A 44,325-nucleotide genomic window follows, 5' to 3' on the forward strand; every position below is an offset into this window, starting at 1 on the left:
ATGAGCCCGCCTTCAACGTCTTCTTCGACGAGGTGAACGACTGGGGCATCGCCGCTCTGGAGAAAGCCATCGAAGGGGTCGAGTGCGAGACCGGCGTGCATATCTGCTACGGCTACGGCATCAAGGCCAACACCGACTGGAAGAAGACCCTGGGGTCGGAGTGGCGCCAGTACGAAGAGATCTTCCCCAAGCTGCAGGCGTCGAACATCGATATCGTCTCGCTGGAGTGCCAGAACTCCCACGTGCCGATGGAGCTGATCGAGCTGATCCGCGGCAAGAAGGTGATGGTCGGGGCGATCGACGTGGCCACCAACACCATCGAGACGCCGGAAGAGGTCGCCGAGACCTTGCGCAAGGCGCTGCAGTTCGTCGATGCCGACAAGCTCTACCCCTGCACCAACTGCGGCATGACGCCCTTGTCTCGTGAGGTAGCGCAGGGCAAGCTGAAGGCTTTGAGCGCTGGTGCGGCGATCGTGCGTGAGGAGCTCGCCCGCTAGGTTCGGCCCAGCGAGTTCGATGTCGGCGGGCCGGAAACGGCCCGCCGACGCGTTGTGGTTCGCTAGGGTTTGTACGAAAAGGCGCCGGCGCTCGGCCACCCCAGGGAATCCTGCCCCATGACCAGCGTCGCGATCTTCGTCGACACCCAGAACGTCTACTACACCACACGCGACGCCTACGCCAAGCAGTTCGACTATCGCCGGTTCTGGGCGAAAGCGACGGCGGGCCGCGAGGTGCTGACCGCGCGCTGCTACGCCACCGACAAAGGTGACACCAAGCAGCGCGGCTTTCAGAACACCCTGCGCACGATCGGCTTCGAGGTGAAGCTGAAGCCGTTCATCCAGCGCGCGGATGGCTCCGCCAAGGGCGACTGGGACGTGGGCATCACCCTCGATGCCATCGAGTACGCGGCCCAGGCGGATGTGGTGGTGCTGGTCTCCGGCGACGGCGACTTCGACCTGCTGGCGCGCAAGATTCGCGAGGTCCACGGCAAGCGCGTCGAGGTCTACGGCGTGCCCAAGTTCACCGCGCACTCGCTCATCAACGCGGCGAGCCAGTTCATTCCCATCGAGGGCGACCTGCTGCTGGGTTGAGGCGACCACGCGATACTCGGTCTATGAATCGTCTTTGTTAAGGAAATCCCTTCTGCGGTCGATACTTGGTTTGCCGAGACAAATACCAAGAAAAGATTCAAGAAGGGAACATAGATGTATCAAAAAGCGATGTTAGGCGCGCTTATCACCACGACGCTGCTGGCTTCAGGATGTGCTTCGGTGCCCATGGGTTCCAGCGATGAAGATCTTGCACTCAAGCAGTTTTCCGCACCTCCGAAGGGTGAAGCTGGCCTCTACGTCTACCGCGACAGCTTCATGGGTAAGGCACTAAAGAAGTCTATCTCTCTGGATGGCCAACTTCTTGGTGAGACGGCCAATGGCGTCTATTTTTATGAATTGATAGAACCGGGCGAGCACAGCCTGTCAACTGAATCCGAATTCAGTGACAATACGCTCGTCTTTACCGCGAGCGCCGGTGAGAATTACTTCGTTGAGCAGTATATCAAGATGGGCGTGTTCGTTGGCGGGGCAGGTTTCGAAATGAAGAGTAAAGACGAGGGCATGAAGGCTTTGCGGGGGTGCTGCCATTTGGCCGCACCGCAGTAGAGCGTATTCGCTATTCGCTAGGGGAGCCCTGAAAACCAGGGCCTCTCCCTATAAAATGAGTTCATGCCAACGCGTTGCTATTGTCCCAGTTCGTCGAGGTTTTTAGTCCAGACATTGTGGTTGTATAGCACGATAGTGACATGGCGCTTGTTATCAATTTGGTGTTTGTCAGCGATCGTGCGGCACTTCTCGTTGGAGTTTGACTCTATTGGCGGTATATGGGTTTTTCTTTGTATGGGTGTGGCAAGAAGCTCGCTTTCATCAACGACTCGACTTCATCGGCCCCCGGTCGTCCTACTTCGCCTCTGGTTATCATCGAAGGGTTCGTGCTCCCCGTTCTTTACTCGACGCGCTGCCATTACTCGACGCGCCGCCATTCGATCTGGATCTGGGTCCCCTCGGGCCGCCGAAACTGTTCGGTCATGCGGTCGCCTGACACGACCAGTGTCAGGTCATTACGCGTCCGGACGCTGCCGACCCAGTTAGGGAATGTCGAACCCAGGACGCGGTTCCCGCTGAATTCTCCGTTGCTGTCGACGGTATAGGTGCCGAAGAAGCCGATGCCGCGTGACATCGCCATGCGGTTCTCTTCATCTGTTCCCCCACCGCGAGCATTGGACGCAAACCGAGGCGTGTCGGCGTCGGTCAGCACCTCCACGAAGTGCATGTCAGGCGTAAAGACGAGGAGACTGTTGGGTTTTTCTCCATAGGCGGGGATATTTCTGCCACCGGGATCGATCGTTGCCGACACCATTTTCCAGGTGCCCAGTACCTGATTGTCAGCGCTGGTCTGCGCAAAGGCGGATGAGGACAAGATTCCGAGAGCGAACGCCAATATGACCGGGCGAATGGACATGTTTTTCTCCTGTTCCTGATGTCTGGGTTGCTGCGATTTCACGACGCCTGCCGGTCGGCAGAGTAGGCGAGCTCCCGCTGCGCCTCTAGGGCCGTCAGACGTGTGGAGAGTGCCTGCGAGATCGACGCATAGGCGGTGCTGCCCAGTGCCAACCGCAAGGGTGGTTTCGTGCTCTCGGCGGCAGAAATGATGGCGTCCACGGTACGCGCCGCATCGCCCTTGATCTCGAAGCTTCCGTCGCCGATTGCGCGACGAACGGCGTCGGCAGGCGTCTGATCGTAGGCCTCCATGGGGGTGGCATAAACGAGATTGGCACCAAAATTGGTAGCGGTCGGCCCCGGCTCGGCGATGATGAAGTCGATACCGAAGGGAGCCACTTCCTGGGCCACTGATTCGACGAAGCCTTCGATACCCCATTTAGTGGCGTGATAGAGGCTGAAGCCCGGATAGGCGATCTGCCCACCTTCTGACGAGATTTGCACGACCCTTCCACCGCCCTGCTGGCGAAGACGGGGTAGAGCGGCACGGATCAAGTGGATGCACCCGGTGAGATTGGTGGCAATCTGCCGCTCGATCTGATCGTTGGTAAGCTCTTCAGCGGCTCCGAACAGGCCGTAGCCGGCATTACTCACCACCACGTCTATCCGACCGTGTCGCTGAAACGCGCCTTCGACGGCCAATGCCGTACTGTCCGGCTGGAGCAGATCTAGCGGAATCACATCCAGGCGCTCACGGTACTGCTGCTCGAGTTCAATTAGCGCCCCTGAGCGTCGTGTCGTTGCGACCACCGTATCGCCTTGGGCCAGCAGTCGCTGGGTCATCTCGAGACCGAGCCCCGAGGAAGCGCCGGTGATAAACCATGTTTTCGTCATTTGATGACTCCCCTGTAGATTTGCAAATGTAAATCAAGAAGATTGGTGTTATAAGATCGTCAATATGGGATGAGGTGGTGAGGAATAATCACGAATGATGCGTCCCAGTCTGAACGATCTGGCCGCCTTCACTGCAGTGGCCAGTCACCTCAGCTTTCGCAGGGCGGCCGACGTCATGGGCGTCTCGCGCTCCGCGCTCAGCCACACGATCATCGGACTCGAGGGCAAACTGGGCGTCCGGCTTTTCAACCGGACCACGCGCAGCGTGTCACTGACCCAGGCTGGCGCCCGGATGCTGGCTCGGCTCCACCCGGTTCTCCGGGATCTCGATCAGGCGCTCGATACCCTCTCCGAGGAGCGCGGCACGCCGACCGGTACGCTGCGGATCAATGCGAACAAAGGCGGTGCCCGTATCCTCCTGCGGGACGTGGTGCCTCCGTTCCTGGAGCGCTATCCCGACGTCGAGCTCGATCTGGTCTCGGAAGGACGTCTCGTCGATGTCGTGGAAAAGGGGTTCGATGCCGGCGTGCGCCTGATGGAAACGATTCCGCAGGACATGGTCGCGGTACGGTTCGGGGCCGACGTGCGCTTCATCGCCGTGGCGGCGCCGTCCTATCTGGAAGGCAGATCAAGGCCGACCACACCCGATGATCTGCATATGCATTGCTGCATCCGCCAACGCCTGCCCAGTGGAAAGCGCTATCGCTGGGAGTTTTCCAGACGGGGCGCCGAGCTGGCGGTGGACGCCCCTGGCAACCTCACTCTCGACGACAATGATCTCCTGGTACAGGCGGCCGCGGACGGGCATGGCATCGCCTATGTCCCCGACCACTTCGCCCAGGCGTACCTGGAATCGGGCCAACTCGTGACCGTCCTCGATGACTGGTGCCCGCCAACGCCGGGACTCGCGCTCTACTATCCGGCCAACCGCCATGTGCCAGCGTCGCTGCGCGCGTTCATCGATATCCTGAAACAGGTGAAGCGGACTCGGTAAGGTGGCCTCAGGGAAGGAACTGCAAGAGAGCGGCTTGAACCGGGTTTCCGCCCCAGTGTGAGAACCGTCCACCAGGCCCGGTAAGAGACGCTGTTGTGATCATTAACCGAGGCGTGCAGGAGGCATCGGCCTCCCGCACCCATGGCCGGGCGACGCCGCTGGTCCAATCGCTGCCCCAAGGTGTCGCCGATCGGCTCGGCACTCCTGTGGCAGCCGATCTCTCAGGTCCGTCCCGTCTCGGTGACCCCCTTGGCGCCATGCTTGTCCTTGAAGGCCACCAGGAAGAGCAGCAGGACGGCAAGGGCGAAGCCTGCAGGAAACAGCCAGATACCCTGCCAGTCGTGGCCATCGGCGGTGGCGTAGTGGTCGGTGACCAGGCCGGCGATCCAGAACCCGATCAGCATGCCGACCCCGTAGGTGGCCAGCGTGATCATGCCCTGGGCGGCGCTCTGGAAGCGTTCGCCGGCGCGTGCATCGGTGTAGATCTGCCCCGAGACGAAGAAGAAGTCGTAGCAGACGCCATGCAGGGCAATGCCGATCAAGAGCAGGTAGACGCCTTCACCGGCATCGCCGACGGCGAAGAGGGCGTAACGCACGGCCCAGGCCAGCATGCCGACGATCAGCGTGATCTTGATGCCGAAGCGGTGGATGAACACCGGCAGCAGCAGCATGAACAGAACTTCCGAGACCTGTCCCAGGGTCATCTTGCCGGTGGGGTTGGCCACGCCGACCTCCGCCAGGAAGGGGTTGGCGTTCTGGTAGTAGAACGCCAGTGGGATGCAGATCAGCACTGAGGCGACAAAGAAGATCGCGTAGTTGCGGTCGTTGAGCAGTTGCAGGGCATCGAGCCCGAGGATCTCCTTCAGTCCGCGCTTGCGGGTGTCCGCCTTGGGCGGCGTGGCTGGCAGGGTGAAGCTGTACAGGCCCAGCGCCAGCGAGGCGATGGCGCACATCAGGAAGGTATTGCGCAGGGCGCCGCCGGCAATGGCCTCGGCGCCGTCCCAGGAGAACAGGTAGCTGATCGCCAGCCCGGCAAGAATCCAGCCGATGGTGCCCCAGACCCGGATCCTGGCGAATTCCTGCGAAGGATCGTTCATCTGGCGGAAGGAGACCGAGTTCACCAGCGCCAGGGTGGGCATGTAGAGGATCATGTAGACCAGAACCAGCGGATAGAAGGTGGCGAAGTCCTGGGAGCGGTAAAGACCGAACATCAGCGCGGCGCCGCCCAGGTGCAGCACGGCGAGGATGCGTTCGGCATTGAAGTAGCGGTCGGCGATCAGGCCGATGATGAAGGGCGCGATGATCGCGCCCCAAGACTGGGTCGAGAAGGCCATGCCGATCTGGCTTCCGCTGGCGTTCAGGTTCTGGGAGAGGAAGGTGCCCAGGGTGACGAACCAGCCGCCCCAGATGAAGAACTGCAGGAACATCATGATGCCGAGTCGTGTGCTGAGCATGGCGAACCCTCGTTATTGTGTGGTGGGTATCAGTCCGTCTCGCCGAGTCCCAGCAGGCGCCGGTTGCGCGCCGGGTCCGAGCCAGTGTCGGCGAAGTCGTCGAAGGCCTTGTCGGCACGCTTGATCAGGTGACTGGCGATGAAGGGCGCGCCCTCGGCGGCGCCCTGGGCGGCGTCCTTGAGACAGCATTCCCATTCGAGTACCGCCCAGCCGTCGTAGCCGTACTGGGTGAGCCGCGAGAAGATACCCTTGAAGTCGACCTGGCCATCGCCCAGCGAGCGGAAGCGCCCGGGGCGATCGACCCAGCCCTGATAGCCGCCGTAGACCCCGCTGCGGGCGCTGGGCGTGAACTCCGCATCCTTGACGTGGAACATGCCGATTCTTTCGTGGTAGCGATCGACGAAGCCCAGGTAGTCGAGCTGCTGCAGCACCATGTGGCTGGGGTCGAAGAGGATCTTCGCCCGGGAGTGGCCGTCCACGGCGTCGAGGAAGCGTTCGAAGGTGGCGCCGTCGTGCAGGTCTTCCCCCGGGTGAATCTCGAAGCACAGGTCGACGCCCTGCTCGTCGAAGACATCGAGGATTGGCCGCCAGCGACGGGCCAGTTCGGCGAAACCCTCCTCGATCAGCCCCGCCGGCCGTTGCGGCCAGGGGTAGACGTAGGGCCACAGCAGGGCACCGGAGAAGGTGCCGTGTGCCGTCAGCCCCAGGCGCCGGCTGGCGCGGGCGGCGAGCTTGAGCTGTTCCTCGGCCCAGTGCCGGCGCGCGTCGGGTTGCCCATGCAGGTGCGCGGGAGCGAAGCCGTCGAACAGTTCATCGAAGGCGGGGTGTACCGCCACCAGTTGGCCTTGCAGGTGGGTGGAAAGCTCGCTGATCGCCACGCCGGCCTCGGCGCAGCGTCCGGTCAGTTCGTCGCAGTAATCCTGGCTGTCGGCGGCGAGTTCGAGATCGATCAGGCGTGGATCGGTCGTCGGCACCTGGACGCCGCGATAGCCGAGCGAGGCGGCCCAGCGGGTTATGGTGTCGAGATCATCGAAAGGCGGGTGGTCGTCGAGGAACTGGGCGAGAAAGAGCGCCGGCCCCTTGATGCCGGTGTCGTGAGTGCCTGTCATGTCGTTGCCTCCGCGTCATGCCTCTGGGAAGTCTCTTCGAGGGGTGTCCACTTGGCGGTGCCGGCCTGGCTCTTCAGCAGGGCCTCGATGAAGGCCATGCCCCGCAACCCCTCGTCCATGCCGGGAACGCCGTCGGCGGCGCCGCGATCGCCGCGCCGGACGGCGTCGGCGAAATCGCGATAGAGGTTGGCCAGGGCCTCCAGATAACCCTCGGGATGGCCTCCTGGCAGGCGCAGCCGCTCTAGGGCTTCCGGCGCCAGGCCGGGCTGGTCGATCCCCGCGCGCAGCACCCGCATGGGCGCGTCGAGGCGCCGGTGGATCAGGGTGTTGGGCTCCATCTGCTGCCACTCCAGCGCGCCGCGATCGCCATACAGGCGGATCTTCAGGGCGTTCTCTTCGCCGGTGCAGACCTGGCTGGCCATCAGGGTGCCGCTGGCGCCTTCGGCGGTGCGGAACAGAGCGTCGCCGTCATCATCGAGACGCCGCTGTTCGCCATGGATGCCGAGGGCGGCGCAGAGCTCGGTGACGTGGTGTCCCGAGATGAACTCGGCGAGACCGAAGGCGTGGGTGCCGATGTCGGCCATGCAGCCGCTGGCACCGGCAATGGCGGGATCGGTGCGCCATCCCGCCTGCTTGTTGCCGGTGCCCTCGAGGTTGGTGCCGAGCCAGCCCTGGGGATATTCGACATGGATCTTGCGCAGGGTGCCGAGCTCGCCATCGCTGACCAGGCGGCGAGCCTGCCAGACCATGGGGTAACCGAGATAGGTGTGGGCGAGGCCATAGAGGCTCTGGCCCGCCTCGAGGGTGGCGGCGAGCCGGCGTGCTTCCGCCAGGGTGGTCGCCGCCGGCTTCTCGCAGAAGATATGGAAACCCGCCTCGAGCGCGGCCTGGCTGATGGGCACGTGCAGATGGTTGGGGGTGACCACGACCAGTACATCCATGCGCTCGTCCTCGGGGAGCTGGCGCTCGCCATCGATCAGCGACTGCCAGTCGGGGTAGAGGCGCCGTGCCGACAGGCCGCAGGCCTCGCCGGTGCGGGCGTTGTTGCCGGGATCGCGGCTGAAGTTGGCGCAGACCAGTTCCAGCTCGCCGTCCAGGGCGGCAGCCAGGCGATGCACCCGGCCGATGAAGGCGCCTTCGCCACCACCGATCATGCCCATTCGCACGCGCCGTCTCGTTGTCGTCATTCGTCCTCCACAGGATGCTCGGCTGGGCCGTCTCGACCAGTCTGATCCTTTTATGTAACCGGTTACATTTGACGGTAAGCTAGTCATCCAAGGGCGGAGTATCAATGCGACCTAGGTCGCAGGGCCTTCGCCGGTGGGGCGATGAGCCCGGAGTGCCGATGCAGTAGACTGGCCCGCGGCATGATGCCGAGATGGTCGACGAGACGAGGAGGTTCACAGCCAGGCATGACCAATATTCGCAAGGTGGCCGAGCTGGCCGGTGTGTCGGTGGCGACGGTATCGCGCACCTTGAAGACGCCCGATATCGTGTCGCCGGCAACGCGCGACAAGGTGCTGGTCGCCGTCGAGCAGGCCGGCTATCGCCCGAATCTCACGGCGGTGCAGTTTCGGTCGCAGCGGACCCGCAATCTGGTGGTGCTGGTGCCGATCATCGCCAATACCTTCTTTGCCCGGGTGATTGGTGGCATCCAGGAAGCGGCGCAGCGGCGGGGGTACGGCATTCTGCTGTGCAACACACTCGGCGATGAACGTACCGAACGGGCCTACGCCGGCCTGGTGTCGACCCGCCAGGCCGATGGCCTCATCCAACTGCGCGCCTATGATCCCTTCACGACATCGCGCGGCAAGGCGCGCCCGCCGATGGTCAACGCCTGTGAAGTGCTCGACGAGGCGCCGTGTCCCACCGTCAAGCTGGACAACCGCGCCGCCGCCCGGGCGGTGACCGAGCATCTGCTGGCACTGGGGCATCGCCGTATCGGCATGATCAAGGGACCGCGCAACAGCCCCTTGACCCGGGATCGTCTGCTGGGCTTCCAGGATGCCCTGGCGGCCGCCGGCCTGATGCCGGACGAGAGCCTGTGGTGTCCCGGCGACTTCACGCCGCCCTCGGGCCATCGGGCGGCGGGTGAGCTGCTGTCGCGAGCCGATCCCCCCACGGCGATCTTCTGCGAGAACGACGAAATGGCCATGGGCGCCATGCGGCGCATCAAGGAGGCGGGTCTTCGGGTGCCAGAGGATATCTCGGTGGCGGGATTCGACGATATCGCCTTCGCTTCCTTCTGCGATCCTCCCCTGACGACCATCGCCCAGCCCGCCGAGGATTTCGGTCGCGAGGCCGTGGCCCTGTTGCTCGACATCATCGATGACCGGGTTGACGCAGCGGATGAGCATCGCATCATGCCCTTCGAACTGGTGATACGAGAGAGCACGGGGCCGGCCGCTTGATCCCGGCGGGGGTGAGACGAGCCAGTTCACCCCCACCAGGGACGAGCTATTACTGGGTCGAGACGTCGCTGCGGAGCGATGTCGCAACCGAAAACCGCCGTGATGCTTGACTGGCCGGGCGCGCGACATCGCGCCACGGCGCAGCCGCTCGTGATGGCTCGAGACCGTTGTGGTCCGGTCGTCGTCCTGCTCGGTTAGGTGTCAGCCCTGGGCAGCGTGCGATCTCGTTCGTGACGCTCCGCGAGTGGAAACGGCGGCAACCAGTGTTCACGCCGAATGGTCCATAGCTCATAGGTCGGCATGAAGCGATCGGGTACATCGAGCGTGCCCAGGTGGACTTCGATCTCGCCATCGCTCATCGAGAAGACCGAAGAGCCGCAGGTGGAGCAAAAGTAGCGTCCCTGATACTCCTGCGGCTCGCCTTCGATGGTCACTGCTTCCGCGAGGTAATTGGCGGCGGCATAGAAGAGCGCGCCGTGATGCTTGCGGCAGTCCATGCAGTGGCAGATGCCGACCCGAAGAGGCTCGCCATGCGCAGTGATTCGGATTTTGCCGCATAGGCAGCCACCAGTTGATGATTTCATGGTCGATTATCCTGATGAATCAGAAACGTTGTCGCCTCTCGGCCCCTGCTTGAATCACCGATGCACCCCGTCCAGGCGTTCGAACGCACTCGGGCGTGGTCCTCGCGGGATATTTACTAGCTCATGATCGTTGGTCAGCCGTCTCCTCATTCGGCGCCTCCCGTGGTGGTTGCAGCGCCGCTTTCTGTTCCGCCCATTGCAGCAGGGCATCCGATGCCGTTCACAGGGCCTGGCCCATTCGGGCAGACGATATTCCACCGTGGGCGGTACCAGCGGGTGGGCCTTGCGGGTCACCATCCCGTTCTCAAGGGCTTTGGTGCAAGGGGGCGTGTGTCTCTCTGGCTCAGACAAGCGATGGTGAACGCGGCCCAGGTCTGCGGCCCGGATGGCTACAGCCTCGAATTCGTCTACAAGAGCTGGCAGCACGAAGGGCGATCGACTCGGTTTCAGCGCAATGCCTTGTGCATGAGGTAGAGATCGCATTGCGGATACTGGACGATGCCAGCGTGCCGCCACCCGTATCTGGCGTAGAGGTTTTGGCTGTCTTTGGTCGTCAGATAAAGCGAGCCTTCGCCTAGGCGCTGTGCCGCGTGTTCCACGGTCTGGATCAACAGCCCCGCAATGCCGTTACCGCGATGATCGGGATGAACGAAAACGGCGGCCAGCCAGGGTCGGAGCTCAGGGCGAAGATCGCAATCGTCATCGAACAAGCTCGCCATGCCGACCGGCCGATCACCGACATGGGCCACGAAAGTGAGCGGGATGTTCTGATCACCGGCGGCTTGCCTGAAACGCTGCAACGTGCTTTCGAGTGTGCGCGTCGAGCCGACGCCCCATTGGCCGTAGGTCCAGGCTGCGCAGGCATCGATGAAGTCTGGGCGATCAACGAGCGAGCTGATCGTCACCGGCATGGAATTATCCAATGCGCACCCCGTTCCGTTGACGGCTGGAGGGCCTTTCACCGGTGCACCCAGTCCAGATGCTCGAACGCGTCCCGGGCGTGGTCCTCGCGGAACATGGCGTGGTCGCGGCGCAGGCGGTCGGCGGCCTCGGTGGCGAATTCCACCATGTCCCCGACGAACAGTGCCGGTGGGCCGATGGCGTTGAGGATAGCGGGCTCGATGTCGTAGTCGAGCTTGCCGGATTCGTCGGAGAGGGCGTGCACGGTGGCGAGCACGCCGCCGCAGATATGGGCGTACGCCTTCCATTCACTCTTGGAGAGGTCGTCGAGGTCGATGTCGTCGCGGAATGGCGCGCGCTCGCGGGATAGATAGCTGTGCCCCTCGAACGTGACGTGGCCGTAGAAAAGATCGCCGCGTATCAGGTGCACGGCCTGGGCATGGCTGACGCGTTCGGCAAGGGAGTCCATCTCGTAGGCGGAGGGCGGTACCAGGCCGGACAGGGCGGAGCGCCGGGCTTGCTTGTACTCGATGATCAGATCGTCCGTGCCGTCGCGCCGGGGGCCTTCGATCAGGACGTAATAGCGGTTGAGACCCAGCGAGGCGGTGCCCTGGCCGAGACGTATCGCCACGTCCTTCACATGCATGCCCTGCTTGTCTCGCCCCTTGGCACGTGCCGGCACCTCGATCTCGTTCTCCTCGACCAGCCGGTCGGTGATCGCCTGGAATTCGTCACGGCGCGACGAGATCGGCACCAGTTTCCTGGTCGGACGGAAGCCGCTGCGCGTCTCGTTCAGGTAGTCGTCGGCGAGCCACTCGGCGCGGTCTTCATCGGCATCCTCGAACAGCTGGCGGATGAGTTTCGGGGCGTTGTCGTGACGCATCTCCTCATCCTGCTCGGTGCCTTCGCGCGCCAGCCGCTCCATCGTCTCGAGATAGCCCTGCACGAAGCGGCGCACGACCTTGAGACGATGCTTGGGCTTGAGCTCGCCCTCGGTTTCGGAAGCGATCATGAAGCCGACCGCGCCGCGTTTGATATCCCAGGTGAAGGGCGCGTAGTAGGCCTCGTCGAAATCGTTGACCGAGAAGATCGGCACGTTGTCCGCGTTGGGCATGACGCCGAAGTTGCCGGGGTGAACGTCGCCGAGGGCGAGTACGGTGGGCATCCAGGCGTCGTCGCCGGCCATGTCGCGGTAGAACAGCAGCGCCGTGCCGCGAAAGAACGAAAACAGTGAGTCGGAGAGCTTGTCGAACTTGGCGCCGGCTTGCTCGCAACCTTCCGCGATGCGTGTCTGGTGATCCTCGCGCAGCGTCTGGCGCACGTGCCGACGACGCTCGAACCCGGTCAGTGCGCGTGGGCGCAGCACGAACTCGCCGGCCGCCACTGCCTCGGCGAGGCGCTTGAAGGTATCGAAACGCGTCGCCACCACCGGGGCGGCGGCCTCCTCGAACGACTGCCGCTCGAGCGCCGCCGCCAGTTCCGCCTTGCTCATCTTCGAGCGCCCCGCGATCTCCTGCTGTCGAGCTCGTTCGTAGAGTGCCTTGCGCGTCGGTTCCGATTCCTGGCTCATGAATCCCCCTGCCTGTCCTGGCGACCGTGATGTCGTTGTCTCCTTGTCCATCAGCATGCACGACTTGAGCGGCCGACGCATGCGTTGGCCGAGGCGGTGCCGGAACGGTCGTGGGTGGCGGCGGCGTTACTGGCTCAATGCGACGAGACGAACGTCGCTGCGGCGTGGGCGGGCGGGATGGCGAACTCCTCCCGCATTCTTCTGGCTTCCGCCATCGGGCTTCTGCCGAAAAGGCGCTTGAACTCGCGACTGAACTGGGACGGGCTTTCGTAGCCGACCTGAGCGCTGGCTGCCGCTGCCGTGATGCCGTTTCTGACCATCAGAAGCCTCGCCTGGTGCAGGCGGGTGGACTTCAGGTACTGCATGGGCGAAGTGTGAGTGACGTCCTTGAAGTGCGCATGGAAGGTGGGAACGCTCATGCCGGCGCTGCGGGCGAGCTGTTCGACGTCGAGATCCGTCGAGTAGGAGGCGTGAATGCAGCGCAGGGCACGTGCCACCTTGCCGAACTGGCCCTGCATGGCCAGCGCCGCCCGCATCGAAGGGCCCTGATCGCCGGTCAGCACGTGGAAGTAGATCTCCCGCACCAGTGACGGACCCAGGATCTCGGCATCGAGCGGCCGGCTCATAGCGTCCAGGAAACGCAGCACCGCATCGCTCAGTCGGCGGTCCATGGGCGTCGACATCATGCCCCGGGGGTTGGCGGGGTCGACACCACCGAGCTGGTCCAGCTGCAGCATCAGGTCGGCGGCGAGCTTGAAGTCGAGATGCATGTAGATCGCGAGCAGCGGTTCCCGCTCGCTGGCGTCGGTTTCCATGGTGAAGGGCACCGGCACCGAAACCGCCAGGTAGTGCTGTTCGTCGTAGAGGTAGACCTGGCCGCCGAAGAATCCCCGCTTGCGGCCCTGGCAGACGATGACGATACCGGGATCGTACAGCACGGGGGTGGAATCCAAGGGGCGGTTCGAACGCAGAAACCGGACGTCCGGCAGTGCCGTCAGGTTGTAGCCCTCATCCGGCGCAAGGGTCTTCAGCAGCGCGACCATCTCCTCCTGCCGGGTCTCGGGCTCGTGGCGATGGTGCAGGGTCGAGGAGGGTATCGGATCGCTACTGCTCATGGGGCCTGGTCCTGTTCTTGAAATCCGTTCTCGACGGGCTCGCCGAAGCGTTTGAATCCGGGTCATCGGGCGTTCGGGCGAGTTTGCCACGCTTTTGTCGGGGTTGAGACGAGGCAATGGCATGAAGAAATAATAATATTAAATACCAATAGTATTGGGCAATAAAAGCAGACTGTAAGCCATCGTATGGCCCGGTTATGGGTGTCTATCATGCAATCCTTCATCGTTGATGACATCGATGAGATCAGTTCGCCAGAAGCGTCTCCCGTCTGGCGTCCCCTGTTCTGCTTTTCAGGAGCGCATCTTCATGATCGACGTATTGAACCCCGCCGATGGCACCGTGGTCGGCCAGGCACCGGCCATGACCCTGTCCGAAGTGAATTCTGCCATCGACCGTACCTGCGAGGCCTTTCCCGCCTGGTCCCGCAGATTGGCGAAGGAGCGCAGTGAGCTGCTGCGCGGTTGGTTCGAGCGCATCCGCGACGACAAGGCGGCTTTCGCCGAGCTGATGGTGAAGGAGAACGGCAAGTGTCTCGCCGAAGCGTATGGCGAGATCGAATACGGCCTCGGTTTCATCGAGTGGTACGCGGAAGAGGCCAAGCGGGTCTACGGCGACACCATTCCCAGCCATGCGGCGAACGCTCAAGTCATGGTGGTCAAGGAGCCTGTCGGCCCCACGGCGGCCATCACGCCGTGGAACTTCCCGTTCATGATGATCACGCGCAAGGTGGCGACGGCACTGGCAGCGGGCTGCACCATGATCATCAAGCCGTCCGAGGAAACGCCGCTGACGGCCTACAAGCTGCTGGAAGCCGCGCGCGAGGCGGGCATTCCGGAAGGTGTGTTCGAGATGGTGACGGGCAATCCGAAGGAGATCGGCGAGCGCTTCACCAGCGACACGCGGATCCGCAAGATCTCGTTCACGGGCTCGACCGCCGTGGGTCGCACCTTGGCGGGTGCCGCTGGCCAGACGCTGACCCGCATGACGCTGGAGCTGGGAGGCAATGCGCCGTTCATCGTCTTCGACGATGCCGACCTCGAGGCCGCCGTAGAGGGCGCGGTGGGTGCCAAGCTGCGCAATTCGGGCCAGGTCTGCATCTCGCCCAATCGCTTCTACGTGCACGAGGCGATTCACGACCGATTCGTCGAGGCGCTGGCCGAACGCGTCTCGCAGATCGAGGTCGGCGAGGGCATGCGTGACGATTTCGTCGTCGGGCCGATGATCAATCGTACCGGCCTAGAGAAAGTCTCCTCGCTGGTGGAGAGCGCCCGTCTGCGCGGCGCGAACATCGTTCTCGGCGGGAGAACGCATGGCCTCGGCGGCCTGTTCTACGAGCCGACCATCGTCACCGGGCTCGACGACGATGCCGAGATGGCCCGGACCGAGATATTCGGCCCGGTATTCGCCATCTACCGATTCCGGACGGAAGCGGAGGTCATCGAGCGTGCCAATGCGACTGAGTACGGTCTGGTCTCCTATGGCTATACGCGGGATCTGGGCCGGTCGTTCCGCCTGTCCCGCGCGATCGAGGCGGGCATGGTCATTCTCAACAGCGGCTCGGTGGGCACGGCCTCGGTACCGTTCGGTGGCGTCAAGCAGTCCGGCTATGGCCGCGAAGGCAGCTTCTACGGTATCGAGGAGTACGTGGACGTCAAATACGTGCTGATGAGCGGGCTGGATCGGTGAATTGATGCGCGGCATACGTGCAGGCGAGTATCACGCACGGTGCCGCCCCCGGGCGCCACGGGACGCGGGCGGCCGTGACAGCTGATTGGTGAACTGACATCGGGTGTTCACTTCCGGCGTTGCGGCAGCCCGACTACGGCTCTTGCGAGCGAGCGGTCCAGTGGTTCGGGCTCACTCGCTGGTCACTGGACGCTTGAGCAGGACGACGACTTCAATGGCTTGCCCGGCACCATAACTGGGTGCCACGGTGCTGAAGGCTTCCCAGCCGGTCTTGCCGAGCTCGCTCAACTCACGCTCCATGCCCTCGTAGTCGAACCCCTTCAGGCGCAACTTGAAAGTCAGTACCTTGTATTCCCACATGACTTTGACTCCGTGCGTTGTCGTCGATCCGCTGTCATCGACTGCCTGAAGTATGGCAGTCGGAGGTCAGGGGGTAACGAGCTTTCGACGCCTTTCAGGTCTCGTTCATCAGATTCTCGATCCGGAACGGCAGATCGCGTAGCCGTCTGCCCGTGGCGTGATGGATGGCATTCGATATGGCCGCCGCCACCCCGACCACACCGATCTCGCCGACACCCTTGACCCCGGCGGCATTCACCAGACTGTCCTCTTCCGGGACCATGATCGCCTCGATATCGTGGATGTCCGCATTCACGGGTAGCAGGTAGTCCGCGAGATTGGCGTTGAGGTAGCTGGCGTTACGTTCATCGAGTTCGGTCTGTTCATGCAGCGCAGAGCCGATTCCCCAGATCATGCCGCCGACGAGCTGGCCGTGGGCCGTGCGGGCATTGATGATGCGCCCGGCGGCAAAGGCGCCGACCGCGCGAGCCACGCGAATCTCATGTGTCCTGGCGTGGACTCTGACCTCGACGAACTGGGCGCCAAGGGCGAACTGCACGCGGTCGGCCATGTGAACGCCACCGAATGGCGTGGCCATTCCACGATAGAGTCCCTTGATGCTATCGGCCGGTAGGCCCGGGGCGCGGGTTTCGGCAAACTCTTCGATGCTGCCCATTCCCGATGTCGCCATCGCGGTCGATACCGTGCCCGAGGTGGCATCGGTGACGCCGAGCCTTGCGCGGATGGCATCGCACGCGGCCATGATCGCCGGTGCCAGACTGGCGGTGGTGGACGATCCACCGGCGACGACAGCCGGGGGCAGGTCGGTGTCGCCGAGCGAGACCGTCACCTGCTCTACCGGCACGCCCAATTCTTCGGCGGCGACTTGGGCCATCATGGTATAGGCGCCTTGTCCGAGTTCATGAGTGGCGCTCGAAACGTGAACCCGTCCATCGGCGGAGAGGCGGACACGCGCCGCGGAATTGCCGGCATAGGTCGGATAAAAGGCAGTGGCACAGCCCCATCCCACCAGCCAGTCACCGTCGCGCATCGACCCCGGCAATCGTGTGCGATCCTTCCACCCGAAGGCCGCCGCGGCCGAGTCGAAGCACTGCATCAACGATCGGCTGGTGTAGGGCAGGCCGCCCACGGGCTCCGTCCGGGTGTCGTTGACGCGCCGCAGCTCGATCGGGTCCATGTCGAGTTCGCAGGAGAGCTCGTCGAGGGCCGTTTCGAGGGCAAAGGCATAGGGCATTTCCCCCGGCGCCCGCATGAAACCGGGTGTCGACCGGTCGGCGGAGACCGCGTTGACGCGCCCCACGATGTTGGGACAAGCGTAGAGCCGGGTGGTCATCGACACGGCGCCCATGGCGACGGTATCGGCGCGGGAGGTCAGCTCCCACCCTTCGTGCTTCAACGCCGTCAGGCGTCCGTCCCGGTTGGCGCCGAGCTGGACGTGGTGTCGTGTCTCGGCCCGATATCCCGAGACGGTGAAGCCTTGTTCACGGGTGGCCACGAGCTTGACCGGCCGCCCCAGGCGACGGGCGGCCATGGCGATCAGTGCCGTTCGCTGAGTCAGAAAGCCCTTGGCGCCGAAAGCGCCGCCGACATAAGTGCTGATGACGCGTATCCGCTCCGGCGCGATGTTCAACTGCTCGGCGAGGCCGAACTTGAGGTTGTTCACATACTGACTCGGTTCGTGAACGGTCAGATGGTCTCCTTCCCAGACGCATTGGGTCGCGAACAGCTCCATCGGGTTCTGATGTTGCGCGGGGGTGGAGTAGCGTGTGTCGATCTTGACCGGTGCTCTAGCATAAGCAACATCGAAATCACCGACATCGATATCCATTGGCGCCAGAGGCTGGGTGACGGCCTCCGGAGAGTCGATGGTGGCTGCTGGCGGTGACTGTGATGCGTAGGTGACATCGATGCGACGCGCCGCCTCGCGAGCGATTTCATAGGTCTCCGCGATGACCACCGCAATCGGTTGGCCCCAGTAGGCGATCTCCGCCGAGCCGAGAGGACGGAAAGAGTCGGAAAGGTAGCCGCCCTGATAGATCGCCGGCACCTGACGCGGCTGATCGCCAATCGTCTCATGGGTCAGGATATCGAGGACGCCCGGCACGGCCTTGGCAGCCGCCAGATCGAATGCCTGGATCGTGCCTCGGGCAATTCGGCTCGTGCAAAGGTAGGCATGAGCGACCCGAGGCAGTCGCATGTCGGCAGGGTACCGAGCCATGCCCGTGACCTTCTCACGTGACTCGTAACGCGGAGAGGCCCGTTCGCTATTCGTCTTTTTCATTCCCGCCGATTGCATACCTGCCTGCCGCCGCGCGGATGTCGGTTCAGCCATGACTCACCTCCAGGGATGCGGCGTCGAGCAGCGCTCGCACCAGTGTCGATTGGCCCAGCGCGATCTTGAAGGCGTTGTGGGAGCGGGGAACGGCACCGTTGAACGCGGCCTGGGCGGCCCGATTCGCGCGCGCTTCGTCCAGCGTGTGGCCGCGCAGTACGCTCTCGGCGTCCCGCGCACGCCAGGGCACGGTCGCGACGCCACCCAGCGCGATACGGACCTCGTTGACGACACGCCCATTCATCTCCAGTGCAACTGCCGCAGAGGCGACGGCGAATTCATAGGACTGGCGATCGCGTACCTTGAGATAGAGAGAGCGCCGCGTCCATGGACCCGCCGGAACGGTGAATGCGGTAATGATCTCTCCCGGCGCCAGGTTCGTCTCGATATCCGGCCTGTCTTGCGGTTGCCGGTGGAGGGCGGCGAACGGCATTCGGCGCTCGCCTTCGGGCCCGGACAGTGTGACCGTCGCGTCGAGCGCGATCAGGGCCTGGGCGAAATCACCGGGATAGCTGGCGATGCAGTGGTCGTTGGTTCCGAGCACCGCATGCTGACGGTTGAGGCCTTCGATCGCCGCGCAGCCGCTTCCCGGCGTTCGTCGGTTGCAGGCCTGCCAGGAGGGATCGCGAAAATAGGCACAGCGGGTTTTCTGCAGCACGTTGCCACCCAGGGTCGCCATGTTGCGCAACTGCGCGCTGGCGGCAAGGGAGAGACTCTGGGCAATGACGGGGAAGTGCTCGATCACGTCTCCATGGTTGGCGACCGCCGCCATGCTGGCGAAGGCACCGAGATGCAGGTTGGTGCCATCCCAGCCGATGGCGCCATGGGTTGCCGACAGGGCACGCAGGTCGATGACGTTTTGTGGTCGCATCACCTCGAGTTTCATCAGGTCGATGAGTGTCGTCCCGCCCGCCAGATAGGCGGTTCCCGGTCGAGAGCGGTCTTGTCCGGCCATGGCCTGTATCTCGAGCGCTTGGGGAATCGACGAGGCTCTCGAATAGTGAAAGGGTTGCATGGCTACTCCTCCATGGCCTGGCGGGCCTGAGTGACCGCGGCGACGATATTGGGATACGCCGCACATCGGCATAGATTGCCGCTCATGAACTCTCGAATGCTCTCTGGCGTGTCGGCGTGTCCCTCGCGCACGCAGCCGATCGCGGACAGGATCTGACCCGGTGTGCAGTAACCGCATTGGAAGGCGTCGTGCTCGATGAACGCCTGCTGCATGGGATGTAGCGCGCCATCGGCATTCGCGAGCCCCTCGATGGTCTGGATCTCGCGCCCTTGAGCGGCCACCGCCAGCGTCAGACAGGACAGCTCACGCCGGCCATCGACCAGCACCGTGCAGGCGCCGCACTGGCCGTGATCGCAGCCCTTCTTGGTGCCGGTCAGCCCGATCTCATCGCGCAGGGCGTCGAGCAGGGTCATGCGGGTATCGAGCCTCAGTGAGTGAGGCTTACCGTTGACCTCCAGCGTCATGGGCAGCGGGGTTCGCGCATCGGATACGATGTCTTCGGATGAGGCGGGTTTCCGGGGCGCCGCCGCGCCAAGATTTCCCAGCGGTGAGAGAAAGAGAGCCGCCGCGCCACCCTGGGCCGAGCCCACCAGGAAGCGGCGACGCTGCCTGGAGACGGGCTGATTGTTGTCCTGTTCCTCGTTCACGATGTGACTCCTCTCTATCCGGACGGGGTGGGGCATGAAACACGCCCGCCGCGCTCTGTTCGTCGTGACGGCCGGGCCTCGAGGGGGATGTCAACGAGATGAATGACCAAGAAGCCATCCGGGATATTCGATCGGCAGGGCGCTGACCGTATCCAGGTCGGAGAGATCGACATCATCCAGGCGGATCGACGTCGCTCGTACGTTCTCGATCAACTGCTCGGGGCGTTTGGCGCCGAGAATCACCGTCGTCACCGTTGACTGATGCAGCAGCCAGGCAATCGCGATCTGGCCCGGGGTGGCGTCATGCTTGCGGGCGACGGCTTTCAGCACTTCGATCAGCGGTTCGCCCCGTTGGCGGTCGATGGGGGGAAAGTCCAGTCCTTGCAGTCTACCGTTGGCGTTGGTGCCGGTTGCGTACTTGCCGGTCAGATAGCCGCCGGCCAACGGGCTCCAGACCATCAGCCCGACCTTCTCGGAATCCAGCATCGGGATGATCTCGCGCTCCGCGTCCCGACCGACCAGCGTGTAGTAGGCTTGCAGAGAAACGACAGGGGCGAGATTCCGGGCTCTCGCGATTCCCAGCGCCTTCATGATCTGCCAGGCCGCCCAGTTCGACAGGCCGATGTAGCGGACATCGCCGGCGCGAACGAGGATGTCGAGCGCCTCCAGCGTCTCTTCGATCGGTGTCGTGGGGTCGAAGGCATGAATCTGGTAGAGGTCGATATGATCCAGGCCTAACCGCTGCAGGCTGGCGCGGCACTCGCTCAGGACATGACGGCGCGACGCACCACGATGGTTGGGGCCCTTGCCCATGGGCGAGGCGACCTTGGTTGCGATCACGACGTCGTCTCTTGCCACCCCGAGGTTGCGCAACGACTGCCCCAGCATGGTCTCGCTGCGGCCATCGGCGTAGACGTTCGCCGTGTCGAAGACATTGATGCCCGCCTCCAGCGCGGATCCGACCAGCGCGTCGGCCTCATCCTGGCCGAGCTTGCCGACCTGTCCCCACAGACCATCGGTTCCACCGAATGTCATGGCTCCCAGGCACAGCTCCGAAACGAACAGTCCGCTACTGCCGAACTTGCGCATGCGCATCACCATCCTCCCCTCGAGCATTGGATTGATCGTTGCGAGGACGGTCGCTGCCATGGCGGTGAGTTCGTAGGTGCTGCTCGCGCTCTGACGGTGTGTCCCGGCAAAAATAACGTTACGCTCGGAGTCGGAATCCCAGAAGCCCACCAGCCTGAAGGCAGTGATAAGCAGAGGTTGACAACGCCATGAACCCAGCCTTGCTCCCCTCGCTCGCCTGGTTCGTCCGTATCGCCCATCATCGCAGCTTCACCCGGGCGGCAGAGGAGATGGGTGTGTCGCGGGCAGCGTTGTCGCAGAACCTCAAGGCGCTCGAACGGCGCCTGGAGGTCAGGCTGCTCAACCGCACGACCCGGGATATCTCCCTGACCGAGCCAGGACAACGGCTGTTCGAGACGCTACGCCCCATGCTGGGCGAGATCGAGCGCGCGGTCCTGGAACTGGGGGAGGTCGACGGTGTCCCCTCGGGCCTGATTCGCATCAATACATCACGCCTGGCGTCCAGGGCGCTGATAGAGCCGCACCTGGCCGAGTTCCATGCACGCTACCCCCAGATCAGGATCGAACTGGTCATGGATGACTCGCTGTCGAACATCATTGCCGATGGCTGCGATGTCGGTATTCGGCTGGGCCGCAGCCTCGTCGATCATGTGGTGGCGGTGCCGATCAGCCCTGCGTTGTCGATGGTGGTCGTGGGATCGCCGGCTTACTTCGAACGACACGGCATTCCGCAAACGCCCGCGGACCTGGCACATCACAACTGTCTCAATTACCGGAGTTCGGGTAGCGGCGCGTTGCGTCAATGGGATTTCGTGGATCCCGCCGGGAAGCGGCAGCACTTCACCCAGCCAGTCGCCGGGCATCTCACCACCAATGACGATCAAAGCATGACGCGGGCGGCGCTTCAGGGAATCGGATTGATCCAGCACGTCGATATCGCCATCCAACATCACCTGGCCGACCGGCGTCTCGTTCAGGTCCTCCATGAGTGGACCTACGGCCACCCCGGCTTCTATCTCTACCTGCCGTCCCGGGAGCAGATGCCATCCAAGGTTCGCGCACTGCTGGATTTCATGGTCGAAAAGCGGGAAGGAATCTCGTCAGAGGAATGACGAACGCCGGGAGTGGCGTCTCACCGAACAGGCAAGCAAGCTCTCCACCTCCGTATTTTCAGAAGCCGAGACTGGCAGAGGTGCGGCTTCAGGCAGTCTGCATCATCGAATGCTACCGATATCGCGATCGGTCTCGGGGCCCTCCAGCATCAACGTGGTTTCCTCGACTCGCAGAAAGCGCCCGTTGATATCCAGCTCCGCGAACAGGTAGACCTCCTGCACGACATGGGTGCCGTCGCGCTTGGCGATATGGACTCGGTGGCGGTCGGCGTAGCGGGTGCCATCCCGTAGTTCGTCCAGCATCTCGATTCGGGCCGACGCAACGATTTCGCGAAGTTTCCGCGCGTGGCGGGTAAATCCTGCGCGATCGTCCCAGCATCCGTTGGTGCGCTGGCGATATTCGGGGCTGAAATGGCGGTCGATCACCGCTTCCAGCGGGAGGTCCTGCCGGTTGAGCAGTTCGTTCAGCGCGGAGCGTATGTTTGTAGCCGATATGTTGTCTTCCTTGATGTGAGTTGAAGCCGATACTCTAGGTGAACCCGGATGATCGGAAACGCGAGCGATGATACTCAGAACCCCCGCTCGTTGATCGTCAGAAGTGGTGCGAAGGCGCGCGGATACTGCCGTTGACGCGTGGGCCGTCAATGTACGATTCGTTCGACTTGTTCTAAAGCGGCTCGGCGTTCGTCGGCCAGGCCGCCAGAGCCTGATCGGCGACCGCTTCCAGGGCCTCGCGACCGAAGCCGGCCTTGGCCTGTACCGCCATGCCATGAGTCACCGCCATCAGAAACGCGGCCAGCGCGGCGCAATTCGCCGATGCCGGCAGATCTCCCTCCTGCTGCGCCCGTTCGAAGCGCTCGCGTAGCCGCGCTTCTCCCTTCGCGCGCGCTGCTATCAGCGCCTGGCGCACGGGTTCCGACTCGTCCGACCCCGCCAGCGCCCCATTCACGATGAAGCACCCGCTGTGCTCCGGATGACGGGTATTCAGTTCGGCGACTCCGCGAAGTATGTGCTCGGCGACGTCTCGGGAGGTCGGCTGCGCGAGCGCCTCCGGAAAGAAACCCAGCTGTTGCTCCTCGTAGCGTTCCAGTGCGCGAAGAAACAGGGCTTCCTTGTTGCCGAAGGCCGAGTAGAGTGCGGGCCGTTCGACTCCAGTGGCCTGGGTTAGATCGTTGTAGGACGCGCCTTCATAGCCCTTGCGCCAGAACACGCACAGCGCTGCCTCCAGTGCCTGGTCCAGATCGAATTCGCGACGTCGTCCCATGGGATTCTCCTTTATTTCATAACGACCATTATAAAACACTGGACAGTCGTGAGTCATTTCGTAATGATCATTACTGTAACGACCGTTACTAATTTGGCTCGTCAACGTTGATGTTTCGGCCCGCAGGTCGATACGTCATCCAACAGGAGAGAGAACATGGATCAGCTATTGAAAGGCAAAGTCGCGCTGGTCACCGGCGGCTCGCGCGGCCTCGGCGCGGTAACGGCGGCCAGGCTGGCGGAGCTGGGTGCCGACGTGGCGATCAGCTACGCGTCGTCCGCCGACAAGGCGAATGCGGTGGTGGAACAACTGAAGTCGTCAGGGGCTCGCGCGATGGCGATCCAGGCCGATCAAGCGGATCTTTCGGTCGCCAAGCCATTGATCGATGCCGTCATCGGCGAATTCGGCAAACTCGACATCCTGGTGAACAACGCAGGCATCGCCATTCAGGGCCAACTGGTGGACGACCCCACGCTGGATGGCGAGCAATACAATCGCCAGTGGCAGGTCAACGTCATGGGGACCATCGCGATCACGCGGGCGGCGGCGCCCAAGCTGACCGATGGCGGTCGCATCATCTTCATCGGCTCACTCCTCGGCTCCTACGTGCCTTTCGCCGGAGTCGCCGATTACGCCGCCACCAAGTGGGCGCTTGCCGGCTACGCCAAGGGCATCGCTCGCGACCTCGGCCCGCGCAGCATCACGGTGAATGTGGTGCAGCCGGGCATCATGCCCACGGACATGGCCTCGGACGTGGCCGATGAGCTTCCCAACCGCGACGCCATTCTGGACATGCATCCGATCCGTCGTATCGCGACCCTCGAGGAAGTGGCGGACATCGTCGGCTTCCTGGCCGGACCTTCCGCCGGCTACGTCAATGGCGAGGCCATCAACGTCGCCGGTGGTTTCGGCATCTGAGCACAGGTGTCATCGCCTCGTTCCGCCGCTTCGCAACGCGGGTGAAGTGGCGGACGTCGGCATGTCCAGGCTGGGAAAAGGGCGAGGCGCTGCCTGATATTCGTCTTGATCGTCGCACGCACTTCAACGCAACACCTCGATCTGGCGCAGCCGCGGCGCGGCGAAGTCGATGAAGGCGCGAACCTTCGCTGCCGCGCGGCGCCCTTCCACATGCACGAGATGAACCGGCAGCGGGGCGGGCTCGTGCTCTTCCAGCACGGTCTGGAGCGTGCCGGACTCGAGATCGGGCCCGACCTGATACGACAGCACGCGACACAGGCCCCAGCCCCGCCTGGCGATATCGATGGCCGCGGCCAGGCTGCTGACCGTGAGTCGAGGATTCACCCTGACGCCATGCGCTCCGTCCCGCCCGAGCCGCCACTCGTTGAGGGGAGGCGTGGACCCGCTAGCAACCACCCGATGAGACAGGAGGTCGCTGGGTGCCTGCGGGCGCCCCCGCGTGGCGAAATAGTCCGGCGAGCCGCAGATGACGCGGCGAACCTGGCCGATCCGGACGGCGGAGAGCTCGGAGGAGGGCAGGTGGCCGATGCGCACGGCGATATCGAAGCCTTCCTCGACCAGGTTGACGATGCGGTCGACCATCAGCACGTCGGCGCGAACCCGGGGATACGCATCCAGAAACTCGGTCAGCAGCGGCGCGACGTGGATTCGCCCGAACTCCTGCGGACAGGTGATTCGCAGTTGCCCGACGGGCGTGTTGGCCGCGCCCGAGGCCATGTCGTCGGCGGCTTGCAGATGAGCGAGGATTTCCCGCACTTCCACGAGGTAGGTCCGGCCCACATCGGTGAGCCTGACTCGCCGCGTCGAACGGGTGAAAAGCCGTGCGCCGAGGGCGATCTCGAGCGTGTTGATGGCTCGCGTGGCGGATGGCGCGCTGAGCCCGGTGGCACGGGCTCCCCTGGCGAAGCTCTCGGCTTCGGCAACGGCGACGAAAACGTTCAGGGCCTGAAGGCGATCCATGATGTCCTGCTTGGCTCGAGAGGAGTGATAATTTCAGAATATAAAACAGTTACTTTCAGAATAACCCTATTCTTCCGTCGTTCGTGAGGTTCTAGAGTAACGGCTTCGATAAACCCGATCATCATCGCGATGAAGGAGACCGTCATGTCGAACGCCGAGCTTGAAACCAACGCCCTCAACGACCAGCCCGTGAAGCTGTATCGCAATCCCAAGTCGGGCCACTGCCATCGGGTCGAGCTGATGCTCGCGCTGCTGGAGATCCCTTATGAAAACGTCGATCTCGATATGGCCAATGGCGCCCACCGCCAGCCCGGCTATCTGAAGATCAGCCCTCTGGGGCAGGTGCCGGCGATCGAGGACAACGGCATCACGCTTTCGGATTCCAACGCCATCATCACCTACCTGGTCGAGCGCTACGGTGATCCTGCCCTCTGGATCGGTACCGCGCCGCTCGAAAAGGCGCAGGTGCAGCGCTGGCTCTCGATTGCGGCGGGCGAGATCGCCGCCGGTCCCTGCGCCGCGCGCCTCGTCACCGTGTTCGATGCGCCGCTCGATCATGAGGCGGCGAAGGCCAAGGCGCACGCGCTGCTCAAGATGATGAACGCCCATCTCGAGGATCGCGACTGGCTGGCGGCCGACAGACCGACGCTGGCCGACATTGCCGGCTACAGCTATATCGCCCACGCGCCGGAAGGCGGTGTCGGTCTCGCCGACTATCCGCACGTCCGGACCTGGCTGGCGCGTATCGAGGCGCTGCCCCGCTTCGTCGGCATGGCACGCTCGCCGGTGCTGGCCTGAATCGAGGACGTTCGGACGGAGGTCGGTCATGACACGCGAAACGATGCCTTCCCAAGAGACGACTTTCCAGGAGACGCCGTTCCACGAAGGCGAGCTCGCGGCGCAGCGGCGCGCCGGCGTGGAAAGCCTGGCCAGCTCGGCCGGCAGTTTCATCCGCGACTACATGCCCGAGCAGCATCGGGCGTTTTTTGCCCAGTTGCCCTTCGTCGTCGTGGCAGCCGGCGATGCGCAGGGGCGCCCCTGGGTCACGCTGCTTGAGGGTGACGAGGGTTTCATCGAGTCGCCCGACGCCCGCACGCTGGCCGTGGCGGCAGCACCCGGCGCCCAGGATCCGCTGGCCTCGGCGATCGTTGCCGGCGTCGACGTGGGCCTGCTCGGCATCGAGCTGGCGACGCGCCGACGCAACCGGCTCAACGGGGTCGTTCGTGCCGCCGGTGACGGCCTGAGCCTCGAGGTGCGCCAGAGCTTCGGCAACTGTCCGCAATATATCCGCGAGCGCGAGTGGCAGCGGGTCGAAGCCGCGGCCGCCCCGGACGCCACTGTCTCAAAGCGACTCGACAGCGGGCAGCGCGCGCGAATCGCTGCGGCGGATACCTTCTTTATCGGCTCCCTATCCGGCTCTGTCTCCGATCCCGGTTCGGCCCACGATTCGGGATCGAAGCCCAGCACGAGCCGGGGTTACGACGCCTCTCATCGCGGCGGCGAGCCAGGCTTCGTGCAGGTGATCGGGGACGGGACGCTGCGAATCCCTGACTATGCCGGCAACAACTTCTTCAACACCATCGGCAACCTGATCCAGGACCCCCGCGTGGGGCTGCTGTTCGTCGATTTCGAAACCGGCGGCATGCTGCAGATCACTGGCCGGGCCAGCATCGACTGGGCGCCGCAGGAGAGCCAGGATGAGAGCCGCGATCCGAACGCCAAGCGCTGGATCGAAGTGAGCGTCGAGCAGGTGGTCGACCGCCCGGCCGCGCTGGCCCTGCGGTGGCGGCGGGAAGACGAAGCCCCGCTGCGGCTGACGGTCGTCGACAAGGTGATCGAGAGCGATCAGATCACCTCCTTCTACCTGGCCGGTGCCGATGCCGGCGCGCTGCCGCCATTCCAGGCCGGGCAGCATCTGGCGGTGGAGCTGGAGATACCGCATCAGTCTATTTCGAACCGCCCGAGGCGGGTCGGTCGCAGCTACTCGCTCTCGGGATCGCCATCCGCCGGGACGTACCGAATCAGCGTCAAGCGCGAGGAGAAGGGCACGGCGTCGCGTTTTCTGCACGACGGGATCGATATCGGCGACCGGATCGCGGCACGCCCGCCGGCGGGAGAATTCGTCTTGCCCTCCCGGCAAGGGCCATTGGTACTGGTCAGCGCCGGCGTGGGGATCACGCCAATGCTCGCGATGCTGCACGCGGTCGTGGCGGAAGCGGAGAACGAGCAACGCCCGGTCTGGTTCGTTCACGCCACGCGCCACGGCGGGACACACGCCTTCCAGGCCGAAGTCGGGGCATTGATCTCCCAATCACGCAACGTGACGCGACATACCTTCTACAGCGCGCCGCGCCCGAACGACACGGCGGATATCGATTACGACATCGAAGGGCGAATCACCGCAGACCATCTGCTCGAACTCGGCGCGGGGCCGAAGGCGAGCTATCTGCTCTGCGGTCCGGCCCGATTTCTCGCCGAGATCAGCGCCGGCCTTGAAGATTGTGGTGTCGATGCGGATCGGATCGACTTCGAAACGTTCGGCCCGGCGGGGTGAAACGACCGAAGCTTCCAGGATACGGCCTCCGACTAAAGTCCTAATTTCCGAGCCGCTTTTCTCCGGAGAGACTTGATACGCTAGCGTCTCGTTGCGACTTCCGTCTCCCAGCGCCGTTCGCGGCGAGCTTCTCTTTCACCGCTCCCGAATCGAGCGTCTCTTTCACCGCTCCCGAGCCGAGCTTAAGGCGAATCCATGATCATCTCAGGCCCTTCCGATTATCGGCGCGCCGCCAAGCGGCGTATTCCGCGTTTCCTGTTCGATTACCTCGATGGCGGTGCGGTGACCGAAAGCACGATGCGGGGCAATGTCGAGGCGCTACAGGCCATTCCCCTGCGCCAGCGGGTGCTGCAGGGCGGCGGCACTCCCCAGCTCGAGACCGAGGTGCTCGGCAGCCGCTGGCAGATGCCGGTGGCGCTGGCACCGGTCGGGGCCACCGGCATGTACGCGCGTCGCGGGGAGGTGCAGGCGGCCAGGGCAGCCGAAAAGGCCGGCATCCCCTATACGCTCTCCACGGTGTCGGTCTGCTCGATCGAGGAGGTCGCGAAGGGGGCCGGCGGGGAGCAGTGGTCCCAGCTCTACGTGTTGAAGGATCGCGGCTTCATGCAGAACGCGCTGGAGCGGGCCTGGGCGGCGGGCATGAAGACGCTGGTGTTCACCGTCGACATGCCGCTGCCGGGCTCGCGTTACCGCGACCGTCACTCCGGCATGTCCGGCCCTCACGCCAAGTTGCGTCAATACGCGCAGGCCGTGACGCATCCGTGGTGGGCGTTCGATGTCGCGCTCAAGGGCAAGCCGCTGTCGTTCGGCAACATCGAGGCCTATACCGGTCGCCAGATGAACATGGACGACTACATGGGCTTTCTGGCCAAGAACTTCGATCCCTCCATCAGCTGGAGCGAGCTGGAGTGGATTCGGGATAGCTGGAAGGGCAACCTGATCATCAAGGGGCTGCTGGACAAGGAGGATGCGCGGGACGCGGTGCGCATGGGCGCCGACGGGATCATCGTCTCCAATCATGGTGGGCGCCAGCTCGACGGCGCGATCCCGACGGCGCAGGCGTTGCCGCATATCGTCGACGCCGTGGGTGACGAGCTCACCGTACTGGCGGATTCCGGCGTTCGCTCCGGGCTGGATGTGGTCAGGATGCTGGCGCTGGGCGCCAAGGGGGTCCTGCTCGGGCGTGCCTACGCCTATGCCCTGGCCGCGGACGGCGAGCGGGGCGTGGCGCATCTGCTCGAACTGATCGCCGCGGACATGCGCGTCACCATGACGCTGATCGGCGCCAGGTCACCGGCCGATATCAGTGCCGATCATCTGGAGACCGTCGCGAAAGCGCTGGAGAGCGAGCAGCGGCCGGCGGTGGCGTCGCCGGAAGCCGCCAGGTTCTGAGCGTGGGGAGTGGCTTTCGGTATTTCCGTCTTATCACGGGAAACGGTTCTGCACGGCTTCTCATCCGATTCCATCGCACTCGGGGTGAAGTGCGAGTTCAGTCTTCGGGGGCGCGATAATTGCGGCGCTGTCGCCCGGTTTCACCTGGCGAGCGTGGGCCAGGTGGCCGAGCGGTTGCAGGCGAGAGAGTGCATGCCGAACCACCCGCATGAGCCGCCTACCGGCCCTGCTGAAAATGATGACAAGATGATCCTCACATTGGGTAGTAACGACTTCTGATCGTGTATGGGGATTCGGATGTCGTTCGCGAACAAATAAAGGGGCGTATGGTTTCGATTCAGGTGGGGGGCGAGGACAGGACCGCAGAGATCACCAACTGGTCGATCTGGAGCGATAAGCAAGAAGGCCTGCAACTGAAGTGCTCCTATGTGAACAAGGGCAAGGCCGTATACGCTCTCGACGATTGCGTCATCTCGCCCATTCGCGAGCTGGGCGAGATGTTGATGACCAAGCCCCACAGCACGATCGTCACGCCCATCGCCAAGGCGACGATCTACGGCGAGCGGTATGCCGTCGTGCACTATTCGGATGCCGAAAAGCCCTACGTCTACAAGATGGACGGCATCGACTTTGACGTGTCGACGGCAATGAAGGGAACGCCGGTCTTTCGTTATTTCGAGGCAGTGGCGAATGCCCGACAGGATCGTGCGAAGTCGAAGACCGACCGTGAAATCGCTGCCAACGTGGTGCGCCAACTGGAGAAACTCCCTGCCAGTGACGACACCGCCTTGCAGGCCTATTGCACAGGATGCAATGGAGCGCTGGCGATGGGTCAGGGGCTGATCTATCCGTTCGGTCTGAACGCGAGCCAGCTCGCGGCGGTCGAGCAAGCCTTCCGCGCCCAGGTCAGCGTGATCGAGGGCCCTCCGGGGACTGGCAAGACCCAGACCATCCTCAACATCCTCGCCAATATCCTGCTGCGCGGACAGACTGTGGCGGTGCTGTCCAACAACAATGCGGCGGTGGAAAACGTTTACGAAAAGCTGGAGAAGTGCGGTTTGGGTCATCTGATCGCCAAGCTCGGCAACCAGAGTAACCGCCAGGACTTCTTCGCCGACCTGCCGCCTTGGCCATCCAGCGAGCCTGAACCTGCCCCGACTCTGGAGGAAATTCAGGCTCTACTGGGCCGCTTGAAGAAGCTCTTGCACGATCAAAATCGGATGGCGCAACTGCGAGTCGAAATCGATGAGTTGATCGTCGAGCGACGCTACCTGCAGCAGTGGCAGGCAGACAGTGGCGTGCAGGCCGCCGCCTCGTTGGACAAGTACGGGCTGACGCCGCGAAAGACCGCGGACTTGATGGCCTACCTGGCCCATCTCGGCGAGCAGCGCACCCGCCTCAAGGACCGCATCGAGTTGCTGTTCAACTTCAGGATTTTCCGCGCCAAGCCGTTCGCCCAGGGCGATACGCGCCTGGCTGTTTTCCATGCTCTGCAGATGCACTATTACGACAAGGCATTGCAGGAGAAGGAAGCGGAACTGCAGACGTGCCACGAATCGCTGGCGAGAGAAAATTTCGAAGCCTCGCTGGAAGCATTGAAGACGGCATCGATGCGCCATCTGAAGCAGCATCTGCAACGCCAGACGCAGCCCTCGGAAAGTTTCGATGCCAAGACATACCGGGGTCAGCAGCAGTTCGATGCCTTCGTGCGTCGTTTCCCGATCCTGGGCAGCGGCACGCACTCCATCGTCAATTCGATCGCGCCGGGGGCAATCCTCGACTACGTGATCATCGACGAAGCCTCGTTGCAGGACATCGTGCCGGGCATCTTGGCGCTGGGTTGCGCCAAAAATTTGATCGTCGTTGGTGACAACCGACAGTTGGCGCACATTCCGGTGAAGCTGGACCTGCCGGCGCCCGCCGACGCTTACGATTGCGAGCGATACAGCCTGCTCGATTCGTGCATCGAGGTGTTCAAGGAGACGCTACCCAGGACCCTGCTGAAGGAGCATTATCGCTGCCATCCCAGGATCATCCAGTTCTGCAACCAGCAGTTCTACGACAACGCGCTGGTGCCCATGACGGAGGACAAGGGCGAAGCGCCACTGCGCCTGGTGGTGACCGCCAAGGGCAACCACACCCGCCAGAATACCAACCTGCGGGAGCTGGACTCCCTGCTCAAGCTGCTCGACGAGGAGGGCGAGCCGGTCGGGCTGGACGGCGACGGGTGTGGTTTCATCGCGCCGTTCCGGGCACAGGTCAATCTCTCCGGCACGCATCTGCCAGCGGATTTCGTCAAGGATACCGTGCACAAGTTCCAGGGCCGGGAGTGCGACGAGATCGTCTTCTCCACCGTGCTGGACAAGAAACGCTACAACCAGGAGCGCAAACGGCTGGATTTCGTCGATGATCCGCGCATGATCAATGTGGCGGTGTCGCGGGCCAAGCATCGTTTCACCCTGGTAACGGGCGATGAGGTGTTCGCCGGAAATAACGGCCATATTGCGGCCTTGATGCGCTACTTTGCCTATTACGCTCAGGACGAGCAGATCGTGCGTGCGCCTGTGGTGTCGGCTTTCGACTTGCTTTATCGCGAGTTCGATCAATCCCTGGCGCGCTTGGACGCTCGCTTGCGGCCTGACGATTCACGCTACAGATCCGAGCAGATCGCGGCGCAGCTGCTGCGCGAGGCGCTGTCCGATCCGTCATGCCAAGCGTTGATGTGTCACGATCAGGTCAAGCTGAATCAGATCGCATCACCGAGTAACCCGGATTTGACGCAGCGTGAGCGGGCCTTCATGGCGCGTGCCAGTTGCGATTTCGTGATCTATTTCAAGGTGGGCAAGACCCCGCTGGGGGTGATCGAAGTCGACGGTGGCTACCATGACCGGCCCGATCAGGCGGCGCGGGACGCCTTGAAGAACAGCATCCTGGAGAAAAGCGGCATTCTCATCCTGCGTCTGCGCACCGTCGAGAGTCGTATCGAAGAGAAAATCGCCGACTTTATCTCCCCGTGGACGACCCCTGCGGGCGACGCGTAACGCAGCATCGTCCTGCGCATCTTCAGCGCCGCCCACAGCAGCAAATGCGTATCCAGTAGCAGATTTATTCAGCCCTCGAAGGAATCGGCAATGTCCGTTTCACCGAGGCGATCAAAGTCCTCCGGTACACGTATCTGCCCCTGGAGAAATCCCAGACGACGACTCTTTACGGGCTCCGGAGTATCCACCGCGGTCACCCGTGTCATTGGCTTGCCGGCCTTGGCGATGATGAAAGGCTCACCCTTCGCGGCCTTGTCCACCAACTGAGAGAGGTGCGTCTTGGCGTCGCGCGTATTGATGATGTCCATGGCATCTCTGAGCTAAGTCTTGTCTTCAAGCCCAGACAAATCACCGCCAAGTCGATCATAGTGCGGGTTAGGCTCCACCGGTATAGATAAAGAACATATCAGGTTGAAGGCATCCATCATTATGTGGTTTCGTCATTCCAGCAGCAGCATGCCCTGCTCGATATCCGCGGCGATCGCCTCGCAGAACGATGCCAGGTCGCCGCGCCTGAGCGCCTGTGTCACTTCGCGATGATAGTCGTCGGCGATGCTCGATGCGCCCCAGCGCGTGCAGATGTAGCGCATGCTGGGGCCGTATTGCAGCCAGAGTATCTCGACCAGTGGCAACAGCACTTGCGATTGGCTCAGGCGGTAGATATGGAAGTGAAACTGGTAATTGCCGCGCATGTAGCTGACCAGGTCGCCCTGGGCGATGGCGTCGTTGATCTGCTCATCGATCCGTTCCAGGGCCTCGATGTCGGTGGCGCCGATGTTGTCGAAGGCTTGGCGCGACACCTCGGTTTCCAGGTTCTTTCTGGCGAACAGGATTTCATGAAACCGGTCATGGCTCAGCTCGGGGACGATGATCTTGCGGCTGTCGGAGAAGATCAGCGCGCCCTCGGTCACCAGCCAGCGTATTGCCTCACGGGCCGGCATGGTGCCGGTGCCGTATTGCGCGGCGATGCGCCGAATCGAGATCACTTCGCCGGGCGTGAAGTCACCCTCGCAAAGACGCACGCGCAGGGTCCGGTGAAGCCGGGTCGAGGCGGTATCGGGCGAAAAAGCCGTACGACTGGCGGTTGATTCCGTGGTCATGCGATGTGCCAAAGCCTTTTGTGATGAGGAAGCCGAGCCAGGCGTTCCAGCTTAACGTAACTGGCGGGGGCAATCACGATACCGGCTTGCTTGTGGGGGTGATGGGGGCTCTGCTAGTGTGATCACACACATGTGATCACATCGGACCATAACAAGATCGAGAGTCCCCTATGGCGCAGATATCGCAGGCTTCGTTTGCCCGCAGCACCGACCGCTCTCACGAGGAAGAGGGCGCCGACCGAGTCGACGTGTTGTGCATCGACATGAACGGCATTCCGCGCGGCAAGTGGGTGCCCGCCGAACAGCTCGACAAGGTGATGGACGGGCAGGTGCGCCTGCCGCTCTCGACGCAGTCGCTGGATATCTGGGGCGAGGACAACGATGCGCTGACCGGGCTGTCGCAGTCCATCGGCGACCCCGACGGTGTCTGTCACGCCGATGAGCGTACCTTGACGCCACTGCCCTGGGCCAAGGGCCACCAAGTGCTCACCACCCTGCACGACCTGAACGGCACGCCGAGTTTCATGGACCCGCGCGCCATGCTCGCCGCGGTCGTCGAGCGCTTTCGACGCCACGGCTGGACGCCGGTGGTCGCCATCGAGCTGGAGTTCTACCTGCTCGACGCCGAGGCACGGCACGCGCTGAAGACCATGCCGCCCGCGCCGCTGTGCCCGGGCGGAGAACCCCGGGGTCAGCAGCTCTACGAACTCGAGACGATGGATGCGGTGGCGCCGGTCCTCGACACCATTCGCGCGTTCGCCCGCGCCCAGAATATTCCGGCGGATACGCTGATCGCCGAGTTCGGTCCGGGGCAGTTCGAGGTCAATCTCTGGCATCTCCCGGATGCCCTGGCTGCCGCCGACGACGCGCTGTATTTCAAGCGTCTCGTGGCCCAGGCCGCCCGTCGTCACGGCCTGGCGAGCACCTTCATGGCCAAGCCCTACAGCGATCAGGCGGGGTCGGGCATGCATCTGCACGTCAGTGTGCTCGATGAGGACGGCAACAATATCTTCGATCAGGACAACGGCGCCGGGCATCTCGACGCTGCCATCGGTGGTGTGATGCACAGCTTGCTCGATGGTCAGGCGATCTTCGCGCCGCACGGCAATTCCTACCGCCGCTTTCAACCCGACAGCTTCGCGCCGATCGAGTGCACCTGGGGGCGCGATCATCGCGGTGCGGCCATCCGCGTGCCGGAATGGCATGGCGCCGCGGCGCGTCTGGAACATCGCGTGGCCGGAGCCGATGCCAATCCTTATCTGGTCGCCACGGCGCTGCTGGGTGGCATTCTGCACGGGCTCGAGCAACGCATCGCGCCGCCACCGGCCATCGAGGACGAAGCCCACGCACGGCAGCGCTCCGAGCATCTCACCCATGATTGGCTCACCGCGCTCGAGCGCTTCGCCGCCTCGCCGGCCATGGCCGATATCTTCGGCACGGCGTATCGAGATCTCTACGCCAGGATCAAGCGTCACGAGGCCCGGGAGCTCATGGCCAGGGTCACCGATGTCGACCGCCAGACTTATCTTTCCCGTCTTTAAGGAGCAGGCATGACCCAGCAACGCTGTGCCTCCTACTACAGCGCATCGATCGTCCAGGAGTCCGACTACCCGCGACTGGAAGGTGAACATCGTGTCGACGTGGCGATCGTCGGCGGCGGCTTCACCGGCGTGGCTACGGCGGTCGAACTGGCCGAACGCGGCTATCGCGTGGCCATCGTCGAGGCCAACCGAATCGGCTGGGGGGCCAGCGGACGCAACGGCGGGCAGGTGACCGGCAGTCTCTCCGGGCAGGACGCCATGACCCGACAAATGCGCCACACGCTGGGCGACGACGCCGAGGCGTTCGTCTGGAACCTGCGCTGGCGCGGGCACCGGATCATCAAACAACGTGTCGAGAAGTATGCGATCCCCTGCGATCTCAAGCACGGCCACCTGCAGGCGGCCTACAAGCCCAGTCACATCAAGGCGTTGCGACAGGATTTCGAGGCGTCGCAGCACCATGCCATCGGCGAGCATGTGCACTGGTTGGATGCCAAGGCGGTGCGCGAGGTGGTCGGTACCGAGCTCTATCACGGGGCGATCCGCAACGATTACAACATGCACCTGCATCCGCTCAACCTGTGCCTCGGGGAGGCCCGCGCGGCAGCAAGCCTGGGAGCGCGGATCTTCGAGGATTCGCCGGTGGTGGATATCGAGCACGGCGATACGCCGGTGGTGGTCGGCGAGCACGGCCGGGTGACGGCCGACAGCGTGATCCTGGCCGGCAACGCCTATCACCGCCTCGAGCGCAAGCAGCTGAAGGGCAAGTTGTTTCCGGCATCGCTGGGCATCGTGACGACGGCGCCGCTATCGCCCGAACAGGTGCAGTCCATCGACCCCGAGGATCTGGCGGTCTATGACACGCGTTTCGTGCTCGACTACTACCGACTGACCGCCGACAAGCGGCTTCTCTTCGGTGGCGGCGCCAACTACTCGGGGCGCGATTCACAAGACATCGCCTCGGAGCTGCGGCCGCGCCTGGAGCACACCTTCCCGCAGCTCAAAGGCGTTGCCATCGATTTTCAATGGCAAGGCATGGCGGGCATCGTCATCAATCGCATTCCCCAGCTCGGCAAGCTCTCGGACAACGTCTACTACGCCCAGGGTTATTCCGGCCACGGCATCGCCACGTCGCACATCGTCGGCGAGATCATGGCCAATGCGGTTTCCGGCACGCTCGAGGAGTTCGATGCCTTCGCCGAGGTTCGACACCTCCGCATCCTGCTCGACGACCGACTCGGCAATGCACTGCTCGCGGCCGGCATGTGGTATTACCAATTACTCGAAAAGCTGAAGTAGCAATTACTCGAAAAAACTGAAATAGCGGCGCATTTGCGCCCGACAATTCGGCTTCCCGTCATTCACGAAGGCACAACAACAACTCCGCTGAGGTGAGACACGATGGAATATGACAATCCCCTTGTCCTGCTGCCCACGGCAATCGTCCTGATACTGGCATTGTGGACCCGCCGGGCCCTCGAACCCCTGGTGCTGGGGGCCTTTATCGGCACCTTGATGATCGATCCCGGCAATGCCTTGAGCAGCCTCACCGAGGATCTGCTCACGGTGATGACCGATGAAGATGTCGCCTGGGTCATCATGGTCTGCGGCCTGATGGGCAGTATCATTGCGCTGCTGCTCAAGTCTGGTTCTTCGCGCGCCTTTGCGGACAAGCTGATGCGCTATACCACCAACAAGCCTCGCGCGCTGCTGGGCTGCTGGATCATGGGCATCATCCTGTTCGTCGACGACTATCTGAACTCCCTGGCCGTCGGCACCTCGATGCGCAAGGTCACCGACCGCTTCAAGACGTCCCGGGAAATGCTGGCCTACGTGGTCGACTCCACCGCGGCGCCCATCAGCGTGCTGATCCCGATATCGACCTGGGCGGTCTTCTTCGGCGCGCTGCTCGAGAGCAACGGCGTGGCGGAGGATGGCCAGGGGGTGTGGACCTACATCCAGGCCATTCCCTTCATGTTCTACCCCTGGGTCGCGGTGATCCTGGTGCCGCTTTTCATCTTGCGCTGGATGCCTGCCTTCGGCCCGATGAAAAAGGCCGAGCAGCGTGCCGAAAAACAAGGGCAGTGCGTGCCTCCCGGTGCCGAACACATCGATGACGAAATCGCCCACCTCGAAGCGGACACCCATGCGAAAGGCAGTATCTGGTCCTTTCTGCTGCCCATGGCGTCGTTGGCCTTCTTTACCTGGTGGTTCGACCTGGATTTCCTGATGGGCATCTTCGTGACCCTGGCCGGCATGATCGTGGCCTTCATCGGGTTCAAGAAGCTGTCGCCCAGCCAGACCTTCGACAATATCCTGGAAGGCTTCAAGTCGATGCTGGATGCCCTGGCCGTGCTGGTGGCCGCCTTCCTCTTCAATGAGGTCAACACCTCGCTGGGGCTCGCCGATTATGTCATCACCACGGTCGAGCCGCTGGTCAGCGCGGAAATGCTGCCCTTCATCATCTTCACCGTCATGGGCTTCGTCTCCTTTGCCACCGGTTCCAACTGGGGCGTGTTCGTGATCATCCTGCCGATCGTCGCGGTGCTGGGCCAGAATCTCGGGGCTGACATGACCCTGGTGATCGGCGCGACGCTCTCCGCCAGCACCTTCGGCAGCCATGCCTGCTTCTACTCCGATGCCACGGTGCTGACCGCCCAGGCCAGCGGCTGCACTCCCTTCCAGCACGCCTTCACCCAGTTGCCTTATGCGGCCCTCGCGGGCTGTATTGCCGCCGCGGGGTATCTGGTGCTGGGCTACATGTGATCTTGGATGAGCGAATACGCCATGCACACTGATGCGCATAGCAACTTTTGGAGCACCACCTTGGGCGAGCGGCCGACGTCGCGCCCGCGCCTGACCGCGAATGTCCAGGCCGACGTGGTCATCGTCGGTGCCGGCTTCACCGGGCTATGGACCGCTTATTACCTGAAGCGCCTTGCCCCCGAGCGGGAGATCGTCGTGCTCGAGGCCGAGCGTGTCGGTCATGGCGCGTCGGGGCGCAATGGCGGCTGGGTGGTGGGTAACCTCGCCGGGCTGGAGCGGCATATCGGGGACTTGCCATTGGCGGAACGGCAAACCTGTTGTGGCGTGGTGGCCGATAACGTCGATGAGGTCGGCCGGGTACTGGCGCGCGAGGGGATCGAGGCCGATTTCAACAAGGGCGGCGCGATCTATGCGGCGGCTCGCTACCGGGATCAGATCGCCATCCAGCGCGACTACCTGCAGCATCTGCATGAGCTGGGGCACAGTGAGGCGAACTGCTACTGGCTGGATGCCGAGCAACTCTCGGAGAAGGCTCGATTCAGAAACGGCTACGGCGGTATTTATCATCGCCAGGTCGCCACGCTGAACCCGGCCAAGCTGGTCGCCGGCCTGGCCGAGCGCGTCGAACGCCTAGGCGTGACGATCTACGAGCAGAGCCGCGCCGAGACCCTGTCGCATCACAAGGTGAACACGCGCGAAGGCAGCGTCGAGTCACCGATGGTCGTGTGTGCGACCGAGGGGTACGCCGACCGGTTCCTCGATTTCAAGCGCCATGTGATTCCGGTGCAGAGCCTGGTGATCGCCACCGAGCCGCTATCGGAGGCTCGCTGGCAGGAGATCGGCATGGCCGAGCGTCCCGCCTTCGCCGATGCCAGCCGGTTGATCAATTACGGTCATCGCAGTGCCGATGGGCGCATCGTTTTCGGGGCGCGCGGCAACTATTATCTCGGCGCCAGATCCAAGGCCGATCAGGCGATCGATGATGCGGCCATTCGGCTGCGGCGTGACCTGCTGGTGGATCTCCTGCCTGCGTTGGAGGGTGTCAGGATCGAGTATGGCTGGGGCGGTTCGTTGGGCTTGTCGCGCAACTTCCGCCCGCATGCGATCCTCGACCGTCGCGACGGCCTTGCCACCGCGGGCGGCTACGCCGGCGAAGGGGTGGCCGCCTCGCACCTGTTCGGCCGCACCTTGGCCGACCTGATCCTCGAGCGCGATAGCGAGTTGGCGCGCATGCCCTGGGCCTTTGCCAATGACAGCCACCGCCGGCTAATCAAGCGCTGGGAGCCCGAGCCGCTACGCTGGCTCGCCGCGCAAGCGATCACCTTCAGCTATGCCGGAGAAGAAGCGCTGATGCTTCGCGACAAGCCGGCGCCCTTGCTCAAACCCGCGCTCAGACGATTGAACGATCGCTTCGCGTCGATCATCGAGTAACGGTCGAGTCGGGCGCCCCGCGCCGGGGTCATCCATCCCCGGCGTATCCGTTCTCGGGCATCTCTGTCTCCTCTTCCGGCGGCTTGGCTTCCTCGCTGGAGGCGCCCGATGGTGCCTCGGCGGCGGGCTCCGTTGACGATGCCGCGTTGCCATCCCGTGCCACCCGCCAGACGGCGTTGGTCAGGTCATCGGCGATGATCACCGAGCCATCCGGCGCGACGGTCACGCCGACCGGACGCCCGCGCGTTCTGCCGTCATCGGTGAGGAAGCCGGAAACGAAGTCGACCGGGTCGCCGGCCGGTTCTCCATTCTCGAAGGGCACGAACACCACCTTGTAGCCGACCGGATCGGCACGATTCCAGCTGCCGTGCTCGCCGACGAAGGCACCGTCTGTGAATTGCCCGCCCACCGCGTCGTTCGAGAAGGCGACCCCGAGCGGGGCGCGGTGCGAGCCGAGGCTGTAGTCGGGTGCGATCGCCGTCTCGACCAGCGCCGGATTTTCCGGCTTCACCCGCGGATCGACGTGCTGGCCCCAGTAGCTGTACGGCCAGCCATAGAAGCCGCCGTCCTGAATGGAGGTCAGATAGTCCGGCACCAGATGCGGTCCCAATTCGTCGCGCTCGTTGGCGACGGCCCACAACATGCCGGTACCCGGCTGGATCGTCAGGTCGGTCGGGTTGCGCACGCCGGTGGCGTAGGCGCGGTGGGCGCCGGTCTCCGGATCGATTTCCCAGATTTCGGCGCGATCGACTTCCGCTTCCATGCCGCGCTCGGTGATGTTGCTGTTGGAACCGATACCGACATAGAGATGCTGCCCGTCCTGACTCGCGGTCAGCGACTTGGTCCAGTGGTGATTGATCTCCGCCGGCAGCGGCGTCACGAGCTCGGGCTCGCCGCTGGCTTCGGTCTGGCCCTGCTGGTAATCGAACCGTACCAACGCATCCTGGTTGGCCACGTAGAGATCATCGCCGACCAGGGCGAGGCCGTAGGGCGCATTGAGATTTTCGGCAAAAACCGTCTGCTCCTCGTAAGTGCCGTCGCCATCGCTGTCACGCAGCAGCGTCAACCGGTCGCCACCCTTGACCGAGGTGGTGCCTTTCGATTGGATCAGCCCGGCGATGAAGTCCTTCGGCCGGGATTTTGGCGCGTTGCCGCCCCCTTTCCCCTCGGCGACCAGGATATCGCCGTTGGGTAGCACCAGGGTCTGACGGGGAACCTCGAGATCGGTGGCGATGGCGTCGATGCGGTAGCCGTCCGGTACCGTGGGCAGCTTGTCATCCCAGGGTGCCTGTTCGGGAACCCCCATGTTGGGCAGCAGGCCGCGCTGTGGATCGGGCAGTTCCGGATTGGCCCCATACTGCGGGTCCGGGTCGGCAGCGTGCGCGCCCCCGGCCAGCAGCAGGATCGAGAGCGGTGCGGCGTAGCGCAGTTGGCTGGCGTGTTTCATGAGTGGCCTCCGCTCTTGCGGCTGGTGAATCCAATCCAGATGGCGACGAACGCAAGCACTGCGACGACGATCGACAGGGTCAGGCCCGTCGGCATCGTCGCCCAGGCATCCCGGGCGTGAACCAGCGCATTGAAGAAGCCGAGCCCCCAGGTCACCAGCAACAGCACGAAGTACAGCACGGACAGGCCGCGGCTACCGGCCGGGCGGAAGATTCCGATCAGCGCGCAGATCAGCGCAAGGCCGCAGAACACCAGGCCGCCGGCGATCAGCCAGGAGGCGAAGTGGCTCCACTGGACATTGAAACTCGTGGAGTAGGCGTAATCGCTCAAGGCGGCGCCCAGGAATAGCGGGAAGGCGCCGGCAAGCAGCATCCCGTGAAGCGGATTGGGCCCGGTTCGGACCGGTCGTTCGGCAGTGGCAAGCATGGCAAGCTCCTTTTGCAGGTAAGGCCAGGACGTCGTGCGTCAAGCCAGGTCGTCATCGGCGGGGCTGCCACCTCGCCGGTAACACGGCCCTGGCGCGGAGGCTTCGTCCCCGTGGCTGGAGTCTAGTCGACATGAAGGCGCTTCACCCAAACCACGAGGCGATTCGGGTTTCGTTCATGGGCTGGGCCTGTCGTATCGCGTCGTCATCCCTCGCCGACCCCACCGCTTCACGCCGGCTCGAGCGTCACGATCTTGCCGCCTGCCTGCCGGAATCGATCGAAATAGTGCCGTGAATCCAGAACCTGATACGGGAAGTAGAGCCCGGGCGGCGTGGAGGGTCCGCCGTCGAGTCCCAGGAGTCTTTCGAGCAACAGCGCCACGCCAAGCCCCGTCAGCGGCATCTGGCCTTCGGGGTGAATCACCGCATGGCGCGTGCGAAGCGTCTGGCCTGCATGATCCGCTCCAGCGAGTTCCACCAGAATCTCGGTGGACATCGGCTCGCCGCGTCGGCGGCTGGAACTGATGCCGATGGCGAGGTTGAACTCGACGTTCGCCGCGGCCGTAGCGGTTGCCAGGGCGACGACATCGTGGGGCGAGAGCGCGGAGGCTTCCATCTCGATGCCATCGGCTGCGCGAAAGGTGGTCTTGAGGTCGTCCCCGGTGCGCCAGATCCAGGCGCCGTCTCGACGGACCTGGGCGGCGGGAATGGCCTGGGTCTGGCGCTCGAGATCGTCGAAGGAAGCCGGCCCTCCCTCGTCCTGCTCATCCAGCAATGCGCCGAGGCGAATCGTGTCGATACGGCTGAACGACTTGGCGAACGCCAGCGTGGGGATCGTGGTGGCACCCACCAGCCACTCCGTACCCAGTACCACGGGGGCGGCATCCGGCTCGTGCATGTACGCGGCGATTTCCGGGCCGGTCTCATACAGGGCGGGCGAGATGCTGATATAGGGGACCTTGCGGGCCAGGGCAAAGGCGAGCGCGGCGGTACTCGTGTCCGTGAAATAGATCGCCACCGCGCTGATCGGCCGCTTGCCAAGACCCAGGTCGGCTGCGCTGAGGTCGACCGTCACCGCTTCGGCATGGCCGATCTCCCGGGCCGTACGCTGCGCCTTGTCGAGATCGCGGCCCCCGATCAGTAGCGGTACGTCGGGATAAGCGTGGCGCACATGCTTCGCCGTCTGGCGGCCGACGACGCCGGCACCGCCAATGAGCAGAATGGGATCGGATGTCATTGTGACGTCTCCTGGGAACGTGATAAAACCTACCAATGGTAGGTTTTGATAACGATAAGCTACTTTTGGTAGGTTATCAATGAGGAGCGATCGATTGGCTAGCGAGAAAGAGAAGGGAAACCCCCGGGAAGAGACGGCAAAGCCGGTGTCTCGCCGGCTTTCCCGCGCCCAGCGGCGGCAGCAACTGCTGGATGTGGCGTTGACGATCGTTCGTGATGAGGGTGCCGATCGGTTGACGCTGGGGCACCTGGCGACTCGCGCCGGGATCTCGAAGCCGGTCGCCTACGACCATTTCGGTACGCGTTCGAAGTTACTCATCGAACTCTACAAGTCGATCGACCAGGCACAGGCAGCGGCGCTCCAGGCCGCACTGACCACCGGCGAGCGCAGCATCGAGGAGACCGTCGCCGCTCTCGCTTCGGCCTACATTCACTGCTACGCCGATACCACTGGCGAATGGCACGCGATCGGTGCGGCGCTGGCGGGGAGCGAGGAGAAAGAGAGGGTCTATCAGGAGCTGCTCGATGGTTACGTGCAGCTGTTCGCCGCCGTGCTGAAACCGCACACCGACCTGCAGCAGGCCGAGCTGGAGCGGCGCTGCATCGGTTTGATCGGTGCCGGTGAAGCCTTGTCAGCCGCGATGGCTCGCGGCAACTGCGGCGAAGCCGAGGCCGCGGATACTTTTGCAACGCTGATTCTGGGTGGGTTGCGGGAGTCCTTTTCATGCCGATCAGGCGGGGAGGGGTAGATGGATCTCAAGTCGCGTTATGAAGCCTATATCGCGTGTCTGAACGCCCGCGATCTCGAGGGGCTCGACGAGTTCGTCAGCGATACCGTCATCCACAACGGTTCGACGATTGGCATCAGCGGGTATCGCGAAATTCTGGCTGGCGACTATCGCGACATACCCGACCTGCACTTTGCCATCGAACGGCTGATATCCGACGCTTCGACCGTTGGCAGCAGGCTGCGCTTCGACTGTCATCCACAAGCCGAATTCCTGGGGCTGCGGGTCGACGGTCGGCGGGTCGTGTTTCATGAGAACGTCTTCTACCGGTTCGCCGATGGGAAGATCCAGGAGGTGTGGTCGGTCATCGACAAGGCCGCGATAGAAAGGCAGTTATTCGGCTTGTAGCGCGCCTCTGCCAGTACCAGAGCCGCGGTGGAACCTCGTGGCGATCCCGCACGCGGGATTGACTCACGTGATGGACGCGGATCATGGAAGGCGGGATGATCCGGCCAACGACTCAGGAAAGCGGTGACTCAGGGATGAAACGCATGGGCGCATGGCGGCGGTGGTTGTTGGCGGCATCGATGTTGCTGGTCTCCAGCCTGTGCCTGGCACAGACCCAGGAAGATGGCGGCGAGCGGGAGTGGTACGCCATCGATTCGCTGAACAGTGGCCTGGGCAAGGCCACGGGTTCCGTCAATCTCAGAACGCCCCGGGAGTCGATGCGCACCTTCCGGGACCTGACCGACCGGGGCGATTTCGAGGCGGCGGCCCATATCCTCAATCTTGCCGATCTGTCCCCGGCGGAACAGCGTGAGCGGGGTGCCGAACTGGCCCGACAGCTCGCCGCCATATTCCAGCGTGGCAAGTCGATCCGTATCTCCAATCTCTCCGGGCGTCAGGATGCCGCCATCGAAGATCCCACGGGCGAGAGTCCCCATGCCGGGGAGCCACGTCGCGATATCGAGCTGGCCTCGCTCGAGGCCGATGGCGACACCTACGACATCCGGCTGGGTCGCTATCAGCTGGATAACGAGGAACCGGTCTGGCTGATCATGCCGGAGAGCGTGGCGGCGATCCCCGCGCTCTATCGAGAGTACGGCCCTACGGCGTTCGAGCGACACATTCCCGAAAGCCTGAAGGGCTCCTTCGGGTTGCTCAGGATCTGGGAGTGGATCGCGATCCCGCTGGTGCTGCTGGCGGTTGCCCTGGTCGGCAAGGGGGTCTACCGGTTGATCGAGGTGATGACGCGCTGGTTGCCCTCCGGGGCACCGAGCATCTTCGCCAAGCAGATTCGCGGCCCGGTGGCGCTCATCGTGATGTCGTTGCTGACCCAGGCGCTGCTCGATTACGTCGTCTCCTTCTCGGCGGTCGCGACGACCACCCTGCGCGTGGTGCTGATCGCTATCCTGGCCTGGGGAACCGGGGCCGTCGGGCTGCGGCTCGTCGATACCATGATGCTGAAGATGACGCGTCGCCTCGCGGGGCAGATCGACGATTCCAAGCCCCAGGACGACCGCAAGCTGCTGACGACGCTCTACGCGGTGCGGCGCATCATCATCCTCGTCCTGGTGACGGCGGTGTCGATCTATGTGCTGGGGCAGGTTCAGCTCTTCGAAACCCTGGGACTGTCGATTCTGGCTTCTGCCAGCGTGCTGGCGGTGCTGGTGGGCGTGGCGGGGCAGGCCGTACTCGG

39 protein-coding genes and 3 pseudogenes are annotated in these 44,325 nt (G+C 63.5%); 20 read left to right on the forward strand and 22 right to left on the reverse strand.

Going from position 1 to position 44,325, the window contains the following annotated elements:
* From Q0602_RS02305 to Q0602_RS02315, 3 genes and pseudogenes are all read left to right on the forward strand, one after another.
* A pseudogene (locus tag Q0602_RS02305) lies at positions 1–497 on the forward strand (methionine synthase); the annotation flags it as partial.
* A 117-nt stretch (positions 498–614) separates the two neighbouring features.
* Complete coding sequence (locus Q0602_RS02310) at positions 615–1,091, forward strand: NYN domain-containing protein (RefSeq protein WP_298838317.1); 477 nt, start codon at positions 615–617, stop codon at positions 1,089–1,091.
* A 114-nt stretch (positions 1,092–1,205) separates the two neighbouring features.
* Positions 1,206–1,658, forward strand: a complete 453-nt coding sequence (locus Q0602_RS02315; protein ID WP_298838322.1) for a DUF2846 domain-containing protein — start codon at positions 1,206–1,208, stop codon at positions 1,656–1,658.
* A gap of 358 nt (positions 1,659–2,016) precedes the next feature.
* Here the strand turns inward: Q0602_RS02315 and Q0602_RS02320 are convergent, their stop codons facing one another.
* Positions 2,017–2,514 carry a lipocalin-like domain-containing protein gene (locus Q0602_RS02320; protein ID WP_110598782.1) on the reverse strand — a complete coding sequence of 166 codons (498 nt, stop codon included), beginning with the start codon at positions 2,512–2,514 and terminating at the stop codon, positions 2,017–2,019.
* 38 nt (positions 2,515–2,552) lie between these two features.
* Entirely contained in the window at positions 2,553–3,386 is an 834-nt protein-coding gene (locus tag Q0602_RS02325) for an SDR family oxidoreductase (protein ID WP_298838334.1), read from the reverse strand.
* A gap of 94 nt (positions 3,387–3,480) precedes the next feature.
* Here Q0602_RS02325 and Q0602_RS02330 point away from each other — a divergent pair, with 94 nt between their 5' ends.
* Positions 3,481–4,380, forward strand: a complete 900-nt coding sequence (locus Q0602_RS02330) for a LysR family transcriptional regulator (RefSeq protein WP_298838337.1) — start codon at positions 3,481–3,483, stop codon at positions 4,378–4,380.
* 221 nt (positions 4,381–4,601) lie between these two features.
* Here Q0602_RS02330 and Q0602_RS02335 read toward each other — a convergent pair whose 3' ends face one another.
* From Q0602_RS02335 to Q0602_RS02345, 3 genes are read right to left on the reverse strand one after another with little or no spacing between them, the layout of a single operon-like run.
* A complete protein-coding gene (locus tag Q0602_RS02335) occupies positions 4,602–5,834 on the reverse strand; it encodes a nucleoside permease (protein ID WP_298838340.1) in 1,233 nt (410 codons plus the stop codon).
* Positions 5,835–5,863: 29 nt separating this feature from the next.
* Positions 5,864–6,943 carry a sugar phosphate isomerase/epimerase gene (locus Q0602_RS02340; protein WP_298838344.1) on the reverse strand — a complete coding sequence of 360 codons (1,080 nt, stop codon included), beginning with the start codon at positions 6,941–6,943 and terminating at the stop codon, positions 5,864–5,866.
* A complete protein-coding gene (locus tag Q0602_RS02345; protein ID WP_298838347.1) occupies positions 6,940–8,130 on the reverse strand; it encodes a Gfo/Idh/MocA family oxidoreductase in 1,191 nt (396 codons plus the stop codon). Before Q0602_RS02345 ends, Q0602_RS02340 begins: the two co-directional genes overlap by 4 nt.
* Positions 8,131–8,355: 225 nt before the next feature.
* On the opposite strand from Q0602_RS02345, the gene Q0602_RS02350 reads away from it, so the two are divergent.
* Positions 8,356–9,354 carry a LacI family DNA-binding transcriptional regulator gene (locus Q0602_RS02350; protein ID WP_298838350.1) on the forward strand — a complete coding sequence of 333 codons (999 nt, stop codon included), beginning with the start codon at positions 8,356–8,358 and terminating at the stop codon, positions 9,352–9,354.
* Positions 9,355–9,548: 194 nt separating this feature from the next.
* Here Q0602_RS02350 and Q0602_RS02355 read toward each other — a convergent pair whose 3' ends face one another.
* From Q0602_RS02355 to Q0602_RS02370, 4 genes are all read right to left on the reverse strand, one after another.
* Positions 9,549–9,938 carry a GFA family protein gene (locus Q0602_RS02355; RefSeq protein WP_298838353.1) on the reverse strand — a complete coding sequence of 130 codons (390 nt, stop codon included), beginning with the start codon at positions 9,936–9,938 and terminating at the stop codon, positions 9,549–9,551.
* Positions 9,939–10,384: 446 nt separating this feature from the next.
* On the reverse strand, positions 10,385–10,849 hold the full coding sequence (locus Q0602_RS02360; RefSeq protein WP_298838356.1) for a GNAT family N-acetyltransferase: 465 nt from the start codon (positions 10,847–10,849) through the stop codon (positions 10,385–10,387).
* Positions 10,850–10,896: 47 nt separating this feature from the next.
* Positions 10,897–12,408, reverse strand: coding sequence for a DUF2252 family protein (locus Q0602_RS02365; protein WP_298838359.1), 1,512 nt, complete (start codon positions 12,406–12,408; stop codon positions 10,897–10,899).
* A 134-nt stretch (positions 12,409–12,542) separates the two neighbouring features.
* Positions 12,543–13,523, reverse strand: a complete 981-nt coding sequence (locus Q0602_RS02370) for an AraC family transcriptional regulator (protein WP_298838362.1) — start codon at positions 13,521–13,523, stop codon at positions 12,543–12,545.
* A gap of 307 nt (positions 13,524–13,830) precedes the next feature.
* On the opposite strand from Q0602_RS02370, the gene Q0602_RS02375 reads away from it, so the two are divergent.
* On the forward strand, positions 13,831–15,210 hold the full coding sequence (locus Q0602_RS02375; protein WP_298838367.1) for an NAD-dependent succinate-semialdehyde dehydrogenase: 1,380 nt from the start codon (positions 13,831–13,833) through the stop codon (positions 15,208–15,210).
* A gap of 171 nt (positions 15,211–15,381) precedes the next feature.
* On the opposite strand, the gene Q0602_RS02380 is transcribed toward Q0602_RS02375, so the two are convergent.
* The 5 genes from Q0602_RS02380 to Q0602_RS02400 form a co-directional block, all read right to left on the reverse strand.
* Positions 15,382–15,570 (reverse strand): DUF4177 domain-containing protein, encoded by a 189-nt coding sequence (locus Q0602_RS02380; RefSeq protein ID WP_298838370.1) that lies wholly within the window; start codon positions 15,568–15,570, stop codon positions 15,382–15,384.
* A 94-nt stretch (positions 15,571–15,664) separates the two neighbouring features.
* Positions 15,665–17,788: a xanthine dehydrogenase family protein molybdopterin-binding subunit gene (locus Q0602_RS02385; protein WP_298838373.1), complete on the reverse strand. Its 2,124-nt coding sequence runs from the start codon at positions 17,786–17,788 to the stop codon at positions 15,665–15,667.
* 106 nt (positions 17,789–17,894) lie between these two features.
* A complete protein-coding gene (locus Q0602_RS02390; RefSeq protein ID WP_298838376.1) occupies positions 17,895–18,917 on the reverse strand; it encodes a xanthine dehydrogenase family protein subunit M in 1,023 nt (340 codons plus the stop codon).
* Between the two features lie 2 nt (positions 18,918–18,919).
* Positions 18,920–19,564, reverse strand: a complete 645-nt coding sequence (locus Q0602_RS02395; protein WP_298838379.1) for a (2Fe-2S)-binding protein — start codon at positions 19,562–19,564, stop codon at positions 18,920–18,922.
* Positions 19,565–19,654: 90 nt separating this feature from the next.
* A complete protein-coding gene (locus Q0602_RS02400; RefSeq protein ID WP_298838384.1) occupies positions 19,655–20,713 on the reverse strand; it encodes an aldo/keto reductase in 1,059 nt (352 codons plus the stop codon).
* Positions 20,714–20,841: 128 nt separating this feature from the next.
* Here Q0602_RS02400 and Q0602_RS02405 point away from each other — a divergent pair, with 128 nt between their 5' ends.
* On the forward strand, positions 20,842–21,765 hold the full coding sequence (locus Q0602_RS02405; protein WP_298838387.1) for a LysR family transcriptional regulator: 924 nt from the start codon (positions 20,842–20,844) through the stop codon (positions 21,763–21,765).
* A 102-nt stretch (positions 21,766–21,867) separates the two neighbouring features.
* Here the strand turns inward: Q0602_RS02405 and Q0602_RS02410 are convergent, their stop codons facing one another.
* Entirely contained in the window at positions 21,868–22,068 is a 201-nt protein-coding gene (locus tag Q0602_RS02410) for a hypothetical protein (protein WP_298838390.1), read from the reverse strand.
* 364 nt (positions 22,069–22,432) lie between these two features.
* On the reverse strand, positions 22,433–23,029 hold the full coding sequence (locus Q0602_RS02415) for a TetR/AcrR family transcriptional regulator (RefSeq protein ID WP_298838393.1): 597 nt from the start codon (positions 23,027–23,029) through the stop codon (positions 22,433–22,435).
* Between the two features lie 156 nt (positions 23,030–23,185).
* Between Q0602_RS02415 and Q0602_RS02420 the strand changes: the two genes are divergently transcribed.
* Positions 23,186–23,947, forward strand: coding sequence for an SDR family oxidoreductase (locus tag Q0602_RS02420; RefSeq protein ID WP_298838396.1), 762 nt, complete (start codon positions 23,186–23,188; stop codon positions 23,945–23,947).
* Between the two features lie 123 nt (positions 23,948–24,070).
* Here Q0602_RS02420 and Q0602_RS02425 read toward each other — a convergent pair whose 3' ends face one another.
* Entirely contained in the window at positions 24,071–24,967 is an 897-nt protein-coding gene (locus Q0602_RS02425; protein WP_295040058.1) for a LysR family transcriptional regulator, read from the reverse strand.
* 144 nt (positions 24,968–25,111) lie between these two features.
* On the opposite strand from Q0602_RS02425, the gene Q0602_RS02430 reads away from it, so the two are divergent.
* From Q0602_RS02430 to Q0602_RS25310, 5 genes and pseudogenes are all read left to right on the forward strand, one after another.
* Positions 25,112–25,765: a glutathione S-transferase family protein gene (locus tag Q0602_RS02430; RefSeq protein WP_298838399.1), complete on the forward strand. Its 654-nt coding sequence runs from the start codon at positions 25,112–25,114 to the stop codon at positions 25,763–25,765.
* A 28-nt stretch (positions 25,766–25,793) separates the two neighbouring features.
* Positions 25,794–27,521, forward strand: coding sequence for a pyridoxamine 5'-phosphate oxidase family protein (locus Q0602_RS02435; RefSeq protein WP_298838402.1), 1,728 nt, complete (start codon positions 25,794–25,796; stop codon positions 27,519–27,521).
* A gap of 195 nt (positions 27,522–27,716) precedes the next feature.
* The gene (lldD, locus tag Q0602_RS02440; protein ID WP_298838405.1) at positions 27,717–28,913 is read left to right on the forward strand and encodes an FMN-dependent L-lactate dehydrogenase LldD; all 1,197 of its coding nucleotides are present in this window, start codon (positions 27,717–27,719) and stop codon (positions 28,911–28,913) included.
* Between the two features lie 326 nt (positions 28,914–29,239).
* Positions 29,240–31,954, forward strand: a complete 2,715-nt coding sequence (locus tag Q0602_RS02445; protein ID WP_298838408.1) for an AAA domain-containing protein — start codon at positions 29,240–29,242, stop codon at positions 31,952–31,954.
* A 90-nt stretch (positions 31,955–32,044) separates the two neighbouring features.
* Positions 32,045–32,134 (forward strand): annotated as a pseudogene (locus Q0602_RS25310) (hypothetical protein); the annotation flags it as partial.
* A 5-nt stretch (positions 32,135–32,139) separates the two neighbouring features.
* On the opposite strand, the pseudogene Q0602_RS25315 reads toward Q0602_RS25310, so the two are convergent.
* Positions 32,140–32,262, reverse strand: a pseudogene (locus Q0602_RS25315) (type II toxin-antitoxin system Phd/YefM family antitoxin); the annotation flags it as partial.
* A gap of 132 nt (positions 32,263–32,394) precedes the next feature.
* On the reverse strand, positions 32,395–33,054 hold the full coding sequence (locus tag Q0602_RS02455) for a GntR family transcriptional regulator (RefSeq protein WP_298838415.1): 660 nt from the start codon (positions 33,052–33,054) through the stop codon (positions 32,395–32,397).
* Positions 33,055–33,224: 170 nt separating this feature from the next.
* Between Q0602_RS02455 and Q0602_RS02460 the strand changes: the two genes are divergently transcribed.
* From Q0602_RS02460 to Q0602_RS02475, 4 genes are all read left to right on the forward strand, one after another.
* On the forward strand, positions 33,225–34,595 hold the full coding sequence (locus Q0602_RS02460) for a glutamine synthetase family protein (RefSeq protein WP_298838418.1): 1,371 nt from the start codon (positions 33,225–33,227) through the stop codon (positions 34,593–34,595).
* 9 nt (positions 34,596–34,604) lie between these two features.
* Positions 34,605–35,894, forward strand: coding sequence for an FAD-binding oxidoreductase (locus tag Q0602_RS02465; RefSeq protein WP_298838421.1), 1,290 nt, complete (start codon positions 34,605–34,607; stop codon positions 35,892–35,894).
* Positions 35,895–35,996: 102 nt separating this feature from the next.
* Positions 35,997–37,361, forward strand: a complete 1,365-nt coding sequence (locus Q0602_RS02470) for a Na+/H+ antiporter NhaC family protein (RefSeq protein ID WP_298838423.1) — start codon at positions 35,997–35,999, stop codon at positions 37,359–37,361.
* A gap of 21 nt (positions 37,362–37,382) precedes the next feature.
* Positions 37,383–38,792 carry an FAD-binding oxidoreductase gene (locus Q0602_RS02475; RefSeq protein ID WP_298838426.1) on the forward strand — a complete coding sequence of 470 codons (1,410 nt, stop codon included), beginning with the start codon at positions 37,383–37,385 and terminating at the stop codon, positions 38,790–38,792.
* A 28-nt stretch (positions 38,793–38,820) separates the two neighbouring features.
* Here Q0602_RS02475 and Q0602_RS02480 read toward each other — a convergent pair whose 3' ends face one another.
* The 3 genes from Q0602_RS02480 to Q0602_RS02490 form a co-directional block, all read right to left on the reverse strand.
* On the reverse strand, positions 38,821–40,239 hold the full coding sequence (locus Q0602_RS02480; RefSeq protein WP_298838429.1) for a sorbosone dehydrogenase family protein: 1,419 nt from the start codon (positions 40,237–40,239) through the stop codon (positions 38,821–38,823).
* Entirely contained in the window at positions 40,236–40,664 is a 429-nt protein-coding gene (locus Q0602_RS02485; protein ID WP_298838432.1) for a DUF2231 domain-containing protein, read from the reverse strand. Before Q0602_RS02485 ends, Q0602_RS02480 begins: the two co-directional genes overlap by 4 nt.
* A gap of 227 nt (positions 40,665–40,891) precedes the next feature.
* A complete protein-coding gene (locus tag Q0602_RS02490) occupies positions 40,892–41,899 on the reverse strand; it encodes an NAD(P)-dependent oxidoreductase (protein ID WP_298838435.1) in 1,008 nt (335 codons plus the stop codon).
* A 94-nt stretch (positions 41,900–41,993) separates the two neighbouring features.
* On the opposite strand from Q0602_RS02490, the gene Q0602_RS02495 reads away from it, so the two are divergent.
* From Q0602_RS02495 to Q0602_RS02505, 3 genes are all read left to right on the forward strand, one after another.
* Positions 41,994–42,647, forward strand: coding sequence for a TetR/AcrR family transcriptional regulator (locus Q0602_RS02495; RefSeq protein ID WP_298838439.1), 654 nt, complete (start codon positions 41,994–41,996; stop codon positions 42,645–42,647).
* Positions 42,648–43,034 (forward strand): ester cyclase, encoded by a 387-nt coding sequence (locus Q0602_RS02500; protein WP_298838442.1) that lies wholly within the window; start codon positions 42,648–42,650, stop codon positions 43,032–43,034.
* Between the two features lie 134 nt (positions 43,035–43,168).
* On the forward strand, positions 43,169–44,325 hold a 1,157-nt coding region (locus Q0602_RS02505), incomplete at its 3' end, for a mechanosensitive ion channel family protein (RefSeq protein WP_298838445.1).

Source organism: uncultured Salinicola sp. (genome assembly GCF_937921195.1).
GTDB lineage: Bacteria > Pseudomonadota > Gammaproteobacteria > Pseudomonadales > Halomonadaceae > Salinicola.

What these genes read in the sequence shown, in the direction of transcription:
- Q0602_RS02310 (WP_298838317.1), top strand. Translation starts at nt 615, where the DNA reads ATGACCAGCGTCGCGATCTTCGTCGACACCCAGAACGTCTACTACACC.
- Q0602_RS02315 (WP_298838322.1), top strand. Translation starts at nt 1,206, where the DNA reads ATGTATCAAAAAGCGATGTTAGGCGCGCTTATCACCACGACGCTGCTG.
- Q0602_RS02320 (WP_110598782.1), bottom strand. Translation starts at nt 2,514, where the DNA reads ATGTCCATTCGCCCGGTCATATTGGCGTTCGCTCTCGGAATCTTGTCC.
- Q0602_RS02325 (WP_298838334.1), bottom strand. Translation starts at nt 3,386, where the DNA reads ATGACGAAAACATGGTTTATCACCGGCGCTTCCTCGGGGCTCGGTCTC.
- Q0602_RS02330 (WP_298838337.1), top strand. Translation starts at nt 3,481, where the DNA reads ATGATGCGTCCCAGTCTGAACGATCTGGCCGCCTTCACTGCAGTGGCC.
- Q0602_RS02335 (WP_298838340.1), bottom strand. Translation starts at nt 5,834, where the DNA reads ATGCTCAGCACACGACTCGGCATCATGATGTTCCTGCAGTTCTTCATC.
- Q0602_RS02340 (WP_298838344.1), bottom strand. Translation starts at nt 6,943, where the DNA reads ATGACAGGCACTCACGACACCGGCATCAAGGGGCCGGCGCTCTTTCTC.
- Q0602_RS02345 (WP_298838347.1), bottom strand. Translation starts at nt 8,130, where the DNA reads ATGACGACAACGAGACGGCGCGTGCGAATGGGCATGATCGGTGGTGGC.
- Q0602_RS02350 (WP_298838350.1), top strand. Translation starts at nt 8,356, where the DNA reads ATGACCAATATTCGCAAGGTGGCCGAGCTGGCCGGTGTGTCGGTGGCG.
- Q0602_RS02355 (WP_298838353.1), bottom strand. Translation starts at nt 9,938, where the DNA reads ATGAAATCATCAACTGGTGGCTGCCTATGCGGCAAAATCCGAATCACT.
- Q0602_RS02360 (WP_298838356.1), bottom strand. Translation starts at nt 10,849, where the DNA reads ATGCCGGTGACGATCAGCTCGCTCGTTGATCGCCCAGACTTCATCGAT.
- Q0602_RS02365 (WP_298838359.1), bottom strand. Translation starts at nt 12,408, where the DNA reads ATGAGCCAGGAATCGGAACCGACGCGCAAGGCACTCTACGAACGAGCT.
- Q0602_RS02370 (WP_298838362.1), bottom strand. Translation starts at nt 13,523, where the DNA reads ATGAGCAGTAGCGATCCGATACCCTCCTCGACCCTGCACCATCGCCAC.
- Q0602_RS02375 (WP_298838367.1), top strand. Translation starts at nt 13,831, where the DNA reads ATGATCGACGTATTGAACCCCGCCGATGGCACCGTGGTCGGCCAGGCA.
- Q0602_RS02380 (WP_298838370.1), bottom strand. Translation starts at nt 15,570, where the DNA reads ATGTGGGAATACAAGGTACTGACTTTCAAGTTGCGCCTGAAGGGGTTC.
- Q0602_RS02385 (WP_298838373.1), bottom strand. Translation starts at nt 17,788, where the DNA reads ATGGCTCGGTACCCTGCCGACATGCGACTGCCTCGGGTCGCTCATGCC.
- Q0602_RS02390 (WP_298838376.1), bottom strand. Translation starts at nt 18,917, where the DNA reads ATGCAACCCTTTCACTATTCGAGAGCCTCGTCGATTCCCCAAGCGCTC.
- Q0602_RS02400 (WP_298838384.1), bottom strand. Translation starts at nt 20,713, where the DNA reads ATGGCAGCGACCGTCCTCGCAACGATCAATCCAATGCTCGAGGGGAGG.
- Q0602_RS02405 (WP_298838387.1), top strand. Translation starts at nt 20,842, where the DNA reads ATGAACCCAGCCTTGCTCCCCTCGCTCGCCTGGTTCGTCCGTATCGCC.
- Q0602_RS02410 (WP_298838390.1), bottom strand. Translation starts at nt 22,068, where the DNA reads ATGCTGGACGAACTACGGGATGGCACCCGCTACGCCGACCGCCACCGA.
- Q0602_RS02415 (WP_298838393.1), bottom strand. Translation starts at nt 23,029, where the DNA reads ATGGGACGACGTCGCGAATTCGATCTGGACCAGGCACTGGAGGCAGCG.
- Q0602_RS02420 (WP_298838396.1), top strand. Translation starts at nt 23,186, where the DNA reads ATGGATCAGCTATTGAAAGGCAAAGTCGCGCTGGTCACCGGCGGCTCG.
- Q0602_RS02425 (WP_295040058.1), bottom strand. Translation starts at nt 24,967, where the DNA reads ATGGATCGCCTTCAGGCCCTGAACGTTTTCGTCGCCGTTGCCGAAGCC.
- Q0602_RS02430 (WP_298838399.1), top strand. Translation starts at nt 25,112, where the DNA reads ATGTCGAACGCCGAGCTTGAAACCAACGCCCTCAACGACCAGCCCGTG.
- Q0602_RS02435 (WP_298838402.1), top strand. Translation starts at nt 25,794, where the DNA reads ATGACACGCGAAACGATGCCTTCCCAAGAGACGACTTTCCAGGAGACG.
- lldD (WP_298838405.1), top strand. Translation starts at nt 27,717, where the DNA reads ATGATCATCTCAGGCCCTTCCGATTATCGGCGCGCCGCCAAGCGGCGT.
- Q0602_RS02445 (WP_298838408.1), top strand. Translation starts at nt 29,240, where the DNA reads ATGGTTTCGATTCAGGTGGGGGGCGAGGACAGGACCGCAGAGATCACC.
- Q0602_RS02455 (WP_298838415.1), bottom strand. Translation starts at nt 33,054, where the DNA reads ATGACCACGGAATCAACCGCCAGTCGTACGGCTTTTTCGCCCGATACC.
- Q0602_RS02460 (WP_298838418.1), top strand. Translation starts at nt 33,225, where the DNA reads ATGGCGCAGATATCGCAGGCTTCGTTTGCCCGCAGCACCGACCGCTCT.
- Q0602_RS02465 (WP_298838421.1), top strand. Translation starts at nt 34,605, where the DNA reads ATGACCCAGCAACGCTGTGCCTCCTACTACAGCGCATCGATCGTCCAG.
- Q0602_RS02470 (WP_298838423.1), top strand. Translation starts at nt 35,997, where the DNA reads ATGGAATATGACAATCCCCTTGTCCTGCTGCCCACGGCAATCGTCCTG.
- Q0602_RS02475 (WP_298838426.1), top strand. Translation starts at nt 37,383, where the DNA reads ATGCACACTGATGCGCATAGCAACTTTTGGAGCACCACCTTGGGCGAG.
- Q0602_RS02480 (WP_298838429.1), bottom strand. Translation starts at nt 40,239, where the DNA reads ATGAAACACGCCAGCCAACTGCGCTACGCCGCACCGCTCTCGATCCTG.
- Q0602_RS02485 (WP_298838432.1), bottom strand. Translation starts at nt 40,664, where the DNA reads ATGCTTGCCACTGCCGAACGACCGGTCCGAACCGGGCCCAATCCGCTT.
- Q0602_RS02490 (WP_298838435.1), bottom strand. Translation starts at nt 41,899, where the DNA reads ATGACATCCGATCCCATTCTGCTCATTGGCGGTGCCGGCGTCGTCGGC.
- Q0602_RS02500 (WP_298838442.1), top strand. Translation starts at nt 42,648, where the DNA reads ATGGATCTCAAGTCGCGTTATGAAGCCTATATCGCGTGTCTGAACGCC.